Origin of the sequence: Rhodoblastus acidophilus (assembly GCF_900187365.1) — a bacterium.
Lineage (GTDB): Bacteria > Pseudomonadota > Alphaproteobacteria > Rhizobiales > Beijerinckiaceae > Rhodoblastus > Rhodoblastus acidophilus.
The window spans coordinates 1-54,355 of the sequence record NZ_FYDG01000003.1 but is presented as its reverse complement, the minus strand read 5'-3'; the positions used below and the strand labels follow the sequence as shown (position 1 = coordinate 54,355).

Genomic DNA, 54,355 nt, shown 5'->3' with positions numbered 1-54,355 from the left:
GGGTCGAAAGTCGCCAGCGCCGGCGCGCCGAACAGATCGGGCAGTTTGACGCTGGAATGGCCGAGAAGATGCGCGACAAGCACCAGCCCGACGCTGATCGCGCGCCAGCCGTCGAGAACTTCGATGCGGTCGGCGCCGCCCTCGTTGCGCTGTTTCGTCACGTCGCCCCCAGCCAAACCAATCCGCGCGGACGCGGCGCATCCCGAGCCTAGCCGGGATTACCTTAAGGCATGGTATGAGCGCCTCACCCCGCTTCAGGGGGAAGACGACGCATATTATAGAAAACTGGAGACCGGTTCCCGTGAAGACGCCGCGTCAGAACAAAAAGCGGAAATTCCTTCGGCGAACCGGGGTTCACCGAAGCGACTCCAGCGCGGCGGCCAGCTTGGCCTGCAACTTTTCGGCGCTGATCGGCTTGTAAAGGAATTCGAAGCCTCGCAGATCCGCATGGTCGAAGTCGGAGATGGCGGCTTCGCCGGTGAGCAGCAATTTGGCGACCGGCCGCGCCAGACGACATTCGATCTCCTGCGCCGCCTCGACCCCGTTTAAACCGGCGCCGAGCCGGAAATCGGTGACGATGGCGTCGATGGAACGCGCCCGCAGCGCCAGATCGAGCGCATCCTCGCCGCTCGCGGCGGCGAGCGTGTCATAGCCGCCTTCGCTCAGGATGGTTTCGATGGCGAGGCGCAAGATCTGATTGTCCTCGATCACCAGCACCAGTCCGCCGCGGCTCTCGGCCCTGACGATCTGGGCCGGCTTGGGCGCCGCCGGCGCCGACACCGGCAGCCAGACCGAAAAACGTGAGCCGCGCCCCGGCCGCGACGACACGGTCACATCGAGGTTCAGCAGGGCGGAGACGCGGGCGACGATGGCCAGCCCGAGTCCCAGCCCTTGCGTCAAATCGCGGCCGGGATTGTCGAGCTGGGTGAATTCCTGGAAAATCTCCGCCTGTTTTTCCTTGGGGACGCCGATCCCGGTGTCGATGACGTCGATGCGCACGCCCTGCCCGCGCCGGCGCATCGCCAGCAGCACGCCGCCCTGGCGGGTGTAGCGCAGCGCGTTTTCGATCAGGTTGCGCAACACGCGCTCCAGCAGCGCGGGATCGGTGCGGGCGTGCAGATCGAGCGTGCGCGCCCGCATGTGCAGGCCGGCGGCGTCCGCCTTGGAATCGTATTCGGCCGCCAGACGTTCGCACAATCCGCGCAGCGACACGGTCTCGACCGTAGGCTCCACGCCGCCGGCGTCCAATCGCGACACGTCGAGCACCGCGGTCAGCAGCACATTGAGCCCCCCAAGCGCCTTGTTCATCAGGCCAAGAACCTGCGCCGCCTTGGGGGTGCTGTCGAGATGGCGCTCGATCAGCGGCAGCAGCAGCATCAGCGATTGCACCGGCTGGCGCAGATCGTGGCTGGCGGCGGCGAGAAAACTGGATTTGGCCAGATTGGCGCGCTCGGCCTCGGCCTTGGCGGCGGCCAGCGCGACGGTGCCCTGGACGAGTTTGGTGATGTCAAGCTGGCTGACGAATACGCGGGAGGGGCGCCCGTCCGCGTCGCATTCGGCGCTCCACCGGCTTTCGATCCAGCGCTCGCCGTCGTCGGTCATCACCCGGTAGCGCAACGGCTCCGACGGCAGGCCGGCGTAGAACGCGTCACGGGCCTCCAGCAGTTTCGACCGGTCGGCCTCGACGACATGGCCGAGCAGGCCCTCGAAGGACGAATCCACGCTGGCGTCGGCGATCTCCGGCAGGAAGCCCATGACCTCGGCGTGATTGTCGGCCAGCTCCAGCCGCTGGTTTTCGAGGTCGAACTCCATATAAGTGAGCCGCGCCGCATCGGCGGCATGGCGCAACTGGCGCTGGACGCGGCGCAGCGCGGCCTCGCTCTCGCGCAGCGCCAGCTCGGCGGCCTTGGCCTCGGTGATGTCCTGGACAATGCCGCTCACCCGGGACGGGCGCCCGCTGACGTCGAAGGAAGTGCGCACGCGCGAGCGGAACCAGCGTTCGGCGCCGTCGTCGGCGCGACGCAGCCGGAATTCCGCCTCATAGCCTCCGGGGCCGCCGAGCGCCTCGTCCGCGCACGCCAGCAGCCCGACGCGGTCCTCGGGATGGACCAGCGCCAGGAAATCGTCGAAGCCGTCCGGCTGCGGCTGCAGCCCGTAGAGCTTGTAGAAGCAGGGATTGAACTGGGTGCGGCCGGTGGGCACGTCCCACCACCAGGTGCCGATTCCAGCGCTGGCCTGCGCCTCGGCCATGCGCAACTCGCCCTCGCGCAACGCCTGCTCCGCGCGGGCGCGCTCGGCCCAGGCCCAGGTGCGCTCGGCCACCTCCTCCGCCAACGCGAGATCGGCGGCGCTCCACGCCCGCGGCGCGCGTTGATGCACCGACATGACCCAGGCCAGCCGGCCGCCGGCGACCAGCGGAACGCTCAGGAAAGCGCCGATCTCCGCGAGGCGGGCGCGCGCCTGGACCTCCGGCGCGGCGAGACGCGGGTCCGTGGCGACATTCGGAACCATGACGCGCTCGTTCGACCGCAAATAGGCGACGACAGGGCCGAAATCCGTCAGGCGGTGCACGCCGATATAGCTCGGCATTTTCCCGTCGTTCCATTCGCGCGCGATGGTGACGAAATCGTCGCGCGGATCCACCTCCGCGAAAATCACCCGGTCGGCGCCGAGCCGGCGGCCCAGCTTCTCGGCCGCCAGGGCGACAATGTCATTGGCGTCGGTCAGGGTCTTGAAGGCGTCGACCAAGCCGAGCAGCAATTCCTTGCGCGCCTCGCTCTCGCGCAGCGCCTCTTCCGCCGTCTTGCGGGCGGTGATGTCGCTGGCCGAGCAGAACCATTCCTTGATCTCGCCATGCGCATCCAGCAGCGGCGCGGCGCGGGAACAGATCCAGCCGATGCCGCCGGCGATCCGTTTGACGCGATGCTCCAGCTCGAACACGCCCTTGCGCTGGATGGCCTCGTCGATCGCGGCGAGAACGCGCGCGTGCTCGTCGGCGGGCAGGAACCGGTTCAGCCAGGCGGCGTCCACGTGTTCGACATCCGCCAGGAACTCGGCGCCCTTGAAACGCCGGAGTTCCGTCCAGTCGGCGTTCATCCGGTAGATGACATGCGCCGTGGCCTCGGTCAGCATGCGGAAACGCGTCTCGCTCTCGCGCAGCGCCTCCTCCGCCCGCTTGCGCTCGGTCAAATCAATCGCGACGCAAATGACGCCGATGATCGCGCCGGTCGGATCGCGGCGCGGCTCGACGCACAAATCCCAGGTCTCGACCGGGCCGCCCGGCAAGGCGGTCTGCACTTCGGCGCGGGTCGGCTCGCCGGTGGCGATGACCTTGCGCTTGATCGCCGCCAGGGGCGCCGCGAAGGCCGGGTCGAGAATTTCGTCGTCGGTGAGGCCGATCGGGTCGGGATGGCCGGGCTTGGGATTGAACACCCAGGTGTAACGCAGGTCCAGATCCTGCTCGAACACCACGCTGGGGGAATTGGCGAGGGCGAGCCGGAACCGCCGTTCGCTTTCAGCCAGGCCGAAGCGCGCCGTCCGCCACGACGCGATCTCGTCGAGCGGCGTGACGATCAAGGCGACGCAAGGCGCCCCGTCGAACATGAAGGGCGCGGCGGCGACATGCGTGGGCAGCGGCCGGCCGGCCGGCCCGCGCAGCGCCGCCTCGATGGCGACGTCGCATGTCTCGCCCACGCGCAGCATCCGGGCGAACCGCTCGCGATCCGCCTCGACGACCAGATCGGCCAGTCGCGCGCCGATCAGGGTTTCCCGGCCCAGCGCGCGCGCCAGGGCGCCGTTGCAATAGACCGCCACCCCGTCCCGCAGCGCCACCACCGCCTGCGACATCCGCTCAATCAGCGTCCGGTAAGGCTCGTTGGCGCCGCGCAGCGTGAAGACGCGCGGTCCGGCCGCCGTCTCCACCACGAGCGCGTCGGCCTCGCCCATCACCAGCGCCTGCAGCGTTTCGACGGCTTCCTCCGTCGCCGGGATTTTGGCGAGGGGAGCGGCGCGCTTCTCGCTCATGACGGCGCTCCCGGGGCGATCACCGGCCGCCACGACAGGCCGAGCCCGGCCGCCAGCCGCACGGGGTCGCTGATGTCGCCGACAAACATTTTCGTCGGTCCGGGCGACAGCCGCAGCAAGGTCGGAAGGGCGAGGATCTGGTGATCGCGGGCGAGGACCGGATCGAGAAACGCGTCGATGACGTCGAGCCGATAGGCGCCGGGAAGACGCGTGTCGCAAAGGTTGCGCACGGCGGCGACGGCGCGCATCGAGCGCGGCGTGGCGCCGCTCACGAACAGCAGCAGCCGATAAGCCTCCCGCCCCTCCATTCGCCCTCCCGTCAATCTGTCATTTCAATATCCAAAGCCACGATGACCCGCTCTTTCATCGACAAATCGCCGATGATCTTGGTGATCGGCGGCGGCAACCGGCGCACCAGCGTGGGCACCGCCACGATCTGATCGGCCCGCGCACGCTCGGGATGCGCGACGAGATCGATCACCTCCAGTTCGTAGCGGCCCGGCAGATATTCGTCGCAAACCCCCTTCAGATTGGCAAGCGCCGCCTGCGAACGCGGCGATCCCCCGGCGATATACAGCCGGAGCAGCCAGCGCTCGGCGTCGGCGCCGGTCACGTGCGCCCCCGGTGACGCCCCGCCTCGGCCGCCTCGCGCCGGAACTGGGCCGCTGCCTCCTCGGCGCCCTGCTGGCGCGCGAACAGCATGTCGGCCTCGCGTTCGCTTTGCGCCAGCTTCGACTGCAATGTGGCGATCCGCGCCCCGAGTTCGCGGCGCCGGATCTCGATCATGCGCTTGCGGGCCTCCGCCGCATGGCGGCGCTCGACCTCCGCGGCGTCCGCCGCGGGTTCCCTCCCCGCATCCTTGGCCGCGCCAGAAACCGCAGAGCTCGGGACCGCAGAGTTGGGGACCGCAGAGCCAGAAACCGCAGAAACTTGGACCGCAGAGCCTTGGACCGCAGAGCCCTGGACCGCAGAGCCCTGGACCGCCACGCCAGGAACCGCCACGCTATTGACGACCGACCGCGCGGGCGAAGCCGCCGAAGGCGCGGCGAGACGCGGCGCGGGGGCGGCGGGAAGCAGCCTGACGCCTTGCGCGGTCAGCTCGAACCGCCGGATCTGGTGGGAATGAGCGATTCCGCGCGCCTTCCGAATCAACAGGCCGCGCTGGCGTTCGCCGCCGGCCTCGGTCATGCGCGCCTGGAGCCATGCGTCCATCAGCGACGAGACCCCGGCGTGATCGGGCGTCTCGGCGGTCGATTCGGCGAAGGTCAGCAGGGCGGTGACGCCCCGGCCCTTGAAATAATCGATCAGGCGCAGCAGCATGCCGCCGACGTCGCCCCCGAGCTTGAACAGCGGATCGACCACCGCCACGTCCGGCGCGAAACGCTCAACCTCGCGGCACATGCGCGCGAGATGCGTCTCCAACCCCGAAGAACTCGGGCGGCTCGCGACAAAATGCAGCAGTCCGGCGTCGATCCAGCGCTGCAGGTCGATCCCGACCGCACGCATGTTGCGCGCGACCTGCTGCGGGCTTTCCTCGAAGGCGAAATAGACCGCCTTTTCGCCGCGCGCGCAGGCCGCCGCCGCGAATTGGGCGGCGAACGTGGTCTTGCCCGTTCCCGCCTCGCCCGAAAGCAGAATGGAGGACCCGCGCCAGAACCCCTCGCCGCCAAGCATGTCGTCCAGCGCCGGCGCGCCGGTGCGGACGCGCTCGGTTGAAACGTCATGCGCCAGTTGCGGCGAGGCCAGCGCCAGCACGGACACGCCGGTCTCGTCGATCAGGAACGGATATTCGTCGCCGCCATGCGAGGCGCCGCGATATTTGACCACGCGCAGCCGCCGCGTCGCCACCTGATCGAGCACGCGCTGATCGAGCAGGATGACGCAATCGGAGACATATTCCTCAAGGCCGTGGCGCGTCAGCTCGCCGCCGCCGCTTTCGGCGGTGATGACGGATGTGACGCCCTGCGCCTTGAGCCAGCCGAACAGCCGGCGCAGTTCGGCGCGCAGGATCGCCGCGTTGGAAAAACTGGAGAACAGGCTTTCGGGCGTATCGAGCACGACGCGCCTGGCCCCGGCGGTGCGGATGGCGTGGCCGATGCGGAGGAACAGGCCATCCAGATCGTAATCGCCGGTCTCGGCGATCTCGGCGCGCTCGACCCGGACGTAATCGACGGCTAACTGGTTGGCCGCTCTGAGCTGCTCCAGATCGTAGCCGAGCGAAGCGACATTGGCCGCAAGTTCCGCCTCGGTCTCCTCGAACGAGATGAAAACGCCGGGCTCCCCGAACCGCAGAGCGCCCTCGGCGAGAAAGGTCAGGCCGAACAGCGTCTTGCCCGCGCCGGCGGCGCCGCAAACCAGCGAACACCGCCCGGTGGGCAGTCCGCCGCCTGTAATTTCGTCAAAGCCAACAATGCCGGATGGCGTCCTGGCGAGCCTATGCGCCTGCGCGTTCACGTGAAAAGCCCCTCGATGCCTGCCGGCTTCCGTTGCGTCTATTTTTGATCATATTGCGCTATTATCGCGCGCGAGTCTCTTTCAAATTGGCGTTGAGTTTGCTGGGGGACGGCGTTTGCGACGAGGATTCGGCGCCGAGCAGCCCGACAGCGATGCACTTGCGCACCAGCTCGGCAAGGCTACCGCCGCCCATCTTCTTTTTTACGGCGGCGCGATGGCTGTCCACGGTCCGCACGCTCAGCCCCATGTCGTAGGCGATGATCTTGTTGGGCAATCCGCTGACGAGCTTGAGCAGAACCTGCTTTTCGCGCGAAGTCAGCTTGGCGAGGCCCTCGCGCGTGGCGGCGAGGTCGGGCGACTCGGCCTCCATCTCGCCCTGCTTCTCGCAGGCGCCGCGGATCGCCGCGAGCATCGCGTCCGCCGAATAAGGTTTTTGGATAAAATCGGAGGCGCCGCGCTTCATCGCCTCCACCGCCAGGGCGAGATTGCCATGGCCGGTGACGACCACCACCGGCAGGGTGAAGCCGCGCGCGCGCAGAGCCGAGATCAGGTCCAGGCCGCTGAGGCCCGGCAATTGGATGTCGGCCACCACGCAGCCGCGCGTCCGCGCGTCCGCCCGTGCGAGGAATTCCGCCGCCGAGGCATAAGCCTCCGTCTCGAAACCTTCTCCAGCCAAGAGGATTTCCAGAGATTGGCGGACAACTTCGTCATCGTCGATAACATAGATGATCATGCAATCCAAACTCCACCGCATTCCGACCCTGGGTCGGCGTCTTCAGGCTCGTCGGCTGTTCAATGTCTGTGGGCCGTCCGCGCCCACGCGACGCATCTTCCCGAACCATCTTCAATAATTCCAAATAAAAACCATGACATCTTACCGGCTCACTACGCCAAATTGAACCCCCCATCAATTCCGCAGTTCCCGAAAAGCTTGAGCGTGACTGTTCACGCAATGACGAAACCGCATTGCGCCGCGGCGATGCTTGAGCTTGTCCGTTTCACGCCACTCCGTAGAGACCGCAGCACGCCTTGAGCGGAACCTGCAGACGCCTCTGACGTTGAAATTGCGCGGCGCGTTTGGGCCGAGGGGGCGGCGCGCTCCAACGGAAGGATTTTTTCTGAATGAGTACGGAAACGATCAAGGTTTCTCCGCCAGCGGCCTGGCGCCTGAACCACGACACCGTGCGCGCGGCGACGAAAAACCAAGGCGGCGTCCAAGCCGTCGTCCATGTCATCGACGACGAAGCCGATGTGCGCCACGCCATGGAGCTGCTGCTCGAAGGCGCCGGTTTCGTGGCGCGGAGCTATCCGTCGGCCCGCGCCTTTTTCGAATCGAACCCGTACGAAGGCCCGGGCTGCGTCATCACCGACCTGCGCATGCCCGAATCCAGCGGCATCGAGGTGCTGGCCCGCTTGCGGCAGAACGGCGCGGCGCTGCCGGTGGTGATCGTTTCCGGCCACAAGGATGTCGCGCTCGCCGTCCACGCCATGAAGAAGGGCGCGATCGACTTTATCGAAAAGCCTTTTTCCGCGGAACGACTGATCGAGACGGTGCGCGCCGCCGTCGAACGGGTGGCGCGGGCGCCGAGCGAGCCGCCGCAGGCCCGGCTGTCCATGTTGAGCAAACGCGAGCATGAAGTGCTCGACCGCGTGCTCGCGGGCAAGTCGAATCGCATGATCGGCGTGGAGCTGGACATCAGCGAGCGGACGGTGGAGTCGCATCGCGCCTCGATCATGCGCAAGACCGGCGCACGCAATCTGGCCGAACTGGTGCGGCTGGCCGCCGCACAGGGATAGGCGCCTCACCCCGCCCTCCACAAGCCAAGGCGCGGCCGGACGGCGGGCCGCTCCTTCTGCCCCGTGAGCACGCGGGCCGAGGCGACGCCGACCATAATCACCAACTCGTCCTGATCGTTCTTCACGAAAATATCGCCGGCGGCCTGTTCGCCCGCCTTGAGCGCCATATCTGCGATGACGCCCCACGCGCCCGACAAGTCGGAGCAGACTCGCGCGCTCTTGAGCGCGGTGGAGCCATCAGGCCTCCGCAGATAAAATTGATAGCACGCCATCGGCGATCCAATCGGTTCAGCCATTCGCAGAGGTGCGATTCCGGCCGGCAGGCCCTGCGCAAGGCAACCGCCGCCCACCGGAACGGGAGCCGCAAGCGGCGTCGGTCAATCTATTTGGTGTCGTTCGCGACGCATCCATGAGCCTGTCGCGGGGCCTCCGCACAAAGCCTTGATCCGCTCGCGCGGTTGCAAAATCGCGACATGGTCACTCTCCCCGTTCGCGCTGTCGCGACGGAGGCCGCATTTTGCGTGTCATCCGCCAACCTCAAAAGGTCGGCCGGACCCTAACCAAGCGATTCCCCTGAAGCAATCCGAGGAGTTCCCTGCGTAATTCCACGCGCCCGCACGGAAAGCGCGCCGTGCTTTTTCCGTTCTGCTTCCGAGAGATATGCCGAAACTCCCGCGAAGATCGCGCTGAGACTTAGGGGACCGGACGGCGAGCGGGAGCGCTGTAGGGAGAAAGAGGCGCGGATGATTTGCAAAGCCGCCTTGCCAATCGCCGCCAATCTGGCTAAGAGGACTCAACCGCGTCGCGGACGCCGCAATAGCTCAGCTGGTAGAGCACCTCATTCGTAATGAGGGGGTCGGGGGTTCGAATCCCTCTTGCGGCACCAAAGCACCATCCCAAAACGTCCGAAACAGTCTGACAAACCACAGCCAACCCGGGGTTTTCGACGGAATGCCGCTATGTCGCCGCCCGCCCATGTGCGCGTGCAGGCACGCAAAAAGCGGGGAGCTTTGCGATGAACCGCCACACCCACGCCTGACGATAATCAGACATTTGCAAACGCCGATATACGAATTTCCGCCCGACCGTCTCCACACACTCGCGGGGAATTCCCATCCGAATCCGCCAGACCGTCCCGCGCAGGAAGCGTCCCGTCGAGCGTTGCTTGAGACGATGTGTGGCAACGTGACTCGCCTGTGACCCAAAGGCCAGTAGAATCAGAACCTTGAAAAGGAATGGTGGGAGAGGAAGGACTCGAACCTTCGAAGGCGTAGCCAGCGGATTTACAGTCCGCCCCCTTTGCCGCTCGGGACACTCTCCCATCGCCGATTTGCATCAGCCGCCGGCCCGAACCGGCAACGAAAACGGCCCAACCGGGCCGCGTCGTGGGGCGGCTTATGCGCGACTTTATGGGGCTATGTCAACTACAAAAAATCAGCGTCTTCTTGCCAAATCCGGCGCCCCATGACAGGACGAGGCTGGAGACGAACATGAAAAAACCCGGCAAGCCCCCCTTTTCGCGCGCCAAAGACGGCGACAGGCGCCCGCCCGCCCGCAACGTTCCGGCGTCCCCACGCAATGCCGGCAAACCGCTCGCCGGGAGCGACGCCGCCTTTCGCCGTCCCGCGCCCGACCTCGCCGTCATCTATGGCGGCCACGCCGTGCGCGAGGCGTTGCGCGCGAATCGCCGCAAGTGCCTCGACCTGTTCGCCACCGCGCCGGCGCTCGAACGGCTGCAGGCCGAACTCGCCGACCGTGATGTCAAAGTCCATGTCGTCGCCCCCGAAACGCTCGACGCCCGCCTCGGCGCCGAGGCGGTGCATCAGGGCCTGCTGCTGGAGGCCCGCCCCCTGCCCGCCCTCGACATCACCGATATCGAAGTGAAATCAGGCCTGGTGCTGGCGCTCGACCAGATCACCGACCCCCACAATGTCGGCGCGATTCTGCGCACCGCCGCCGCCTTCGCCGTGGACGGCGTGATCGTCACCGAGCGCCACGCCCCGGATTTTTCCGGCGTGCTGGCGAAAACCGCGTCCGGCGGACTGGAACATGCGCCGCTGATCGAAGTCGTCAATCTCGCCCGCGCGCTCGACCAACTCGGCGACGCCGGCTTTTTGCGCGTCGGCCTCGATTCGGAAGGGTCGGCCAGCCTGGAGGACACGGTTTTGTCGCGCCCCACGGTCCTCGTGCTCGGCGCCGAAGGCAAGGGGCTGCGCCGGCTGACCCGCGAAAAATGCGACGTCCTGGCCCGGCTCGACATGCCCGGCGCCATCAAGAGCCTCAACGTCTCCAACGCCTGCGCCGTGGCGCTGACGCTGGCGCGGCAGGCGCTCAACCAACAGGCCTAGCCCGGCGCCGCAAGTTTCTCGGCGCGCCCGCTTGCGCTTCGCGCCGACAACCCTCATCCTCTCAAAAAACAATCATAAGAGCATTCCATGCTTGCCGGGAGGATTCATGACCGACGCCGCCTTGTCGCGCGCCGCCGACGCGCCCCGCCCCATGACGCCGCAGGAGCGGCGTGTGGTGCTCGCCGCCTCCGCCGGCGCCGTGTTCGAATGGTATGATTTCTTTCTCTATGGCTCGCTGACCCCGGTCATCGCGCAAAATTTCTTCTCCAACGTCCACCCCACCGCCGCCTATATTTTCGCGCTGCTGGCCTTCGCCGCCGGCTTCGCGGTGCGGCCCTTCGGCGCCCTGCTGTTCGGGCGGCTTGGCGACCTTTCCGGGCGAAAATTCACGTTTCTGCTCACCATTCTCATCATGGGGCTTTCGACCTTCTTCATCGGCCTGTTGCCCAATTTCGCGGCCATCGGCTTCGCCGCCCCCGTGCTGCTGACGCTGTTGCGCATGGCGCAGGGCCTGGCGCTCGGCGGCGAATATGGCGGCGCCGCCCTGTTCGTCGGCGAGAGCGCGCCACACGGACGGCGCGGCTATTACACCTCGTTCATTCAGCTCACCGCCTCCGGCGGCTTGCTGCTGGCGCTGCTGGTGACGCTGGGCTTCCGGGCGCTGGTCGGCGAAGAGGACTTCGCCCTCTATGGCTGGCGGTTTCCCTTCCTCGCCTCCTTCCTGTTGCTGGCCGCGTCGGTCTGGATGCGGCTGCGGCTGAACGAATCGCCGGCCTACCAGCGCATCAAGCGGGCCGGGCGCGCCTCGGCGGCTCCGATCGCGGAGGCGTTCGGCGTCTGGCGCCATGGCCGGCTGGCGCTGCTGGCGCTGTTCGGCGCCACGGCGGGACAAGCGGTGGTGTGGTACACGGGGCAATTCTACGCGCTGTTCTTCCTGACGCAGACCCTGCGGCTGGATTCGACCACCGCGAGCCTGCTGATGGCCGGGGCTTTGGCGCTGGCCGCGCCGCTGTTCACGATTTTTGGCGCGCTGTCGGACCGAATCGGCCGCAAGCCGGTGATTCTCGGCGGCTGCCTGCTCGCCGCCGCGCTCTATTTCCCGATTTTCCATGGCCTCGCCCAGGCGGTCAATCCGGCGTTGGCGCAGGCCACGGCGCGCGCCCCAGCGCGAGTGATCGCCGACCCGAAAAACTGCGATTTCCAGTTCGATCCGGTCGAGGCCAAGGCGTTCGTCAGCTCGTGCGACATCGCCAAGAACTTTTTGGCCAGCGCCGGCGTGAGCTACGCCAACGTGGCCGCCGCGCCCGGAACATTGGCCAAAATCGCGATCGGCGACCGGGAGATCGCCAGTTTCGAGGGCACGGGCCTCAATGAGGCCGCGCGCGCCGCCCAGCGCGCCGCGCTGGAGCGGCAGGTGGGCGACGCCTTGGCGGCGGCCGGCTATCCGGCGCGCGCCGATCCCGCCAAGGTCAATGTTTTGGCGACGCTGGCGCTGTTGACGGCGCTGATCGGGCTGGTGGCGATGACGTATGGCCCGATCGCGGCGCTGCTGGTGGAGTTGTTCCCGACGCGGATTCGCTACACGGCGCTGTCCACGCCCTATCATATCGGCAACGGCTGGTTCGGCGGCCTGCTGCCGCCGCTGGCGTTTGCGCTGACGGCGGCGAGCGGCGACATCTATTCCGGCCTGTGGTACCCGGTGGCGGTGGCGGCGCTGACCTTTGTCGTGGGCCTGGCGTTTCTGCCGGAGACCCGGAACAGGGACATCACGGCCGGAGATTAAGGCGGGTTGCGCGGCTCGCGCCGGTTTGTTAGCAGAGACGTCTTCGCCGGCTTAGCACAGCGGTAGTGCAGCGGTTTTGTAAACCGAAGGTCGGGGGTTCGATCCCCTCAGCCGGCACCATGTTTCCTCATAATGCGAATGCCGCTCGCGCCCGCGCGAGCTGATTCGTTTTATTTCATTGACTTGCTATTTAATAGCAACCAACGTATTTTACTCAATTGACCGCTTTAAATACGGTACGATAATGAATTAAATATTGCTCATGTGAATACGGTTTTGTCGCGTGGCCGAAATTTTCGTTCTGCTTCCTGCCCACCTCGACAGCGAAGCCTACGCCAAAGGGTTCAAGGCGGGCCGCTCGGCGGATTCCTCGCCATGGGGGTTCGGCCATCTGCAAAGGTTCGGCCACGCCGTCACGTTCAGCCCCGGGCGGCGCCGGAGCCTGTTCGAGCGTCTCGTGCGCAAATTGGTCGGCTTCGATGCGATCCACGGCTTGATCAATCGGCGCGCCATCGGCCACGCTGACGTCGTGCTGACGCATACGGAGGAGGAATATCTGGCGGCCGCCCTGGCCGCACGGCTGTTCCGGCTGAACAAGCCGATCATCGTCGGCAACACGCTGTGGCTGTTCCATCAATGGCCGCGTCTGCCGTTCTGGCGGCGCGGGCTGGCCCGCCGCCTGATCGAGCGCGTCGACCTGCTGACCTGCAACGCGCTTCCCAACGTCGCCGCCGCCGCCGCGCTCGGCCTCGCGCCGGTGCGCTATGTGCCTTACGGCATTTCCCTGGACTCGTTCGCCCCGGTCGAACCCACGCTGCGCGCCGGCGATATGATCGCCGCCATCGGCAACGATCAGGCGCGGGACTGGAAGGCGGTGCGCGAGGTCGCCCTGCAAAACCCGGATTTGCGGCTGCGCGTCGCCTCGCGTTTCGCCCATTCCGATCTGGCCGGGCTGCCCCATGTCGAGATTCGTCCCACCCATGGCGTCGCCGAGACCAACGCGGTCTATGACGCGGCGCGCATGACCCTGGTCTGCGTGAAGGACAATCGCCATGCGTCGGGAATCACCGTGCTTCTGGAGGCGGTCGCGCGCGGCGCCCCCGTGGTTTGCGCCGACCAGGGCGGGCTTAGCGACTATTTCTCCGGCGACGAACTGTGGTTCTACGGCCCCGGCCGCGATCACGCCACGGCGGCGCAGGCCGCCGCCTGCCGCGCCGATCCCGTCGACGTCGAGGCGCTGCGGCGCGCCCGCAACGCCCAGCGGCGATTGCAGCGCTACGGCTACGATTCCCTGACTTTCGTCAAGCGGATCGACGCGCTCATTTCCCAACGCCGGCGGGAATCCGGCCTGGCGGCGCGCCAACGCCGCGCGGCGCCCTCGGTGGTGGCCGGTCGGTCAAGTCAAAGCGGGCGCGGTCGCTCAACGGACGCAAGCAGGCCGCCCGCGCCGCCACGCGCGCCAGCCGCGCGGCTCCCGCAAAAGCCGCCGGCGACGGCGCGTGACGCCCGGCGCGCCGGCCCTCCCGCTTGCGCCGCCGCCGCCAAATCCCTAAAACCTCGCGCAAGCGAGGAACAAATGACCGACTTTCAGCCGAAATCCGATTTTCTGCGCGTCCTGACCGAGCGCGGCTTCATCCATCAATGTTCCGATCTCGCCGGGCTGGACGAGAAGGCGGCGGCGGGCGAACTGATCGCCTATATCGGCTTCGATTGCACCGCGCCCTCGCTGCACGTCGGCTCGATGCTGCCGATCATGCTGCTGCACTGGCTGCAAAAAACCGGCGGCAAGCCGATCCCGCTGATGGGCGGCGGCACGACGCGGGTCGGCGATCCCTCGGGCAAGGACGAGAGCCGCAAGATGCTCACGCTGGAGCAGATCGAGTCCAACAAGAATTCGATCAAGCGCGTGTTCGAGAAATTCCTGACGTTCGGCGACAGCAAGACCGACGCCGTGATGACCGACAATGCGGAATGGCTGACCAAGCTCAACTATATCGATTTCCTGCGCGACGTGGGCAAGCATTTCTCGGTCAACCGCATGTTGGCGATGGACAGCGTCAAGCTGCGGCTGGAGCGCGAGCATGAGCTGTCCTTCATCGAATTCAACTACATGTGCCTGCAGGCCTATGATTTCGTCGAACTCAACCGCCGCCACGGCTGCGTGCTGCAGATGGGCGGATCGGACCAATGGGGCAATATCGTCACCGGCCTCGATCTCGGCCGCCGCATGGGGACGCCGCAGCTTTACGCGTTGACCTCGCCGCTGCTCACCACCGCCTCCGGCGCCAAGATGGGCAAGACGGCGGCCGGCGCGGTCTGGCTCAATTCGGACATGTTGCCGGTCTATGATTATTGGCAGTACTGGCGTAACGCCGAAGACGCCGACGTCGTTAGATTCCTGAAGCTGTTCACCACCCTGCCGATGGACGAGGTCGCGCGGCTCGCCGCCTTGCAGGGATCGGAGATCAACGAGGCCAAGAAGGCGCTCGCCAACGAGGCGACCGCCCTGCTGCATGGCCGCGCCGCCGCCGAGCTTGCGGCGGAAACGGCGCGGAAAACCTTCGAGGAGGGCGTGCTGGCCGACAGCCTTCCGACCATCGCCGTCTCCGCAGCGGACGTCGCGGCGGGGCTTGGAATCCTCACCGCCTTCGTCAAGGCCGGGCTCACCCCCTCCACCGGCGAGGCGAGACGCCAGATCAAAGGCGGCGGCTTGCGCCTCAACGACGCGGCGCTGGCCGACGAGCGTTATGTGCTCGGCGACAAGGATTTCGTCGCGGGCGTCGCCAAGCTGTCGGTCGGCAAAAAGAAGCATGTTTTGCTGAAGTTGCAGTGAATCGCGCGGCGGTCGGGTTCAAGTTCGGCTTGCATCCGGCCGGCGCCTTGATAGTGTTCCGCCAATTGCAATCGCCGCGCGTCCGCTGTCATCGGCGCAGCCGCAAGGGGTGGACTGGAACGTGACGCGCAGCGCCGGGGCGAACCCATGATTCACATCGGCGGCCGGCTCTGGATCGACGAGGGGGAGATTTCGCTATCGTTCCTGCGGGCGTCAGGCGCCGGCGGTCAGAACGTCAACAAGGTCGAGACCGCCGTGCAATTGCGCTGGAACGTCTCGGCCTCGCCGGCGCTCACCGAGCGGGTGCGCGCCAATGTGATGGCGCTGGCCGGCCGGCGTCTCACCAAGAACGGCGTGCTGGTTCTCAACGCCCAGCGCTTCCGCACCCAGGAACTTAATCGCGCCGATGCGCTTGAGCGACTGGTGGAGCTGGTGCGAGAGGCGGCCAAGCCGCCCCCGCCCGTGCGCCGGCCCACGCGGCCCAGCAAGGGCTCGGTGGAGCGGCGCCTCGAAGCCAAGAAAACGCGGGCGCTGCACAAGCAGGGCCGGCGCTTCGTTCACGACGGCGATTGAGCCGTCTCTGCGAGGATGTCAGGAATTGAACGCTCCCGCCCGAATTTTGGTCGTTGAAGACGAGGCTCTTGTCGCCTTTGCGCTTGAAGAAATGCTGATGGATTTCGGCTATGCCGTGGTCGGCCCGGCGCCCAGCGTGGACAGCGCCATGAAGCTGTTAAGCGCGGAAAAGATCGACGCCGCCATTCTCGACGTCAATCTCGGCGGCGAGAGCATCGAGCCGGTCGCCGGGGCGCTGGCGGCGGTTGACGTGCCATTCGTCTTCACCACCGGTTACACCAACGCCTCCGCCCTGCCCCAGGGCTTCAAGGACCGCCCCGCGCTCAACAAGCCGTATCAGCCCGAGGCGCTGCGCGACGCGGTGGCGCGGCTGCTGGGCTGAGGCCGCCGCCCGCCTCGGCGCGTCAACAGCGCTCCGAGGGAATGTTCAGCGAATAGAGCAGCCCCTCCGGGCGCCACTCCTGGCTCGCCACGCCGGCGACATCATAGGCGATGGCCTGCTTGATCAGCCGCGAGCCGAACCCGCGCCGCGCCGGCGCCGTCAAATCGGTCATGCCGGTCTCGCTCCATTCGAACGCGACGGCGGAGCCGTCGCGCCGCCAGCGGCACGCGACCTTGCCGCCCGGAACCGACCAGGCTCCATGCGTCGCGGCGTTGACGCCCAATTCATGCAGCACCAGCCCCAGCGCCAGCGCGGCTTTCGGCCGCAACGGCAGCGGCGGCCCCTCGGCCTCGAACCGTCCGTCGTCGCGCGGCGCGACCGCTCCCGCGACGCGCGCCACCAGCGCCGCCATTTCCACGCCGCGCCAGTTCGCCTGGGTGAGCAGCGTGTGGGTGTCGGCCAGCGCCTGCAGCCGTCCCGCCAGCGTCTTGCGCACGGTCTCGAGAGCGGTTCCGCCGCGAAACGTCTGTTCGGCGATGGACTGAACCACCGCCAGCGTGTTCTTCACCCGATGCGCCAGTTCGTTGACGAGAACCCGCAACTGGGTTTCCGACTCCTTCTGCGCCGTGATGTCGATCACGGCGCCAATGAAGCGCACCGCCCGCCCCTCGACGAAATAGGCCCGGCCGCGCGCCAGAATCCACCGCACCGAACCGTCCGGCCAGAGCGCGCGATATTCGACGTCGTAGGGCGCGCGAATTTCGGGATCGAGCACGTTTCGGCACATCCCGTCCACCGGCGCGCGATCCTCCGGATGCAGCCGCTCGAGGAAACGCTGGTAGGAAATCGCCTCGTCGGCGGTCATGCCGAAGATCGACTTGCACGTCGGCGTCCATTCGAGGACGTTGGAGTCCAGATCCCAGTCCCAGCTTCCCATGCGCGCGCTGTCGAGCGCCAGACTGAGGCGGTCCTCGGTCAGGTCGAGCGCGCGCCTGAGCGCCGCCAGTTCGTCCTGACCGCCGGAGTGGGGAGCGTCGGCGGTTTCGGACAGTCTGTCAGTCATTCATGCGCCTTCAAATTCATAACGTCCGGCCGCGGCGGATCGCCTTCCGACACGAACGGGGCGGCGCCACAAGCGCTCAACGCGCCAACGGCCATTCGGATGCACAGGCTCAAGCGGCCGGCGGCGGGAACGCCTCGCGCAATCCTTTAAAATCGTGAGAAAAACAGTTACATTAGCGTCACTTTGCCGCGCGCCCTCCGCGCCGGCGGCCGGGGAAGCCAAATGCAGCGAATCTTGGTGATCGAGGATGAGTTCTTCGTCGCGGCCCATATTGAACATGTTTTGGAGGGTGAAGGGGTGGAAGTGATCGGGCCGGTCGGGTCGCTGCAGGAGGCGATCGTGCTGGCGCGCAACGAGATGGTGGACGGCGCCCTGCTCGACGTGAACATCGACGGCGGCAGGATCGACGACGTGGCCGAGATTCTGGCGCAACGGCGCGTCCCGTTCGTGTTCGTGACCGCCTATGGCCGCGACAATCTGCCCCCGGCGCACCGCGAGGCGGCGGTGGTGGACAAGCCGTTCAAGGACGAGGATCTTATTCGCGAGGTGCGCCGGTTCCGGGTGAATTAGCGCAGAGTCCCGAAAGTCTGCGCGGTTTTTTGAAAAAATATGCGCGCAAACAAAATGCTGACGTGTGTTCGGCGAACGGAGGTTCGCGGAACACATTGCGGCGGCGCTTAACGCCCGGATGGCCCCATTCTTGCTTAAGTTTTAAGCAAAACCGTTTTGAGCCAAGACCGAGGACAAACATGCCGCTTTATTCCTTTCACTGTTCCGCCTGCGACGCCGACGCCGAATTGCTGATGCGCTCCGACGAAACCGCGATCTGCCCGGCTTGCGGCAGCGACAAGATGGAGCGCCTGCCGTCCTGGATCGCGCCGGACCTGAAGATGGAGAAAATCCGCCGGGCCGGACGCGCCCAGGCCGCCGCGTCCGGCGACCTGTCGAATTTCAGCCGGAAGGAACTTTCAACCTTCAAAAAATGACGTGAATCTGTCACGCTTGAGCGAATAAGATCGGCGCATGAACAGCCTCCTGCGCCCCCTCGCTTTCGCCCTGCCGCTGCTGGCGGCCACGCCCGCGTTCGCCCAGACCAAGCCCCACAATGTGGTGCTGTTCGTCGCCGACGGCCTGCGGCCCGGCATGGTCAACGCCCAGACGGCGCCGACCATGACCGCGCTGGCCGCGCGCGGCGTGCGTTTCGCCAACAGCCATTCGCTGTTTCCGACCTTCACCACCGCCAACGCCGCCGCGCTGGCCACCGGCCATTACGCCGGCGACCACGGCGATTTCTCCAACACGATCTTCACCGGCGCCCCCATCGTTCCGCCCCGGCTGGGGCCGACGGTCACGCCCTTCCTCGAATATGACAAGGTGCTCGGCGACGTCGACGCCCATTTCAACGGCGACTACCTCGACGAAGAAACGATTCTCCACGCCGCGCGCGAAAAGGGCTATTCCACCGCCGCCATCGGCAAGCTCGGCCCGACCCTGATTCAGGACCATCTGGCCCGCGATGGCAAGAGCACGATCGTCATCGACGACAGCACCGGCCATGCCGGTCCCGACGACGATGCGGGCGTCGCCCTGCCCGCCGAAATCCAGGCGCAATTGCAGGAAAAGGGGCTGGCGGCGACCCGGCCGCGCGCCAATCCCGGCCCCAATGTCGCGCAGCAGGCGGATTTCATCCGGGCCGCGACCGAGGTGGTCCTGCCCTGGTTCAAGACGCGCGGCCAGACCTTCGCGCTGGTCTATTGGTCGCGCGATCCCGATGGAACGCAGCACGGCCAGACCGATTCGCTGGAAAAGCTCACGCCGGGCATTAACGGCCCGACCTCGCTCGCCGCCATCCGCAACGCCGACGACAATCTCGCCGCCTTGCTCGCCGCGCTGAAAAATCTCGGCCTTGACGGCGACACCGACGTGATCGTGACCTCCGACCACGGCTTTTCCACCATTTCCAAGGAAAGCGCGACCAGTTGGGCGGCGAGCCAGAGCTATGAAAAAATCCCGGCGGGACAATTGCCGCCCGGCTTTGTCGCGCTCGACCTCGCCCAGGCGCTGTCGCTGCCGCTGTTCGACCCGGACAAGGGCAATGCGCCGATTGCGCCCAGCGCGACGCCGAGCCGGGGCAATGGCCTGATCGGCGCCGATCCCGCCCGTCCCGATGTGGTGGTCGCCGGCAATGGCGGCTCCGACCTGATCTATCTGCCGCAAACGCCGGGCGCGGCGTCCGCCCTGGCGCGCCGCATCGTCGAAACCCTGTCGGCGCAGGATTACGTCAGCGGCCTGTTCGTCAGCGACGACCTTGGCGCGATCCCGGGGACCCTGCCGCTGTCGGCCATCGCGCTCAAAGGCGCGGCGGTGACGCCGACCCCGGCGATTGTGGTTAATTTCCGCAGTTTTTCGACGGGCTGCGACGATCCCACCGCCTGCGGCGTCGAGGTGGCCGACACCAGCCTGCGCCAGGGTCAGGGCATGCACGGCTCGTTCTCGCGCGCCGACACCCGCAACATCATGGCCGCCGCCGGCCCCAGCTTCAAATCGGCGTTCGTCGATCGCGCGCCGGCCAGCAACGCCGATCTCGCCATGACCATCGCGCGGCTGCTGGATTTGCGGCTGCCCAAAAAGGGCGATCTGGTCGGCCGCGTGCTGACCGAGGCCCTGCCCAACGGCGCCGAACCCGCCGTCGTCAGCGGACGCAAGGCGTCGGAACCGGACGCGCGCGGCCATGTGACGGAGCTTCTGTTCCAGCAGGCCGACGGCGCGCTCTATTTCGACGCGGCGGGCTATCCCGGCCGCACCCTCGGGCTGCCCGGGCCGGCGGAAAAGTAAGGCGGCGGCGCCTCGGTCTGGCCCCAGCCGTCGGCGCCCCCGAGCCGGGCCTTTTCGCGCGCCAGAATCGCCGGAGCGTCGAGCCCGGCGATCGGCTGCGCCGGATCGGCGGGAATGTCGCCGTCGCGTTGCAGCATCAGATAGCGGGCGCAACACACCCGCAGGAACGAGGCGAAATTCTCGACCTCGCCCTGCGTCTCCAGCAATTCGTCGTAAAGCCGCGCCAGAATCTCGTTGACGCTCAGGCCGTCGCGCGCGGCGATTTCCTGCAGCAGACGCCAATAGATGGTCTCAAGCCGCACGCTGGTGGAGAATCCGCGCAGCCGCGCCGAGCGCAGTTTGCTTCGCCAGAGTTCCGGGTCCGCCTTGATGAACAATTGGCACATGAAAACGCCTCCGCGCCTCGCCCCTCAACAATGGCGAGGCGCGCGGGATTTGGCAAATCGGGGCCGGATCACATCGCCGTGTCGCCGCCCGCCGGTCACGCCGCCTGCGACAAGCCGCTTTCGCCGAGCGCGTGGCCGATCAGGCCGAGGAACTGGTTGAGCCAGGCCGGATGCGCCGGCCAGGCCGGGGCGGTGACGAGATTGCCGTCGGTGACGGCGGCGTCGATGGCGATGTCCGCATAGGTTCCGCCCGCCAGCTCCACTTCCGGCCGGCAGGCGGGATAAGCGGAGACGGTCCGCCCCTTGATCACGCCCGCGGCCGCCAGCAATTGCGCCCCGTGGCAAATGGCCGCGACCGGCTTGTCGGCGGCGAAAAACTGCTGGACCAGCGCGATCACCTGCGGATCGAGCCGCAAATATTCCGGGGCGCGCCCGCCGGGAATCACCAGCGCGTCATAGTTTTCAGCCTCGACGTCGGCGAAAGCGGCGTTGAGGATGAAATCATGGCCGCGCTTTTCGGTATAGGTCTGCTGCCCCTCGAAATCGTGGATCGCCGTGGCGATGCGGTCGCCCGCCGCCTTGCCGGGACAAACCGCGTGAACCCGGTGGCCGACCGCCAGCAAGCTCTGGAACGGGACCATAATCTCATAATCCTCGACGAAATCGCCGGCGATCAGCAAAATCTTCTTCGCGCTCATCTTCATCCTCCCATGCTTGTCGGAGGATGGCGCCGAATTTCCGCGCCGGGTGTTACTGGGCTATCGCGCCCCGCCGCACAAGGAAAAGGGCGCCGTTTCCGGCGCCCCTGCCCGATTACCGGCAAACCTTGCGCGGTCCCCACGGCGTCTCGCGCCACCAGCAGCGGCGCCGCGGCGGCGGGCCGTAGCCGTAAGGCGGCGGCGGCGGTGGGCGGCGCCGCGGCGGCGGCCGGTCGTAGGGATCGTAATAGGGCTGCGCCTCGGCCTCGCCGCTAGTGGCGACGACGCCGCCGAGCAGGGCCGCGCCGAACAGGCGGAACGCGTTCCTGCGGGTCATGTCGTTCATTTCCGCTCCTCCTTTGGGCCAGCCACGCGCCGGTCCGCGAATCGGCATGGCGCCGAAAGATCCGGAAAGCCCACGCTTTTGCAGGCGCTTGCCGGAAGCTGCGCGCGTGGCCGCGCCAGAGCTGGACGAGTCTAGCCGCAGTTTACGCCAAGGCAAGGCCGGCGGCGCTCAAACCGGAGCGGATCGCCCCTTCGATGGTGGACGGCAGCCCGGTCTGCACCCAATCGCCGGCGAGGAACAGGTTGCGCCAGCCCGTCGCCGGCCCGGGCCGCACGGCGTCCTGCGCGGGGGTGGCGGCGAAGGTGGCGCGCTTTTCCTTGATGATCTGCCACGCCGGCAGCGGCGCGGTGAGGCCGGCGACCGCCTGGACCTCGTCCCAGATATGCCCCGCCAGCTCCTCGCGCGAAGTCGCCAGAAAACGCTCGGCGGCGCTGATGGTCACGGAGAGGCGGTCGGGAAAGGCGAACACCCATTCGGTCCAGCCGCCGATCACGCCGGTCAGCAGCGGCATGTGTTTCGGCGCGGCGCAGGCGAAATGGGCGTTGACGATGGAGCGGAATTCGGTCGGCGCCGACAGGCCCGGAACAAGCTCGGCGGCCACCGGCGCCGTCACCGCCAGCACCACCTGGTCTCCGGCTTCGAGCGCGACGGTGTGCTCGCCGAAATCCAGCGCCGCCACGCGTTCGCCGTCAAAAACCAGGGCGCGCAATTTCGCGCCAAAGGCGACCTGCGCGCCGCGTCCGCGCAGCCACGCCAGCGCCGGATCGACAAAGGCCGCCGACAGACCCTCGACCGCCACCACGGGCCGGCAGGAGTCGCCCCCTTTCGCAAAAGTCTCGCGGACGATGGCGGCGGCCAGCGTCGCCGACGCCTCCTCCGGCGCCGTGTTCAGCGCCGAAACGAAAATCGGGTCCCACAGCCGCCGCGCCACGTCGCCGTCGCCGAGGAACGGCCGCAGGGTCTGGCCGGGTTTGGCGAACAGCATTTTGGCCAGCGCGAGATAATCCAGCCCCGCCGTGTCCGGCAGGCGGCGGTCGGGAACCAGAATCCACCACGGGATTTTGCCGGCATTGGGCCGCAGCCGCCAGCGCGCCCCACGTTCGAGATCGCAGAAGTCGAACGCGGCCTCCTCGAAAATCGCCAGTTTGTCGAAACCGCCGGTCTTCCGGGCGTAATCGAGCGCCGCGCTATTGCCCGACAGCAGCAAATGATTGCCGTTGTCGATGGTCATGTTCAGCGTGGAATCGAAATAGGAGCGGCAGCGCCCGCCCGCCTGCGGCGCCGCCTCGTACAGCGCGACCTCGAACCGCTCCGCCAGCTCCACCGCCGCCGACAGGCCGGCGAGCCCGGCGCCGATGACGTGAACCCGCGCCATCAGTACAGGCCGTAGCGCAGGAAGGCGCCGAGCAGCGCCAGTTTCGGCGTCGCGATCTTTTCGCGCGGCGCCTTGAAGCCGCGCCTGTCGAGCCGCCGCCAGATCGCGCGATAGGCCAGATACATGATCTTCGGCGCGCGGATTTCCGCCCGGGGACGGCCCGCCATGATCGCCTCGGCCTTGTCGAAATGGGCGCGGGCCTGCGCCAGCAACGGCCGGCCCACTGGATCGAGATCGTCGCGCGCCGCCGCCTGTTCCGGCGTGGCGTCGAGGATTCCCGCGCCGATCAGCAGGTCGCGCGGCAGGTAGAGCCGGCCGATCCCGGCGTCCTCGTCGATGTCGCGCAGGATGTTGGTCAGTTGCAGCGCGCGGCCGAGATGATGGGCGAGGTCGATCCCCTCCTGCTCCGGCAGGCCGAACACCCGCACCGACAGCCGCCCCACCGCGCTGGCGACGCGGTCGCAATAGAGATCGAGCTTTTCCGCGTCGGGCGCGACGATATTCTCGTCCACATCCATCTGCATGCCGTCGATCACGGCGAGAAAATCCTCCCGCCGGAAGCTGAACTCGCGCAGCGGCGTGATCAGCCCCTGCGCCAGCCCGGCATGGCCGCCGTCATAGAGCGCGGCGATGTCGCGCCGCCAGACGTCGAGCGCGGCGGTCTTCTCCTCGCGGCTTCCCTCGCCATCGGCGATATCGTCCACGGCGCGGCAGAACGAATAGATCTCGAACATCGCGTCGCGCTGCGCGCGCGGCAGGATGGCCATCGCCCGGTAGAACGAGCTGTTGCGCGCGGTTTCGCGCGCCACCTCATGAGACGCGAGGCTCATCTGGCTCTCCCGATCACGCGTGACAGCGCCTCAAGGCCGGCGGCGGCTGAGGCGCCCATAATCATTTCGGGCTTGCTGAGCTTCACCTTTTCGCTCAAGGGGTCGCGCAACGTCAGCATGTCCACGATGCTGTAGGCGTGGCGCACGATCACCGCGATCTCCAGCCCCAGACGGAAATCCGCGATGGCGCCGGTCAGCCCGGCGCCGCGATCGAGCAGGGCGCGGTTCTTCCACGCCAGTCCCTGCAAACACGCCAGCAGCTCCGGCGAGCTTTTCGCCTCGCCCAGATCCTCCACGCGCGCGCCCGCCGCCTCGAGCGCGTCCTGCGGAAGGTAGACGCGGTCGAGGCTTTTGAAATCCTTGGCGCAATCCTGCAAATGGTTGTTGATCTGCAAGGCCGCGCAAACATCGTCCGAGGCCGCCCACAGCTTGTCGCTCTCGCCGTGGACGTCGAGCAGGAACCGGCCGACCGGCATGGCCGACAGCCGGCAATAGTCGATCAGCTCGTCCCAATTGGCGTAGCGGTTCTTGTCCACGTCGAGCCGGAACGCGTCGAGCAGGTCGCGGGCGTGCTGGTCGGTGAGTTCGTGCTTGGCCAGCATCGCCCGGAGCTTGACCCCGAGCGGCTCGGCCTCGCTGCGGCCGATCAGCGAATCCTCCATCTGGTCGAGCAGCGCATGTTTCCGCGCCGGCGCCAGATCGGGATTGTCGGCCACGTCGTCGCCGGAGCGAACGAAATCGTAAAAGGCCAGAATCACCGGCCGCAACGGCGCGGCGATCAAAACGGAAGCGACCGGAAAATTCTCGTCCGCGCCGGTCTTGCCGGACCGCAGGCTTTCCGCCGTCACCTTGGCCTCGTTCATGCTTCCCCCGCCTTCCGGGCGCCCGGCCGAACATTCGCCGCCTGCGCCCGCCCCTTCCACATGCCGCCGCGCCCACGATAAAAGTCCCATGCGGAGCGCAGCGTATAGACCATATAAACCGCGGCGATAGCCGGCAAGAGCACGGCGCGGCCGCGCCCCAGGCCATAGAACCGCTGGATCGGCATAAAACTGGCGATCATCAGCCCGAACGCCAGCGCGCCGAGCAGCCCGGCGACGCCCGGCGCCGCCAGCGCCAGCCAGACCGGCAGCAGATAGGTCACGACCATGCCCGCCATCGCCGCCGCCAGCCGCCACGGCGAAAAGCCGAGCTGGGCGTAGGCCGAGCGCGAAATCATCCGGCCGATGTCGCCGATCCCCGGATAGGGCCGCAGGCTTTTCACCCGCCGCGTCAGGCCGACCCACACGGGACCGACCGTCTTCATCCGCGCCGCCAGCGCGCAATCGTCGATCAGCGCGTTTTTCAGGCTTTCCAGCCCGCCCGCCGTCGCCAGCAGATCGGGGCGGACCAACATGCAGCCGCCGGCCGCCGCCGCCGTGCGCCGGCGCCCGTCGCGCGCCCAGCGGAACGGATAAAGCATCTGGAAGAAATAGACGAAGGCGGGAACCAGCAGTTTTTCCGCGAAGGATTCGCAGCGCAGCAGCGCCATCAGCGAGGTCAGGCCGAGCGCGTCGGCCTCGGCCCGCGCCACCAGCGCGCGCAGATTGCAAGGTTCGTGGAAAATGTCGGCGTCGGTGAACAGGATGTATTTGGCGGCGAAATTCTCGCGCATGTAGCGCTCGCCCTGCGCCATCGCCCACAGTTTTCCGGTCCAGCCCTCGGGCGGCGGCGAACCGTCGAGCACCGCCAGCCGCTCGGAATGCGGCAGCGCGCGGGCGATTTGCGCCGTGCCGTCGGAACTCTGGTCGTCCACCAGCACGATATGGAAAGCGCCGGGATAATCCTGCGCCAGCAGGCCGCCGAGACTCTGCGCGATCACCTCGGCCTCGTCGCGGGCGGGGACGATGGCGACCACGGTCGGCCAGGTCGTCAGCTGCGGCCGGGGCGCCGAATCCGTGTCGAGGCAGGCCCAGAATTTTCCACGCGCAAAAATCAAGACCAGCCAGATGACGAGAACGAGAACGCCGAGCAGGATCACTTGACCATGCCTTTCTCCCGGAACCAGGACAGGGCGTCGGCGATGGCCTCCTTGTAGGGCCGCGCGGAATAGCCGAGTTCGGCCTGCGCTTTCGCCGAGGAGAAATACATGCGGTATTTGGCCATGCGCAGCGCGTCCACGGTGGCGAACGGCTCCTTGCCGGTGAAGCGCGCGAAAAACTCCGCGGCGCGGGCGAAGGGAAACAGCGGCGCGCGCGGGATTTTCAGCACCGGCGGGCGCCGGCCGGCCATCTCGCAGATTTCGGTCAGGAATTGGCCGAACGGAACGTCCTGGCCGCCGAGAATGTAACGCTCGCCGATGCGCCCCTTGTCCATCGCCAGCAGATGGCCGGCCGCGACATCCTCGACATGGACGAGATTGAGGCCGGTGTCGACATAGCCGGGCATCTTGCCGTTGGCCGCCTCGACGATCACGCGGCCCGTGGGCGTCGGCTTGATGTCGCGCGGGCCGATCGGTGTCGACGGATTGACGATCACCGCCGGCAAGCCTTGAGTCTTCACCATGGTCTCCACCACCCGTTCCGCGATGGTCTTGCTGCGCTTGTAGGCGCCGATGGCCTGATCGGGCGTGGCGGGCGAAGTCTCGTCCACCGGGCGGCCTTCGCCATTCAGCTTCAGCGTGGCGACCGACGACGTATAAACCACGCGCGACACGCCCGCGCGCAAGGCGGCGGTCATGATATTGGTGACGCCGAGCCGATTGGCCTCGACGATCTCATTGGGGTCGGGCGCCCACAGCCGGTAATCGGCGGCGACATGATAGAGCCGGTCCACGCCCGCAAAGGCGGGCTTGAGCGATTCGGCCTCGCGCAGGTCGCCGATCGCCACTTCCGCGTCGAGCCCCTCGATATTGCCGCGCGGCGAGCTTTGGCGCGCCAGCAGAACGACGCGCTCGCCCCGCGCGATCAGCGCCCGCGCCACCGCCGCGCCGACGAAACCGGTCGCGCCTGTCACCAGAATCTTGCCGCCCGTGCTCATCATCGATCCTCTTGGTCGCAGGAGCCATCACGCCCCTCCTAGCATAGCGGCGGGCGCAGCCAAACGAGGAAAAGCGCGGGCGCGGCGAGCGCAAGCCCAAACTGAAGAATAAGTTTCTCTGTTTCGCCATCCATCTGCGCAGCAAGGAGATGATTTTTCTTCCCCCCATCGGAAAATCGCCATTTTCATTCTGTTTCGGCGCATTGCAACGTCACGCCGCCCCGCTTACTTTCGAGGCCGAGCAACGCATGAGGTTTCCATGGCCGTGGTCAAGCGCCCGCCCTTTCCCGTCATTCTTGTCGCCAACGACCTGGTCGAGGGCGAGGTGATCTTCGCCGCCGAACACGGCTGGACCCGCGACGTACGCGCGGCGCGGGTGGCCAACGACGCCGAGGCCGCGCAGGCGCTGGAACAGTTCGGCGCGGCGCAAGCCCGGGCGTGCAAGGTGGTGGACGCCTATCTGGTCGACGTCGAAATCGAGGCCGGCGTTCCCGTTCCCCGCCATTATCGCGAAAGGCTGCGCACGCTCGGCCCCAGCCATCGCCTCGACCTCGGCAAGCAGGCCGATTTTCATCTCTGAGGACGCCCATGTACGCCTACGACGAGTTAGACCGCCAGATCGTCCGCGAGCGCGTGGCGCAATTCGCCAGCCAGGTCGAGCGCCGGCTCGACGGGTCGCTGACCGAGGAGGAATTCCGCCCGCTGCGCCTGAAGAACGGCGTCTATCTGCAATTGCACGCCTATATGCTGCGCGTCGCCATTCCTTACGGAGGGCTGTCGTCGCGGCAATTGCGGCAACTGGCGCTGATTGCGGAAAAATACGACCGCGGCTACGGCCATTTCACCACCCGCACCAACATCCAGTTCAACTGGCCGAAACTGCGCGAGATTCCCGCCATTCTCGGCCTGCTGGCCGATGTGGACATGCACGCGATTCAAACCTCCGGCAATTGCATCCGCAACACCACGACCGATTGCTTCGCCGGCGCCGCCTTCGACGAGATCGAGGACCCGCGTCCCACCGCCGAATGGATCCGGCAATGGTCGACGCTGCATCCCGAATTCGACTGGCTCGGCAGAAAATTCAAGATCGCCGTCACCGCGACGCAGCAGGACCGCGCCGTGCTGAGAGGCCATGACGTCGGCGTGCGCATCGTCCGCAACGCGGCGGGCGAGACCGGCTATCGGCTCTACGTCGGCGGCGGCCTCGGCCGCACCCCGATGGAAGGCAAGCTCGTCCGCGACTTCCTGCCCCGCGCCGAACTGCTCGGCTATCTCGAAGCGATCCTGCGCGTCTATAATCTCGAGGGACGCCGCGACAACAAGTTCAAGGCCCGCATCAAAATCCTGGTTCACGAAATCGGGCTGGAGGCGTTTCGCGCCCAGGTCGAAGCCGAATATTCCAAGGTCGTCGCCGCCGCGCCCGCGCCGGATCTGCGCGAATTCGAGCGCATCACGGCGTCCTTCGACGCGCCGGACTTCGCCGATCTGCCCGAGGTCTCGCGCAAGCTCGAACAGGCGCAGGCCGCCGACCCGGATCTGGCCCAGTTCGTCGCGCGCAACCTGTTCCGCCACAAGAAGAAGGGCTATGTGGCGCTGACGATTTCGCTCAAGAGCATCGGCGGCGCGCCGGGCGACGCCACCGCCGAACAGATGCGCGCGGTCGCCGATCTCGCCGAACAATTTTCCTTCGACCAGGTGCGCGTGAGCTACAAGCAGAATCTCGTTCTGCCGCATGTGCGGCGCGACGACGTGCCGGAAATTTTCGCGGTTCTGAAGGCGCAGGGCCTCGCCACGCCCAACGTCGACCTGATCACCGACATCATCTGCTGCCCCGGCCTCGATTATTGCGCGCTGGCGACCGCCCGCTCGATCCCGCTGGCGCAAACCCTGTCGCGCCATTTCGCCGATCCGGACAAGCAGAAGGAGATCGGCGAACTGTCGATCAAGATTTCCGGCTGCATCAACGCCTGCGCCCATCACCATATCGCGAACATCGGGATTCTCGGCCTGGAAAAGAGCGGCGGCGAATCCTATCAGATCACCATTGGCGGCGATCCCGGCGACCAGTACGCGCTGGGCGAACTGCTCGGCCCGGGACTGCCGGCCTCCGCCGTGCCCGAGGCGATCGACCGGGTGATCGGCGTTTACCTCGACGCGCGCCGCCAGGGCGAGACGTTCATCGAAACCTATCGCCGCCTCGGCGTCACGCCGTTCAAGGCCGCCTTCAAGGAAATCGCCGATGCTGTTGCTTGATCGAAACGGCGCCAAGCCCGATCCGTTCATCGCCGTCGAAACGCTCGACGACGCGCCGGGCAAAAACGTGATCGACGCGTTCGCTTCCGTCGACGCCCTGCTCGCCGCCGGGCCGGCGCAAGCGGCCGTGCTGGCGCCCAACGACCTCGACGCCGAAGACTTCGCGCCCTATCTCGACCGGCTCGCGCTGATCGCGATCCGCTTTCCCTCGGCCACGGACGGGCGCGGCTTTTCGCTGGCGCGGCAGTTGCGCCGGCTCGGCTACAAGGGCGTTCTGCGCGCCTCCGGCCCGCTGTTTCCCGACCAGTTCCCGCAAGCTTTGGCCTGCGGCTTCGACGAGGTCGAAATCCCCGACGCCAACGCCGCGCGCCAGCCGGTCGCGCAATGGCTCGCCGCGCTCAACCGCGTCACCCTGTCGTACCAGCGCGATTACGCGCGGGGCGCGACCGGACCCGCCTCCATTCTCGACCGTCGCGCGCGGAGCTGATTCATGTCGCAAGATATTCTCATCGACGAACTGAACGCGGCCTTCGCCGCCGCCACTTTGCCCCATCGTTTGCAACTGCTGCGCAAGGCCGTGTCCGGCCGCATCGTCTTCACCACCAGCCTCGGCGTCGAAGATCAGGCGGTGACCCACGCCATCGCCGAATCCAAGGTCGATTTCGACGTGGTGACGCTCGACACCGGCCGTCTTTTCCCGGAAACCTATGACGTCTGGCAGCGCACCGAAGAAAAATACGCGCTGCGCATCAAGGCCTATTACCCCAAGGCCGACGCGCTGGAATCCCTGATCGCCGATCAGGGCATCAACGGTTTTTATTACGGCCTCGCCATGCGCAAGGCCTGCTGCGAAACCCGCAAGGTAGAGCCGCTTTCGCGCGCCCTCAGCGGCGCGAAAATCTGGGTCACCGGCCTGCGCGGCGACCAGAACGCGCATCGCTCGCATCTGCGCTTCGTCGAATGGGACGCCGAACGCAATCTGATCAAGGCCAACCCGCTGCTCGATTTTTCGCGCGACGACGTGGTGACTTACACCACAGCCAATAACGTCCCGGTCAACGCGCTGCACGAAAAGGGTTTTGTCTCCATCGGCTGCGCGCCCTGCACCCGCGCGATCCAGCCGGGCGAGCCCGAACGCGCGGGCCGCTGGTGGTGGGAGAGCGAGGACAAGAAGGAATGCGGCCTGCACGTGTCCGCCGAGGGCCGCGTGACGCGCGAAAAGGAGGCCGCGCAATGAACGCGCCGCTCACCCATCTGCAAAAGCTCGAAGCGGAATCGATTCACATTTTCCGCGAGGTCGCGGCCGAGTGCGAGAAGCCGGTGTTTCTCTATTCCATCGGCAAGGATTCGGCGGTGCTGCTGCACCTCGCCATGAAGGCGTTTTATCCGTCCAAGCCGCCGTTCCCGCTGCTCCATGTCGATACGACCTGGAAGTTCCGCGAGATGATCGAATTCCGCGACAAGCGCGTCAAGGAGCTGGGGCTGGAGCTGCTGGTTCATATCAATGAGGAAGGCGTCAAGGCTGGCGTCAATCCGTTCGATTCGGGATCGCGCCTGCACACCGACGTGATGAAGACGCAGGGCCTGAAACAAGCGCTCGACAAATACAAGTTCGACGCGGCCTTCGGCGGCGCGCGGCGCGACGAGGAGAAGTCCCGCGCCAAGGAGCGCGTGTTTTCGCTGCGCTCGCCCGAGCATCGCTGGGACCCGAAGAACCAGCGCCCGGAGCCGTGGCGGCTCTACAACACGCGCAAGCGCCCCGGCGAATCGTTCCGCGTCTTCCCGCTGTCCAATTGGACCGAGAGCGACATCTGGGACTATATCGCCAAGGAAGACATTCCGGTCGTCCCGCTTTACTTCGCCAAGAAACGCCCGGTGGTGCGCCGCGATGGCGCGCTGATCATGCGCGACGACGAGCGCATGAAGCTGCGTCCCGGCGAGCAGGTTGAGGAATTGAGCGTCCGCTTCCGCACGCTCGGCTGCTATCCGCTCACCGGTGCGGTTGAAAGCACGGCGTCCACCCTGCCCGAAATCATCGCGGAAATGCGCGCCTCGAAAACCAGCGAACGCGAGGGCCGCATCATCGACCACGACGGCTCCGCCTCCATGGAGCAGAAGAAGCAGGAAGGCTATTTCTGACATGAACGCGCACGTCACCGAGGCCGAAGCGCTGGCCCCCGAAACCGCGCCCGCCGCCCAGGAAAAAGTCCTGCTGCGCTTCATCACCTGCGGCTCCGTCGACGACGGCAAGTCCACGCTGATCGGCCGCATGTTGTACGACTCCCAGATGATCGCCGAGGACCAGCTCGCCGCGCTCGACCGCGACTCGAAAAAGTTCGGCACGCAGGGCGGCGCGCTCGATTTCGCGCTGCTGGTGGACGGCCTCGCCGCCGAGCGCGAGCAGGGCATCACCATCGACGTCGCCTATCGCTATTTCAAGACCGACAAGCGCGCCTTCATCGTCGCCGACACGCCCGGGCACGAGCAATACACCCGCAACATGGCGACGGGCGCCTCGACCGCCGATCTCGCCATCATCCTGATCGACGCGCGCAAAGGCATCCTGCCGCAGACGCGCCGCCACTCGTTCATCGTGTCGATGATCGGCGTGCGCGACGTGGCGCTGGCCATCAACAAGATGGATCTGGTCGATTACAGCGAGGACCGCTTCAACGAAATCGTCGCGGCCTATCGCGACATGGCGAAAAACCTCGGCTTCCGCTCGATCACGCCGCTGCCGATTTCCGCGCTCAACGGCGACAATATCGCCAGCCTGTCCGAGCGCACGCCGTGGTTCCAGGGCGAGCCGCTGCTGCCCTGGCTGGAAAGCGTGGAGGCCGGCGCCGGCGATCTGGCCGAGGCGCCGTTCCGCTTCCCGGTGCAATGGGTCAACCGCCCCAACCTCGACTTCCGCGGCTTTTCCGGCTGGGTGGCGAGCGGGTCGGTCAAGCCCGGCGACGCCATCGTCGCCCTGCCTTCGGGCCGCGCCAGCACGGTGGCGCGCATCGTCACCCAGGACGGCGATCTGCCGGTCGCGGTGGCGGGCCAGTCGGTGACGCTCACGCTCGCCGACGAAATCGACGTCTCGCGCGGCGACATCCTGTCCAGCGTCGAAAAGCAGCCGGAGGTGGCTTCGACGGTCGAGGCGCGCCTGCTGTGGACCGCCGAGACCGACATGCATCCCGGCGCGTCCTATATCGTCAAGCTCGGCGCGCGCACGGCCAACGCCAGCATCGACAAGGTGCGGGCGCTGATCGACATCCACACGTTCGAGCCGGCGCCGGGCAAACCGCTCGCCCTCAACGAAATCGCCGAAGCGAAATTGCGCTTCGACCGCCCCTTCCCGATCAGCCTCTATCGCGACAACCGCGATCTCGGCGGCTTCATCCTGATCGACCGCATCACCAACGAGACCGTGGCTTTTGGCATGATCGCGCCGGGCCGGGCCGCGCCGGAGACGCTCGCCAGGGACGAAAGCGGCGCGCAGGAGAGCGGCGTCGATTGGGGTCGGCTGGTCCAGAATCTCGGCGAAAAGCTGCTGCCTGCGCTGGGCGGCGGCGTCCTGATCGGCCTCGGCGCCAAGCTGTTCGGCGCGCCGACCTCCACGGCGGTCGCGCTCGGGCTGGCCGACGCCGCTTTCCGACCGCTGGTGCGCGGCTGGTATGGCGACTTCCGCGCGGCGCTCGCCAAAAGAAAATCCGACGACGAGATCACGCCGGACGGCGCCGGGATTTAGCCCGGAAAAAGCCCGTTTTCAGGCGCGTCGTGATCGGCTAGGCTGCGTTTCGTTACTGGAGCGCATCCATGAAAACCTTTCGTCTCGCCGTTGCTTTCGCCGCCGCCTGCGCCGCCCTGCCCGCCGCCGCTCAGGGCGTTCAGGTCGGCGCCCTGACCTGCGACACCTCCGCCGCCATCGCCATGATCGTGATGCAGCGGCAGGACATTCGCTGCGTGTTCGCGCCGGCCGACGGCGGCCCCGTCGATTATTACAAGGGCCATCTCGACGCCTACGGCCTGACCATCGGCGCGATCGCGCGCGGCAAGCTCGCCTGGGCGGTGCTCGGACCGGCGCAGGCCGCGCCGCACGGCGCGCTGGCCGGCTCCTATTCGGGCCTCGGCGCGCAGGTCGCGTTCGGCGGCGGCGGCGGCGTCAATCTGCTGGTTGGCGACACCAACCGCGTGTTCACGCTGCAACCGCTGTCGGCGGAAGGCCATGTCGGCGCCAATGTCGCGGCCGGCGTGGCGCGGGTGACGCTGAAACCCGCGCCCGAATCGCGTCCGCGCCGGTTCTGGGACCGCTGGGACGATTGATCCCGGCGTTTCACCAATAGTGGCGGTGGAATCCCCAGCCGACGCCATAATACATGCCGGGCGGCCCCCAGAACGGATCGTAACCCGGTCCGTAATAGGCCCCGTAGAAGACGTGGCGGCGGCGAACCTCCTCCACGTCGTAGCCCTTGTTCAACATGCAGTCGCCATAGAGCTGGTCGAAATGGCGTTGCAAATCGCCCTGCCCGGCGGCGGCCTCGGCGTCGGTCACCGATTTCGCCTTGGCCTTGCAGACCGAATCGTCGCGGCCGAATTTGGCCGCGCTGACCTTTTCGTCGGCGAGCGCGCTGACGCGATGCGGTTCGGTGGGGGGAACGCTGGCGCAAGCGCCGAGCAGCGCGCAAAGCGCCAGAGAAGCAGCAATTTTTTGATTCATAGCCAAGCCTTGCCTGAGGCCTGACTTTTCGCACGCGCGTCAAGCGCGGACAAGCGCAGGAACGCAACAGCCCAAAAGAGATTGGGCTATTCGCGCTCCTCGTCGGGGGTCACGTCCTCATGCGCATAGCCAAACGCGGCCAGCGCCTCCTCCAGATAATCCGGCAGCAAGGGTTCGCCGAGCAGATAGGTCGCCGTGGGGCTCTCGCGCCGCTCGCGCGCCTGCGCCAGGGCGTTCGCCCATTCCTCGCGCTCGAAATCGCCGCGCCCGATCCACAGCAGCGCCACCAGCGCCGCCGATTCCTCCTCGTCCAGCGCGGCGAGATATTGCGTCAGTTCGGCGCGCACCGGGGCGTCGGCGCTGTCGGTGAGAATGGCGCGCTCGCCATCGTCGGACGCGTTGGAGGCGTCGGCGGACGCGCCCTCGTCCTCGGCGAGCAATTCGCGCGCCTTGACAATGACATAGCCAACCTTTTCCGGGTTGATCTCGTTGAGGTCGCTGGGACCGTCCTCGATCACGCGCATCTTGTTCCCGGCCATGCCGCCTCGCCTGCTGATTGGGGTGCAACCCGCAAGAAACGCCTTGACCGTCGTCATGTTCCGGCGCCGCTCAGCTTGCACGGCCCCGGCAAGCCTGTTACCTATATCGTTCGAGCCAGGGGGTGCTGCCGGAACTTTCACCGTGCGGCTGAGATCATACCCATCGACCTGATCTGGATAATGCCAGCGCAGGGAGGCGAGCGCGAGGCCGCGTCATCTTCCCTGCCATAACAATGCACGGGAGCGCGCGATGAACGTCCATACCCCTCGACAGCCTTCGAGCGTCACCACCGGCCCGCTGCCCGGCTCGCGAAAAGCCTATGTCACGCCGTCCTGCGCCGACATGCGCATCCCCTTCCGCGAAATCCTGCTCGACCCCGCCTCCGGCGAGCCGCCGCTGCGGGTTTACGACCCCTCCGGCCCCTATACCGAGGCGCAGCCGCATATCGACCTCGCCACCGGCCTGCCGCAGATCCGCGACGGCTGGCTCGCCAGGCGCGAGGGCCTGGAGACCTATGCGGGACGCGCGGTGAAAGCCGAGGACAACGGCAACGTGTCCGATGAAGCCTTGGCCGAGCCCTGCCCCGCCCGCCGCGCGCCGCGCCGGGGCGTTGGCGCGCTCGTCACCCAGTATGAATTCGCCCGCGCCGGGATCATCACCGAAGAAATGGTCTATGTCGCGCACCGCGAAAACCTCGGCCGCGAAGCCGCGCTGGCGGGCGCCGCCGAGCGCCGCGCCGACGGCGAATCGTTCGGCGCGCAGATACCCGATTTCGTGACGCCGGAATTCGTCCGCGCCGAAATCGCGGCGGGCCGCGCCATCATCCCCGCCAACATCAATCACACCGAGTTGGAGCCGATGATCATCGGCCGCAACTTTTTGGTGAAGGTCAACTCCAATATCGGCAACAGCGCCCTGACCTCCTCGGTCGCCGAGGAAGTGGAGAAAATGGTGTGGTCGATCCGTTGGGGCGCCGACACCGTGATGGATCTCTCCACCGGCCGCAACATCCACAACATCCGCGACTGGATTCTCCGCAACGCGCCGGTTCCGATCGGCACCGTGCCGATCTATCAGGCGCTGGAAAAGGTCGGCGGCGACGCGCTCAAGCTCGACTGGGAAGTTTTTAAGGACACGCTGATCGAGCAGGCCGAACAGGGCGTGGATTATTTCACCATCCACGCCGGCGTGCGCCTGCAGCACGTGCCGCTCACCGCCAGCCGCACCACCGGCATCGTGTCGCGCGGCGGTTCGATCATGGCGCGCTGGTGCCTGTCCAAGCACCAGGAAAGTTTTCTGTACGAGCGGTTCGACGAGATTTGCGACATCATGCGCAAATATGATGTTTCGTTCTCGCTCGGCGACGGGTTGCGCCCCGGCTCCATCGCCGACGCCAACGACGCCGCGCAATTCGGCGAGCTCGAAACCCTGGGCGAGCTGACCAAAGTGGCTTGGGACAAGGGCTGCCAGGTGATGATCGAAGGCCCCGGCCACGTGCCGATGCACAAGATCAAGGAGAACATGGACAAGCAGCTGCGCGAATGCGGCGAGGCCCCGTTCTACACCTTGGGCCCGTTGACCACCGACATCGCGCCCGGCTACGACCACATCACCTCAGCGATTGGGGCGGCCATGATCGGCTGGTTCGGGACCGCCATGCTCTGCTATGTCACGCCCAAGGAGCATCTGGGCCTGCCCGACCGCGACGACGTGAAAACCGGCGTCATCACCTATCGCATCGCCGCCCACGCCGCCGACCTCGCCAAGGGGCATCCCGGCGCCCGGCTGCGCGACGACGCCATGAGCCGCGCCCGCTTCGACTTCCGCTGGCAGGACCAGTTCCACATCGGCCTCGACCCGGATACGGCCAAGCAGTTCCACGACGAGACCCTGCCCAAGGAAGCGCATAAGGTGGCGCATTTCTGCTCGATGTGCGGCCCGAAATTCTGCTCGATGAAAATCACGCAGGATCTGCGGCAGGAAGCCGCCGCGATGCAAAATGAAAAAGATTTGGCCGAAAAGGGCATGGCCGAAAAGAGCGCCGAGTTTTTGGAAAAGGGCGGCAAGCTCTATCTGGAAACCTGACGCGATTGGCTTTGGCTGATCCAGTCGACGACTAGACTGGATCAGCGGTCAAACTTGCGCGGCATCAGCCACGCGAGCAAGGCGGCCCCGCCGAGCAACAGCGGGACGTCGCCCAGCAAATGCGCCAGATTGTGCGGCGGATGATCGAACGATTGCACCGCCATCACGGCCCCGTGGGCGGCGCTGGACCAGATCGCGAACCAGATCAGACTGCGATGTTGCAGCGGATTGCGCGCCGCGATCAGCAGAAAAATCCCGAGCACGAAATAAACGGCGCAGATCATTTCGAAATAATACGAGCGCGCGCCCGTTTCGTGCCACAAGAAACCCGCAGGCCACCAATGGGAGAGCGGCCAAAGCGTAAGCGCGAACAAACCGCACGCCGCCAAGGCCAGCCGCAGAAATAAAAGCTGTACTGCTTCGGTCATGGGATCCATCCTATCCTTCCCTATGGCCGTCGTCTTCTCCGGTCGATCTGCTAAGCTGATCCCAGGAGGAGACGATGGAATCGACGACACAGGATGCGCCCCACGGCGATTTGACGGTAAAAATCATTGCGATGCCGGCGGACACCAACGCCAACGGCGATATTTTCGGCGGCTGGGTGCTGTCTCAGATGGATGCGGCGGGCGGCATTTGCGGCGTCGACCGCGCCGGCGGCCGGGTGGTGACGATCAAGGTCGATACGATGACCTTCATCCGCCCGGTGAAGGTCGGCGACGTGCTCAACGTCTATACGGCAGTCGAGTCGATTGGCCGGACATCGATGAAGATTCACATCGAGGCCTGGGTCAATCGCTTCATCACCAACAAGCTGGAGAAGGTGACGGATGCGACCTTCACCTTCGTCGCCATCGACGACGCCGGCCGCCCGCGTCCGATCCCGCGGGAATCGGGGGCGATATTGCCAGCGCCTCCGATTTCGGTCTAAAAGGCGCATCCTATTTTGCGCCTCCGGGTGCGAACGCCGCCGGCGCGCCGTCGGCGCGGTGGGGCCGGTAGCTCAATGGTTAGAGCCGGCCGCTCATAACGGTCTGGTTGCAGGTTCGAGTCCTGCCCGGCCCACCACGGTTTTCAGCGACGCACAAGCCTCCGACGCCTGCGGCAGGCGACGCGGCCCTCCCCCATTCGTCGCCGTTTGATCAAATTGCGGCAATCCCTGAACTGTTCGCGCCATCTCGGCGTTTGAGGGACTGCGGACCATGCGCCGGCGACGGTCGCGCGGCGCGGTCGACGTTACGCTCGTCCTGAAACAATTGCCCGAAAGGCCCACCCTCATGCCGACCACCATAACGCAGTTCTACGCCTCTGAAAAACAGGCCAGCGACGCCGTCGCCGCCTTGAAGAAAGTCGTCAGGGACGACCGCATCAAGCTGGAGCGGAGGCGCCTGGGAAACACCTCGGTGACGGTCGAAGCGGAGCCGGACAAGGCGATCACGGCCCTCCAGATTCTCAACGAGTCCAGCCCGGCCGCGCCTCCGCCCTCGGGCATCCGCAACAACCCGACGCCCCTCTCCAGCCTGTTGCATCTCCCGGTGCTGTGGAATCACGAGCCTCGTGTGACCCTGATCGACGACCCCGCGCCGTTGTCCAGATTTTTGGGCCTGCGCACGCTGATCAAAGACTGACCGGTTCGGCGCGCCCGCTCCAACTCCCGGCGCCGCCTCCTGTGGAGACGGCGATCGCGATGACGCCCCCCCCGTTTTTGAGTCCAATTCCTTTGACGCGACGGCTTCGACGGCCGGCGCGACTCCCGCCCCGCCCAAGCTCCAACCCAAACGCAACGTCCGCGTCCTACGCAAGCCGCGCGGGCGCCCGTTCGGTACAGGCCGCAAACCGTGCGGCAGGTCAAGGCGCTGCTCTGGCGTCCGAACGATGATCGTGGCAGGTTGGAGGACAAGACCGGCGATCAAGACCGGCAAACAGCGGGGAGGAGGCAAAAGTGTTCCAGAGCCGTATTCACGGCCGGGGCGGCCAGGGCGTCGTCACCGGGGCGGAAATGCTCTCGGTCGCCGGCTTCATGGAGGGGCGGCACGCCCAGGCTTTTCCCAGTTTCGGATCCGAACGCACCGGCGCGCCGGTGGTGGCGTTCTGCCGAATCGACGACAAGGAAATCCGGCTGCGCGAGCCGATCCAGGATCCGGATTGCGTGATTCTGCAGGACCCCACCCTGCTGCGCTTGTCCGACGTGACGTCCGGCCTGCGCCCTGACGGCTATCTGATCGTCAACACCACCAAAACATTCGACGATCTCCACCTGCGCGCGCTGGTGGACAAACTGCCGCCGGGCCATGCGGTGATCGTGCCGGCGACCGAACTGGCGTTAAAACACGTCAGGCGCGCCGCGCCCAACGCCGCGCTGCTCGGCGCCTTCGCCGCACTGACCGGCCTCGTCCATTTCGACAGCGTTTTACGCGCCATCCATCAAGCTTTTCCGGGCAAGGTCGGAGACGCCAACGGCGCCGCCGCCCGCGAAGCTTACGATCTCGTCAGGACTCAGGAAAACGCCAGTCACGAACGCGCCGCCCTTGCGTAAGGAGCATCGATGCTGAAACAGATCGAAGGGTCCCACGCCATGGCCGAGGCCATCGCGTTGTGTCGGCCCGAAGTCATTTGCGCCTATCCCATCACGCCGCAGACCCATATTGTCGAGGGCGTGGGCGAACTGGTGAAGTCCGGCGCGCTGCAAAATTGCGAATTCATCAATGTCGAGAGCGAGTTCGCCGCGCTCTCGGTGGCGATCGGCGCCTCCGCCGCCGGCGCCCGCGTCTACACCGCCACGGCCTCGCAGGGCCTGCTGTTCATGGCCGAGGCGGTTTATAACGCCGCCGGCCTCGGCCTGCCGATCGTCATGACCCTGGGCAACCGCGCCATCGGCGCGCCGATCAACATCTGGAACGACCATTCCGACGCCATGTCGATGCGCGACGCCGGCTGGATTCAGCTGTTCGCCGAAAACAACCAGGAGGCGGTCGACCTGCACATCATCGCTTTCCGGCTGGCGGAGGAGCTGTCGATGCCGGCGATGGTCTGCGTTGACGGTTTCATTCTCACCCACGCCTTCGAGCGCGTGGACATCCCGGATCAGGCGCAGGTGGATTCCTTCCTGCCGCCCTATGATCCCGTTCAGGTGCTCGACCCCGAGAATCCCGCCTCGATCGGCGCCATGGTCGGTCCCGAGGCTTTTACGGAAGTGCGGTTTCTCGCCCATTACAAGCAGCGGCAGGCGCTGCGGCTGATCCCGGAATTTTGCGAGGATTTCGCCAAAACCTTCGGGCGCGCGGCGGGCGGCCTGCTGCGGCCCTATCGGACGGACGACGCCGAAACCATCGTCGTCGCCATGGGCTCGGTGGTCGGCACCATCAAGGATGTGATCGACGAAATGCGCGACGCGGGGGAGAAGATCGGCGCGGTCGCGCTGGTGTCCTACCGCCCCTTCCCGGTCGAGGCGCTGCGCGACATTCTCAAACACGCCAAGCATGTCGTGGTGGTGGAAAAGTGCATTTCCGTCGGCGTCGGCGGCCCGCTCGCCGACAACACCGACGGCGCGCTGCGCAACCTGCGCGACCGGCCCAAACTGCATTCGGCCATCGCCGGGCTGGGCGGGCGGCCCATCACCCGCGAATCCCTGAAAAAGCTGTTCCACGACGCCGTCCACGCGCCCTGGATCGGGCCGTTCTTCCTCGACCTCAACGAGCGCGTGGTCGGCCGCGAAATCCATCGCGGACGCAAGGTGCGGCGCGCCGGCTCGACCGCCGAAAACATCCTGAAACAGCTCGCGTTGGCGAGCCATCTGCCGCCGGGTTGAGGGAGAAAATCATGACGGACAGCACGCACGCCCAAAATCCGGCGCCGTCCCTCAAATATTATCAAAAGGGCACGTTCACCGTCGGCAACCGCCTCGTCGCCGATGCAGAGCGCGCGGTGCAGTCCTCGCCCGAGCGCAGCAACGCGCTGACCTCGGGCCATCGCGCCTGCCAGGGCTGCGGCGAGGCGCTCGGCGCCCGCTACGCCATCGACGCGGCCATGCGCGCCACCGGCAACGACATGATCGCCGTCAACGCCACCGGCTGTCTCGAAGTCTTCACCACGCCCTATCCCGAAACGTCCTGGCAATTGCCCTGGCTGCATTCGCTGTTCGGCAATGCGGCGGCGGTGGCCACCGGGGTCGCGGCGGCGATGCGCGTGAAGGGCAAGAAAACGCGGGTGATCGCGCAGGGCGGCGACGGCGGCACCACCGACATCGGCTTTCAATGCCTGTCCGGCATGTTCGAGCGCAACGACGACGTGCTTTACATCTGCTACGACAATGAGGGCTACATGAACACGGGGGTGCAGCGCTCCTCCGCCACGCCGCCCGCCGCGCGCACCGCCACCACCCCGGCGCTCGGGCCGGAGCCGGGCAATGTGTTCGGCACGGGCAAATTCGTGCCGAAAATCGCCGTGGCGCATAACATTCCCTATGTCGCCACCGCGACAGTGGCCGACCTGCACGATCTGGAGCGCAAGGTCATCAAGGCCATGGGCATCCACGGCGCCCGCTACATCCAGATCAACGTGCCCTGCCCGCTCGGCTGGGGCGCGCCCTCGTCCGATACGATCAAGCTGGCGCGGCTCGCGGTGGAATGCGGGCTTTACCCGATCTTCGAGGCCGAGCACGGCCGCATCACCGCCGCGCGCAAAATCCGGCGGCGGATTCCGGTGCGCGACTATCTGATTTTGCAAAAGCGTTACGCGCATCTGTTCCGCAACGGGGAAGACGATCCGCGCGTCGCCAGACTGCAGGCGATCTGCGACGCCCATATCGCGGATTACGGATTGCTCGGCGACGACGAAGCGTGAGGCGATGGCCATGGATCATGATTTCGCGATCACTCTGGACGTCGGCTCGTCGGCGGCCAATCACACGGGATCGTGGCGGACGTTCCGGCCCGAATATGTCCGGCGCCTGCCGCCCTGCAACGCCGCCTGCCCGGCCGGCGAGGACATTCAGGGCTGGCTGAGTTTCGCCGAAGCCGGCGATTACGAAGCCGCGTGGCGGGCGCTGACGCAAAACAATCCGCTGCCCGCCGTGATGGGCCGCGTCTGCTATCACCCCTGCGAAACCGCCTGCAATCGCGGCGCCATCGACGCCGCCGTCGGCGTCAACGCCGTCGAGCACTTTTTGGGCGACATGGCGCTGGCCAAGGGCTGGAAGTTCACGCCGCCCGGGCACAAAACCTGCACCAAGGTTCTGGTGGTCGGCGCGGGGCCGGCGGGCCTGTCCGCCGCCTATCACCTCGCGCTGCTGGGCCACGCCGTCACGATCAAGGAGGCTGGCCCCGCCCCCGGCGGCATGATGCGGTTCGGCATCCCGAAATACCGGCTGCCGCGCGACGTGCTCGACGCCGAAGTCGCGCGCATTTGCGATCTCGGCGTGCGCATCGAGTACAATCAAAAAGTCTCCGACCTTCAGGCGACCATGGCCGAGGGCGGTTTTGACGCGGCCTTTCTGGCGGTGGGCGCCCATATCGCCAAGCGCGCCTACATCCCGGCGGGCGAGGCGACGAAAATCCTCGACGCCGTGCAGGTGCTGGCCTCGATGGAGGGCGAGGAGAAACCGCTGCTCGGCCGCCGCGTCGTGGTCTATGGCGGCGGCAACACCGCGCTCGACGTGGCCCGCACCGCCAAGCGCCTTGGCGCCGAGGAAGCCATCATCGTCTATCGCCGCACCCGCGAGAAAATGCCCGCGCATGATTTCGAGCTGGAGGAGGCGCTGGAAGAAGGCGTGATGTTGAAGTGGCTGTCCACCATCAAGCACGTCGCGGCCGGCTCGATCACCGTGGAAAAGATGACGCTCGACGAGACCGGCTTCCCGCAGCCGACCGGCGAATTCGAGACGCTGGAGGCCGATTCCGTCGTGCTGGCGCTGGGCCAGGATGTCGATCTGTCGCTGCTCGACGGCGTGCCGGGCCTCGAAATCGAGAATGGCGTGGTCAAGGTCGGCCCTGATATGATGACCGGCGCGTCCGGCGTTTTCGCGGGCGGCGACATGGCGCCTTCCGAGCGCACGGTGACAGTGGCGGTCGGCCACGGCAAGAAAGCCGCCCGCGCCATCGACGCGTTCTTGCGCGGCGGGATTTACACGCCGGGGCCGAAGCACGAACTCGCCAGCTTCGAAAGACTCAACAGCTGGTATTACGGCGAGGCGCCGCAAACCGTGCGTCCCACGCTGGAAATCGCGCGGCGTTCATCGACTTTTGAGGAGGTGGTGCGCGGCCTCGACGAGAGCACCGCGCTCTACGAGGCGCGGCGCTGCCTGTCCTGCGGCAATTGCTTCGAATGTGACAATTGCTATGGCGTCTGCCCGGACAATGCGGTGATCAAGCTCGGCCCCGGGCAGGGGTTCAAGTTCAACTACGACTTCTGCAAGGGCTGCGGCCTCTGCGCCAGCGAATGTCCCTGCGGCGCGATCGCCATGGCGCCGGAGGAAATCTGACGCGCATCGCCGGGCGTTGGAACGCCGGCGAGGCTCCGTCCGTTTCGGTTAGGGCGCGCGTTTCCCACGCGCCCCAGCGAGAGGGACGAGGCGATGAGCATGACCGTCGGCGATTTCATCGTGGCGCGCCTGCGGGCCTGGGGCGTGAAAAAAATCTTCGGCTATCCCGGCGACGGCATCAACGGCGTGTTCGGCGCGCTGCGCCGCGCGCAAGAAAAGGGCGGCGACGGTTCGATCCAATTCATCCAGGCGCGCCATGAGGAAATGGCGGCGTTCATGGCGAGCGCCTACGCCAAATTCACCGGGGAGCTCGGCGTCTGCATCGCCACGTCGGGACCGGGCGCAACCCATCTGCTCACCGGTCTTTACGACGCCAAGCTCGACCACCAGCCGGTGCTGGCGCTGGCCGGCCAGCAGGCGCGCACGGCGCTTGGCGCGCATTACCAGCAGGAACTTGACCTGCAATCGCTGTTCAAAGACGTGGCGAGCTATGTCGAAACCGCCAGCGCGCCGCCGCAGGTGCGCCACCTGATCGACCGCGCCGTCCGCACCTCCCTGGGCGGGCGCTGCGTGTCGGCGCTGATCTTCCCCAACGACCTTCAGGACCTGCCCTACGCCGATCCGCCGCGCAAACATGGCGCAGTGCTCTCAGGCGTCGGCTATAGCGCGCCCAAAATCGTACCGTTCGAGCAGGATCTGCGCCGCGCCGCCGACGTGCTGAACGCAGGCAAGAAGGTCGCGATGCTGATCGGCGCCGGCGCGCTCAACGCCACCGACGAGGTCATCGCCATCGCGGAAAAGCTCGGCGCCGGCTGCGCCAAGGCGCTGCTCGGCAAGGCGGCGCTGCCCGACGACCTGCCGTGGGTGACCGGCGCGATCGGCCTGCTCGGCACGCCCGCCAGTTCCCGCATGATGGCGGAATGCGACACGCTGCTGATGGTCGGCTCGGGCTTCCCCTATTCCGAATTCCTGCCGAAGGAGGGCCGCGCGAGAGGCGTGCAGATTGATCTGCAACCGAACATGCTGTCGATCCGCTATCCAATGGAGGTCAACCTCGTCGGCGACGCCCGGGAGACGCTGAAAGCGCTGCTGCCGCTGCTGCAGGAAAAATCCGACCGCTCCTGGCGGCAAACCGTCGAAAGCCATGTGCGCGAAAGCTGGAAGACGCTGGAAAACCGCGCGGGGCAAAAGGCCAACCCGGTCAATCCGCAGCGCGTCACATGGGAGCTGTCGCCCCGCCTGCCGGACCGCGCGATCATCACCAGCGATTCCGGCTCCTGCGCCAACTGGTACGCGCGCGATCTGAAGATGCGGCGCGGCATGAGCGCGTCGCTGTCGGGCGGGCTGGCCTCGATGGGCGCGGCCGTTCCCTACGCCATCGCCGCGAAATTCGCCCATCCCGACCGCCCGGTGATCGCGCTGGTGGGCGATGGCGCGATGCAGATGAACAATATGGCCGAACTGATCACGGTGGCGAAATACTGGCGCGAATGGACGAACAGGCAGTGGATCGTCTGCGTGTTCAACAACGAGGATCTCAATCAGGTCACCTGGGAGCAGCGCGTGATGGAGGGCGATCCCAAATTCGTGGCGTCGCAACAAATCCCCAACGTGCCCTACCACAAGTTCGGCGAGCTGATCGGCTTCAAGGGTTTTTACGTTGACGACCCCGAACAGGTCGGGCCGGCCTGGGACGAGGCGCTGGCCGCGTCCGTTCCGGTCGTGCTGGAAATCAAGACGGACCCGGACGTGCCGCCGCTGCCGCCGCACTTCACGCTCGATCAGGCGCGCAAGTTCATGTCCATGCTGACGAAAGGCGACGATCGCGAAGGCGGAATCCTGCGCGAAACCGCCCGTCAGGTTCTCAGCGGCGTTTTGCCGCGCGACAAATAGCGCGCCGCCTGATGCGCACGCGGCGCGCGCTAACGGCGTTCGAGCTGGCCTTTCGCCACCGCCTGCCAGACGCGATCGACATCCTTGTCATGGCAATAGATCACGTCGAAGTCGGGCATGGCGCCGTCAGCGAGTTCGGTCAGCGAGCCGCGCCACACGATCACCCCTTTGTCGGTGCAGGTGGCGAAGCCCTGACGTTCGTGTTCGCTGGCGTCGATCTTCCAGTTTTGCTCTGGCGGTGAGTTCGCCATCGTTCACTCTCCCCTTTTTTGCGAACGATAGAATGAAATCCTTCCGCGGCAATGCGTTAAATCATTGTTGCCAGCTGGAGGAGGTTTCCTCCGCAAACTTCTCGGTCTCCCTGAGGCGCTTGTCGAGGCTCAACAGCCGACCGTAAAGGTCGAAAATTTCCCGCTTGCTGAGCCGGTTCGGCGTATGCGCGTCGCGGCGGCTGTTGGAATGGGCGGCGATTTCGGCCCAATAGGTCCGGTCGCCGAGCAATTCCGCAATGCGCGCATTACCGGAAATCATGTCGTCGAGCAGCGCGACGCTGATCGTCGTCACAGCGCCCGCCGCCGTGACGACGCGGACATATTCGAACTGTCTCCAGCTCTCGTTGGACAGCGGTTTCCAAACCAAATGACCCGACCTTAGTTGTTGATTCGTCTGGGCCAATGGTATTGACGCATGACTATAGGTCAAGCTGTGGCGACTACCCAAGCTTGTTTACGAAGGCTGGGGAGGCCGCGCGCGCGGCCCGATCAGCGCCCGGCGCGCCAGCGGACGAAGGCCGCGCCCGCCGCAAAACAAGCGAGGGCGGCGAGGGCGGCGGCCCCCGCGCGCGCCAGATCGCCGGAGATCGCCGGCGCCCAGTCGGCGGCCTCGCCGACGAAGCGCCCGGACACGCGGTGCAGATCGGTGATCGGCCGGTCGAGATTGTCGGCGCGGTCCGGTTTCGCCCGCGTCGCCGACATTTGCCCGGTCAGCGCGACCCGACCCAGATAGCGGTCGAGCAGCCCGGGCGCGACGGCCTCGCCGAGAATGGCCAGAAAAGTCGGGAGTCCCAGCCAGATTTCGCGGGCGTCGCCGCCGGCGGCGCGGAAGACCGCCTCCGCCGCCACGTCGGGCCGGACCGGCCGCCCCGCAGGGCGCGGCGCGAAGGGAATGTGAATGCGCGCCCAGTCGAATTGCGGCGTGTTGACGGCGGGCAGTTCGACCGTCACGACCGTGATCCCCGATCCCTCGGCGATCAACTCGGTCCGCAACGCGCTGGTGAAACCGCGAATGGCGTGTTTCGCCGCGCAATAGGCGGCCTGCAGCGGGATGCCGCGATAGGCCAGCGCCGAGCCGACCTGCACGATCCGCCCGCGCCCGCGCCCCTCCTCTCGCCCGCGCATCGACCGGAGCGCGGCCTGCGTCCCATGGGCGTAGCCGAGAAAGCACACCTCCAGCACGCGGCGCAGCTCCGCCGGGCTGATGTCGACGACGCGGGCGAACACGGTCTCCATCGCGTCGTTCACCCAGATGTCCACCGGCCCGAGCGCGCGCTCCAGCCGTTCGGCGGCGCCGAACAACGCCTCGGCGTCGGCGACGTCGGCGCTCTCGCACGCCGCCGCCTCCGCGCCGATCCGCAACAGGTCGTGACGCGTGTCCTCCAACGCCGCCGCGTCGCGCGCGATCAGGCCGATCCGGTCGCCCGCGCGGGCGAAGCGCTCGGCGGCGGCGCGCCCCACGCCGGCCGAGCCGCCGGTGATGATCACGACACGCCCCATCGGTCCGCCCTCCTCAGCTTCCGGAAGGAAACGCCGCCGCGAAGACCGCGTTCCGCTCGCCGTCCCGGCATGGCCGCGCGCGAAGAGTCCGGCGCATATTGTCGATGCGCAAACGAAAACACGGGTATGACTATTTTATAAAATGTGCTTATCTGCCCACGGTCTCGCCGGAGCCTCGCCATGCGCCTTCCGTGTCTTCCCCTCGCCTCGCTCCTTGTGGGCGCGGCGTCGCTCCTGACGGCGCCCGCGCCGGCCCTGGCGCATTTTCAGGAAATCCTCCCCTCGGCCGATGTGCTGCCCGAAGGCGGGGCGGTGACGCTCGATCTGGTCTTCACCCATCCGATGGAGCGCGGCCCGACCATGGAAATGGCGAGGCCGAGAAGCGTCGGCGCGCTGATCGACGGCAAGACCGTCGATCTCACCAGCGGCCTCGCCGAGAAAAAGGTCGAGGGCAAAACCGCCTGGACGCTTTCCACCCGGCTGGACAAGCCCGGCGCCGCCGTTTTCTTCGTCGAGCCGCAACCCTATTGGGAGCCGGCCGAAAAAACCTGGATCTCCCATTTCGCCAAAGTGGTGGTGGACGGCTACGCCTCCGGCGAGGGCTGGGACAGGCTGGCCGGCCTGCCGGTCGAGATCGAGCCGCTGACCCGCCCCACCGGGCTGTGGACCGGCTCGCTGTTTCGCGGCCTCGTCCGCCACGACGGCAAGCCCGCGTCCTCGGCCGAAATCGAGGTGGAATGGGCCAATGACGGCTCGGTGCGGCCGCCCAACGACGCCTTCGTCACCCAGAAGATCAAGGCCGACCCCAACGGCGTGTTCGCCTTCGCGCTGCCGCGCGCGGGCTGGTGGGGCTTCGCCGCCCTGATCGACGGCCCCCCGGCCAAGGCGCCGGACGGATCGCCCGCCAAGACCGAACTCGGCGGCCTGTTCTGGGTCAAGGCGACGGACATGACGTCCGCGCCGGCCTCGGCCGCGAAATAGGGGCGGCGCATGGCCCATATCCCCGACGGCGTCCTGTCCTTTCCCGTGCTGGCGGGCGGCGCGGCCCTGGCCGTCGGCGGCGTCGCGCTCGGCCTGCGCCGCATGGACGAGGCGGAGATTCCCAAAACCGCCATTCTCGCCTCGACCTTTTTCGTCGCCTCGCTGGTGGCCGTGCCGGTCGGGCCGTCGAGCGTGCATCTGCTGCTGTCGGGGCTGATGGGGCTGGTTCTCGGGCTGCGGGCCATTCCCGCCGTGTTCGTCGGACTGCTGTTGCAAGCCGTGCTGTTCGGCTTCGGCGGGATCACGTCGCTGGGCGTCGATCTGGTCGATATCGCCTTTCCCGGCGTCGCCGCCGCTTTGATCGCCCGGCCGGCGCTGGCGCGGGCGCAGGGCTGGCGCGTCGGCGCCCTTGGGGCGGCTGTGGCGGCGGCGGGCGTCGCGGGAACGGCGGCCTGCGTGTCGCTCGCCCTGGCGCTGTCCTCGGCCGACTATGTCCCGAGCCTGCGCGTGATCGCCCTCACCTATATTCCGCTGGCGCTGGCGGAAGCCGCGCTGACCGGCGGAGTCGTCGCCTATCTCAAGCGGGTCAAGCCGGAAGCCTTGGGGCTGGCGGAGGAAGCCGCCGCATGAGCGCGCCCCGGCTCCTCCCGCTGGCGCTCCTGCTCACCCTCGGGCTAACGACGAGCGCCAGCGCGCATCGGCTCAAACTGTTCCTAACGGTCGAAGACGGCGCGCTCGGCGGCTACGCCTTCTTCATCGGCGGCGGGCGGCCCTCCGGCGCCGACGTCATCGTCAAGCAGTCCGGCCGCGAGGTCTATCGCGGCAAGACCGATGATCACGGCGATTTCCGCTGGAAGCCGCCCGCCCCCGCCGATTATTCGGTGACGATCGACGCCGGCGACGGCCATTGGGCCGAAGCCGCCGTGACGGCGGATCGTCTCGGCGGCGCCGAGGCGCCCTCCCCGCCGGTCGAAACCGCCCCGCCGCCGCAAGCCGCGCCCGCTTGCGCGCCAACCGATGCGGCGGCGCAGGCCAAGCTGATCGAGGCGCAAGTGGACCGGGCCGTGGCGCGCCAGTTGCGGCCCCTGCTGGAAGCCTATGATCAGGCGGAAGGCCGCGTGCGATTCAACGATGTCATGGGCGGGATCGGCATGATCGTCGGCCTCGCCGGCGCCGGCCTCTGGGCCAGCGCGCGGCGCCAAAAACGCAGGGACGACGGCCATGGCGACTGAGGCGCTGTTCTGTTGCGACGAGGCGCAGGCCCGCCCCTGGCTCGACCGGCTCGACGCGCGCGCGCGCATCGTCGCGGCGCTGGCGATCGTGCTGTGCGCCGTTGCGATCCGCTCGCCCTGGGTGCTGCTGGCGGGCGCGCCGCTGCTGCTCGGCTTCGCCCTGGCCTGCGGCCTGCGCGGCGGCGAAATCCTCGCGCGTCTGGCCCATGCCGAAGGTTTTCTGCTGGTCCTGCTGCTAATGCTGCCGCTCACCGTCCCCGGCCCGGCCTGGGCGACGCTCGGGCCGCTGGAATTTTCGCGCCCCGGCGTCGAGCGCGCCGTGATGATCCTGCTGCGGGTCAACCTGTCGGCGTTGGCCGTGCTGACCCTGCTGGCCGGACTGGAGCCGAGCCGCTTCGGCCACGCCCTCGCCCGCCTCGGCGTCCCCGAAAAACTGGCGCACCTCCTGCTGTTCGCCGCGCGCTGGACCGAGTTGGTGCGGCAGGAGGCGCGCCGGCTGCACGACGCGATGCGGGCGCGGGCGTTCCGCGCCTCCACCTCGGCGCACAGCTGGCGCACGCTCGGCCATTTCACCGGGCAATTGCTGCTGCGCGCGCTGGAGCGGGCCGAACGCGTCGACGAGGCCATGCGCTGCCGGGGCTTTTCCGGCCGCTTCGCGCTGGTGTCCGACGAGCGTTTTCGCGCCCGCGATCTGGTCTTCCTCGCCGGCCTCGGCTGCGTGCTGCTGGGCGGGCTGCTGGCGGACCGCGCGGCATGACGGCGCTGCTGCGGCTCGACTCGGTCACCGTCTCACGCGGCGGACGCGCCGTGCTGCGCGACGTCTGCCTAGAGGTGTTCGCGGGCGAACGGCTGGCGCTGGTGGGCGACAACGGCGCCGGCAAGACCACGCTGCTGCGCACGTTGGTCGGGCTGGAGAAGCCCAGCGGCGGCCGGGTGATCGCCTTCGGCGCCGAATGTCGCTGTGAGAAGGATTTTCGCCCGGTCCGCGCCCGCGCCGGCTTCCTGTTTCAGGACCCCGACGACCAATTGTTCTCGCCCACGGTGATCGAGGATGTCGCCTTCGGCCCGCTGAATCTGGGTTTAAACCAGCGCGACGCCGTGCGGCGCGCGGAGGAGACGCTGGAGCGGCTGGGGCTGGCGCATCTGGCGCGGCGCGTCACCCATCGGCTGTCGGGCGGCGAAAAGCGTCTGGCGAGTCTGGCGGCGGTGCTGGCGATGCGGCCCGACGCGCTGCTGCTCGACGAGCCGACCAACGCGCTCGACGCAAGCCATCTGGCGCGGCTGACGGAAATTCTCCAAACACTCGACGTCGCCATGGTCCTCGTCAGCCACGACCGCACGTTTCTGGGAAAGCTGGCGACGCGCGCCGCGTTGCTCCGGGACGGGCTGCTGACGCCCGCCACGCTGCACCGCCACCCGCACAGCCATGAGCATGTCCACATCCACGGCTTGGACGAAGGCCACGCTCATGCGCATGAAAACAAGGATCAGCCGCCCTCGCGCACGTGAGAATGGGCGTGCGCCTGCGCCGTCTCGCCGCCATGGGCGTGGGTTTCCGAGGCGACCTCGACCGGAATGATCATCAGCTGACCATGGCGCACGCCGCGCTCGGCGATGACATGATCGGCGAAATGGCGCACTTCGGCGCCGGCGCCGCGCAACACCGCCACCTCCAGACACGAATCATGGTCGAGATGGACGTGGAGCGTCGCCACCGACAAATCGTGATGGTGGTGCTGGGTATGGGCCAGCCTTTTGGCCAGCGCGCGGGTTTCGTGGTCGAACACATAGGCCAGGGCGGCGACGCAGGCGCCCTCCGGCTCCGGCGACGCCCGATGGGTCAAGCCGGCGCGCGCCAGATCGCGCAAGGTTTCCGAGCGGTTCTGATAGCCCTTCTCACGCTGGAATTTGTCGATTTCGGCCACGAGATCGTCGTCCAGAGTGATGGTGATTCTCTGCATCCCGCCTCCCCGCGCCGCTAGCGGCCGCCCAACAGCCCCCGGCAATGTGCCAGAGCGGCGCCCGCATGGCCATAGCCGCCGCCCCGCCGCCGCCCTATCTTGGGAAAAAACACCGATCGAACGGCGCCGCAGGGCATGTTGAGCATCTCGGATCTTCGCACCCGCATTCTAAAACCCGTCAGCCTCGACCTGGATGCGGGCGCCTGCGTCGCCGTGCGCGGGCCGTCCGGCTCCGGCAAAAGCACGCTGCTGCGCGCCATCGCCGATCTCGACCCCAATGCGGGCGAGGTCCGGCTTGACGGGCGCTCCCGCGACGCCATGCCGGCGCCGGACTGGCGGCGCCGCGTGATCTATGTGGCGGCGGAGCCGGGATGGTGGGCCGACACCGCCGCCGAACACTTTCCGTCCGGCGCCGACGCGGCCGCGCTGGCGGAAGCGGCCGGCTTGCAAAAGGACATCGTTTCGCGCCCGATTGCGGCCCTTTCGACCGGCGAACGCCAGCGCCTCGCGTTGATTCGCGCCCTGGCGCGCAAGCCCCGCGTCCTGCTGCTGGACGAGCCGACGGCGGCCCTCGACGGCGAGGCGCGCGACCGGATGGAGGGCCTCGTCGCCGCCTTCCGTCGCGACGGCGGCGCCGCGCTGTGGGTGGCTCATGACCCCGATCAGGCCGAGCGTGTCGCCGACCGGACCTTGCATCTGGATCAGGGAGACGCGCGGGCATGACGTCGTTCGAACTGGACTTCGGCGCGCTGGCCGCCGCCTCGGCGCTGATTCTCATCAATGCCGGCCTGTCGCTGGCGCTCGAACTCGGACTGGCGCGCCGGCTGCTCGTCGCCGCCCTGCGCATGACCGTGCAACTGGCGCTGATCGGCCTCGTCCTCACCACTTTGTTCAGCCATGTCTCGCCGCTGTGGACCGGGCTGGCGGCGCTGGCGATGATCGGCTTCGGCGGCGCCGAGATCGCCAGCCGCATCGACCGGCCGCTGGCCGGCGGCTGGTCGTTCGGCCTCGGCGCGTCCTGCATCGCCTCGTCGGCGCTGGTCGCGCTGGTTTTCGCGCTCGGCGCGCGGCTCTATCCCGGCGCGTGGTACGATCCGCGCTATGCGATCCCGCTGCTCGGCATGGTGCTCGGCAACGCTATGACCGGCATCGCGCTCGGCCTGAACACGCTGACGCAGGCGGTCACGGCGCAAAAGGCCGGGATCGAGGCGCGGCTGGCGCTGGGGGACGACCGCCGCCGCGCCCTGCTGGGGCCGGTGCGCCAGGCCGCGCGCAACGCGCTGCTGCCGACGATCAATTCGATGGCGGCGACCGGCCTGGTGTTCCTGCCGGGCATGATGACCGGCCAGATCCTCGCCGGCGCCGAACCCGGCGCGGCCGTCAAATATCAGCTGATGGTGATGTTTTTAATCGCCGGATGCACCGGCGTCGGCGCGATCGTCGCCATCCTGTCCGGCGCGGCGCGGCTGACCGACGCGCGCCACCGGCTGCGGCTGGACCGGCTGGCGGCGGAGCGGCGCGACTGACGCCGCTCGCGGCGGCGCCGAGCCAAAACGTCAAAAGCCGCACCCTCGCGGATGCGGCTTTTTGAATGGTCGGAGTGGCGGGATTCGAACCCACGACCCCTAGTCCCCCAGACCTTGAGCTTAAGTCTTTTTCCGCTTTTGTTTCAGCTTGTTGTCTCTTTCTGACTCGGCGCTGTGGGGACTAATGTGGGGAATCGCTGCATCGAGCGCGTCGCGCAACTCGTCATCGAGGACGTGTGAATAAAACTTCGCCGTGGTCTCGATTCGCGCGTGGCCTAGCTGGCGCTGTGCGGCCTTCAACCCTTTGACCCGGGTCATGGCGGAGCCAACCGTGTGGCGGGCGTCGTGGAAGCGGACGTTCAGGCCGATGCGCGCGACCGCACGCCGGAAGGCGCTTTTCAGCCCCGTGTAGGTCACCGGGTAGCGCCCGCCCAGGACAAGCTTCTTGTTGGCGTTCTTGCCGCCTCGTCGCCGGCAGACATAGGTAAAGACGTGCGTTTCGTCCCTGCCCTGCTGGGCGGCGAGGATCGCCATGGCGGCGCGGCCGAGGATCACTTGCCGCTCGCCGCCGCCTTTTTGGACTAGCGTGGCCTTGGCCCCGCCCATGTCGATCTGCGACCAGCTCACGAAGCATTCCGCGAGGCGAAGGCCGGTGGCGAGGGCGAACAGCCACATATCGCGATAGCCGTCGCCCATCTTGTTGGCGATCGCGACTTGGTCGACGCGCTTGACCTCGGCCCCGATGGTTTCGCGTTCCTTGAGCCGGTGGTTCGACCAAGTCGGCTCATCCGGGAAGCGGATTTTCCATGCCGTGCGCGCGTGGCCGAACACTTTCCGCAAAGCGTCGACGGTGGTGCGGTTCACCGTGCCATTCTGAATTCGGGCCGTTTTATCCTTGCCCCAGGCTTTTTCGCCCCGGCGCAACGCCACCCAGGCGGCGACATCCGCATCGCGGATGTCGGCCATATTGGTGGCGGCGCCGAAATGGTCGACCATGCGTTCCAGGTTCTTCCAGACGGTGTCCGAGCCTGCGAGAAACTGGCCTTTTTCCTGCCAGTAGCGGGCGACGGCGGCGCTCAGGGTCAGATCGCCCTGGCCCCGGAACGCCTTATCGGCCGTCTGGTGGCGCTCTATTTGCCGCGCGGCATCTTCCTTGCGGGCGCGCTCTTCGAATTCCGCTTCTCGGCGGCTCGTTTTGCCCGTAGAGCCTCGAAATCGAACACCTTGAAGCTGGAAATCGTATTGGAAATAGGGGGAGTTTTTCCGCTTGAAGACGGACATGCTTTCCTCCGTCGCTCGGTCGCGAAGGCTTCAAGGTCGGCCGGGTCGAACACCATGCGGCGCCTTTTGGCCTGCGGCCTAGCAAGATCAATATAAGCGAGTTCGCCGGCATCCACGCAAGCCCGGAGGCTGCGCTCGCACATACAGAGCCGTTCCGCGGCTTCCTGAAGCGAGAGAAGCTGGTTCATTGATGTTCTCGCGTTTCGTCCTGTAAGTTCAGTTCCCAGAGCTTTTGCAGCTCGGCTTCGTCGGGCTCAGGCATCCCCCAGCGCTCGAAATTCCTTCGATACCAATCATCGAAAGACTTGGGCCTGGGCGCCGCCTCCTGGCGGTCGCGCGGCGTCACGTGACCTCGCGCACCGGGATATGCTTCGCCGCAAGCGCGGCGCGGATCTTCGCGCCGTCGTGCGGGTGGCAATGCACCGTGTCATAACCGCGCGCATGGCGGAGATCGGCAAAGGCGCCACGCCAGACAATGGCCGGGGTGGCTGTGCGCGACGTTGCGACCACATAGCCGGGCGTCGCGTGGGCGGATTCGTTGAGGGCGAGACAGAGCGTCATGCCGGGAACTCCCGGTGCTCGCGGCCATCGAGAAGATGGCCCGCGCGGCGCTTGCCGACGCGCCAGACGTCAGGCTCGTCATCAAATGTCATGGTTTCGCTTTCGCGGACGGTCACAGGGCGTTGGCGCCATTGACCGCCGAAGAACCATGCTCCGGTTTCAGTCTTCGATTGCATGTCATCGTCGATCGCTTCACCCGGCGCCCATTCGCCCCATTGCTTGAAAAAATAGGCGGTCTCGGACATGGCGCATTGGTCGCGCAGGGACCGGAACCAATCGGGATGCGATGGCCGCGCGTTGGGGCCGCTCTCGCCGCCGGTGATGATCTGATCGAGCGGGC

At 66.8% G+C, this 54,355-nt stretch carries 58 protein-coding genes, 4 tRNA genes and 2 pseudogenes (1 of these 64 cut by a window edge); 35 read left to right on the top strand and 29 right to left on the bottom strand.

What is annotated here, in order from left to right; translation table 11 throughout:
* The 6 genes from CFB24_RS08585 to CFB24_RS08560 all read right to left on the bottom strand — a co-directional run.
* Positions 1–161, bottom strand: partial view of an acyltransferase family protein gene (locus CFB24_RS08585; RefSeq protein WP_158255240.1) — the 5' portion only. The gene continues 919 nt to the left of window position 1, outside the view; the window shows 161 of its 1,080 coding nt (coding positions 1–161); its start codon is at positions 159–161; the stop codon falls past the left edge of the window.
* Between the two features lie 193 nt (positions 162–354).
* A complete protein-coding gene (locus CFB24_RS08580; protein ID WP_088520193.1) occupies positions 355–4,023 on the bottom strand; it encodes a PAS domain-containing protein in 3,669 nt (1,222 codons plus the stop codon).
* Positions 4,020–4,331: a circadian clock KaiB family protein gene (locus tag CFB24_RS08575; protein ID WP_088520192.1), complete on the bottom strand. Its 312-nt coding sequence runs from the start codon at positions 4,329–4,331 to the stop codon at positions 4,020–4,022. Before CFB24_RS08575 ends, CFB24_RS08580 begins: the two co-directional genes overlap by 4 nt.
* Before the next feature lie 11 nt (positions 4,332–4,342).
* Complete coding sequence (locus CFB24_RS08570) at positions 4,343–4,636, bottom strand: circadian clock KaiB family protein (RefSeq protein ID WP_088520191.1); 294 nt, start codon at positions 4,634–4,636, stop codon at positions 4,343–4,345.
* On the bottom strand, positions 4,633–6,477 hold the full coding sequence (kaiC, locus tag CFB24_RS08565) for a circadian clock protein KaiC (protein WP_088520190.1): 1,845 nt from the start codon (positions 6,475–6,477) through the stop codon (positions 4,633–4,635). The genes CFB24_RS08570 and kaiC overlap by 4 nt, the downstream gene beginning before the upstream one ends.
* A 61-nt stretch (positions 6,478–6,538) precedes the next feature.
* Entirely contained in the window at positions 6,539–7,210 is a 672-nt protein-coding gene (locus tag CFB24_RS08560; protein WP_158255241.1) for a response regulator transcription factor, read from the bottom strand.
* Positions 7,211–7,599: 389 nt separating this feature from the next.
* Between CFB24_RS08560 and CFB24_RS08555 the strand changes: the two genes are divergently transcribed.
* Positions 7,600–8,274 carry a response regulator transcription factor gene (locus CFB24_RS08555; RefSeq protein WP_088520188.1) on the top strand — a complete coding sequence of 225 codons (675 nt, stop codon included), beginning with the start codon at positions 7,600–7,602 and terminating at the stop codon, positions 8,272–8,274.
* Positions 8,275–8,279: 5 nt separating this feature from the next.
* Here the strand turns inward: CFB24_RS08555 and CFB24_RS08550 are convergent, their stop codons facing one another.
* Positions 8,280–8,546, bottom strand: a complete 267-nt coding sequence (locus CFB24_RS08550) for a hypothetical protein (RefSeq protein ID WP_088520187.1) — start codon at positions 8,544–8,546, stop codon at positions 8,280–8,282.
* Positions 8,547–9,084: 538 nt separating this feature from the next.
* Here CFB24_RS08550 and CFB24_RS08545 point away from each other — a divergent pair.
* Positions 9,085–9,160 (top strand) — tRNA-Thr (locus CFB24_RS08545).
* A 350-nt stretch (positions 9,161–9,510) separates the two neighbouring features.
* Here the strand turns inward: CFB24_RS08545 and CFB24_RS08540 are convergent.
* Positions 9,511–9,595 (bottom strand) — tRNA-Tyr (locus CFB24_RS08540).
* A 169-nt stretch (positions 9,596–9,764) separates the two neighbouring features.
* On the opposite strand from CFB24_RS08540, the gene rlmB reads away from it, so the two are divergent.
* From rlmB to CFB24_RS08510, 7 genes and pseudogenes are all read left to right on the top strand, one after another.
* On the top strand, positions 9,765–10,622 hold the full coding sequence (gene rlmB / locus CFB24_RS08535) for a 23S rRNA (guanosine(2251)-2'-O)-methyltransferase RlmB (protein WP_088520186.1): 858 nt from the start codon (positions 9,765–9,767) through the stop codon (positions 10,620–10,622).
* Positions 10,623–10,773: 151 nt separating this feature from the next.
* Positions 10,774–12,405 (top strand): MFS transporter, encoded by a 1,632-nt coding sequence (locus CFB24_RS08530; protein ID WP_206605471.1) that lies wholly within the window; start codon positions 10,774–10,776, stop codon positions 12,403–12,405.
* 45 nt (positions 12,406–12,450) lie between these two features.
* Positions 12,451–12,525 (top strand) — tRNA-Thr (locus CFB24_RS08525).
* 709 nt (positions 12,526–13,234) lie between these two features.
* A pseudogene (locus CFB24_RS24060) lies at positions 13,235–13,672 on the top strand (glycosyltransferase family protein); the annotation flags it as partial.
* A gap of 309 nt (positions 13,673–13,981) precedes the next feature.
* A complete protein-coding gene (tyrS, locus tag CFB24_RS08520) occupies positions 13,982–15,238 on the top strand; it encodes a tyrosine--tRNA ligase (protein WP_088520458.1) in 1,257 nt (418 codons plus the stop codon).
* A 147-nt stretch (positions 15,239–15,385) separates the two neighbouring features.
* Positions 15,386–15,811, top strand: a complete 426-nt coding sequence (arfB, locus tag CFB24_RS08515) for an alternative ribosome rescue aminoacyl-tRNA hydrolase ArfB (protein ID WP_088520184.1) — start codon at positions 15,386–15,388, stop codon at positions 15,809–15,811.
* Positions 15,812–15,836: 25 nt separating this feature from the next.
* Positions 15,837–16,193 carry a response regulator gene (locus CFB24_RS08510; RefSeq protein ID WP_244593223.1) on the top strand — a complete coding sequence of 119 codons (357 nt, stop codon included), beginning with the start codon at positions 15,837–15,839 and terminating at the stop codon, positions 16,191–16,193.
* A 22-nt stretch (positions 16,194–16,215) separates the two neighbouring features.
* Here CFB24_RS08510 and CFB24_RS08505 read toward each other — a convergent pair whose 3' ends face one another.
* Positions 16,216–17,256, bottom strand: a complete 1,041-nt coding sequence (locus CFB24_RS08505; RefSeq protein WP_088520183.1) for a sensor histidine kinase — start codon at positions 17,254–17,256, stop codon at positions 16,216–16,218.
* A 222-nt stretch (positions 17,257–17,478) separates the two neighbouring features.
* Between CFB24_RS08505 and CFB24_RS08500 the strand changes: the two genes are divergently transcribed.
* The 3 genes from CFB24_RS08500 to CFB24_RS08490 all read left to right on the top strand — a co-directional run bounded on the left by CFB24_RS08500 (position 17,479) and on the right by CFB24_RS08490 (position 20,091).
* A complete protein-coding gene (locus CFB24_RS08500; RefSeq protein ID WP_141098393.1) occupies positions 17,479–17,826 on the top strand; it encodes a response regulator in 348 nt (115 codons plus the stop codon).
* Between the two features lie 179 nt (positions 17,827–18,005).
* Positions 18,006–18,242: an FmdB family zinc ribbon protein gene (locus CFB24_RS08495; RefSeq protein WP_088520181.1), complete on the top strand. Its 237-nt coding sequence runs from the start codon at positions 18,006–18,008 to the stop codon at positions 18,240–18,242.
* 37 nt (positions 18,243–18,279) lie between these two features.
* On the top strand, positions 18,280–20,091 hold the full coding sequence (locus CFB24_RS08490; protein WP_088520180.1) for an alkaline phosphatase family protein: 1,812 nt from the start codon (positions 18,280–18,282) through the stop codon (positions 20,089–20,091).
* Here CFB24_RS08490 and CFB24_RS08485 read toward each other — a convergent pair.
* The 8 genes from CFB24_RS08485 to hpnA form a co-directional block, all read right to left on the bottom strand.
* Positions 20,046–20,477, bottom strand: a complete 432-nt coding sequence (locus CFB24_RS08485) for a ribbon-helix-helix domain-containing protein (protein ID WP_088520179.1) — start codon at positions 20,475–20,477, stop codon at positions 20,046–20,048. The genes CFB24_RS08490 and CFB24_RS08485 overlap by 46 nt on opposite strands.
* 95 nt (positions 20,478–20,572) lie before the next feature.
* Complete coding sequence (locus tag CFB24_RS08480) at positions 20,573–21,175, bottom strand: DJ-1/PfpI family protein (protein WP_088520456.1); 603 nt, start codon at positions 21,173–21,175, stop codon at positions 20,573–20,575.
* Between the two features lie 115 nt (positions 21,176–21,290).
* Positions 21,291–21,521 carry a hypothetical protein gene (locus CFB24_RS08475; RefSeq protein WP_141098392.1) on the bottom strand — a complete coding sequence of 77 codons (231 nt, stop codon included), beginning with the start codon at positions 21,519–21,521 and terminating at the stop codon, positions 21,291–21,293.
* A 142-nt stretch (positions 21,522–21,663) separates the two neighbouring features.
* Positions 21,664–22,899 (bottom strand): hydroxysqualene dehydroxylase HpnE, encoded by a 1,236-nt coding sequence (hpnE, locus tag CFB24_RS08470; protein WP_088520455.1) that lies wholly within the window; start codon positions 22,897–22,899, stop codon positions 21,664–21,666.
* Positions 22,896–23,726: a presqualene diphosphate synthase HpnD gene (hpnD, locus tag CFB24_RS08465; RefSeq protein WP_088520177.1), complete on the bottom strand. Its 831-nt coding sequence runs from the start codon at positions 23,724–23,726 to the stop codon at positions 22,896–22,898. Before hpnD ends, hpnE begins: the two co-directional genes overlap by 4 nt.
* Positions 23,723–24,589, bottom strand: coding sequence for a squalene synthase HpnC (gene hpnC, locus CFB24_RS08460; RefSeq protein ID WP_088520176.1), 867 nt, complete (start codon positions 24,587–24,589; stop codon positions 23,723–23,725). The genes hpnD and hpnC overlap by 4 nt, the downstream gene beginning before the upstream one ends.
* Positions 24,586–25,746, bottom strand: coding sequence for a glycosyltransferase (locus tag CFB24_RS08455; protein ID WP_088520175.1), 1,161 nt, complete (start codon positions 25,744–25,746; stop codon positions 24,586–24,588). The genes hpnC and CFB24_RS08455 overlap by 4 nt, the downstream gene beginning before the upstream one ends.
* Entirely contained in the window at positions 25,743–26,747 is a 1,005-nt protein-coding gene (gene hpnA / locus CFB24_RS08450; protein ID WP_244593224.1) for a hopanoid-associated sugar epimerase, read from the bottom strand. Before hpnA ends, CFB24_RS08455 begins: the two co-directional genes overlap by 4 nt.
* Positions 26,748–27,003: 256 nt before the next feature.
* On the opposite strand from hpnA, the gene CFB24_RS08445 reads away from it, so the two are divergent.
* The 7 genes from CFB24_RS08445 to CFB24_RS08415 all read left to right on the top strand — a co-directional run bounded on the left by CFB24_RS08445 (position 27,004) and on the right by CFB24_RS08415 (position 33,311).
* Positions 27,004–27,324 carry a DUF2849 domain-containing protein gene (locus CFB24_RS08445; protein ID WP_088520174.1) on the top strand — a complete coding sequence of 107 codons (321 nt, stop codon included), beginning with the start codon at positions 27,004–27,006 and terminating at the stop codon, positions 27,322–27,324.
* An 8-nt stretch (positions 27,325–27,332) separates the two neighbouring features.
* A complete protein-coding gene (locus CFB24_RS08440) occupies positions 27,333–29,000 on the top strand; it encodes a nitrite/sulfite reductase (protein WP_088520173.1) in 1,668 nt (555 codons plus the stop codon).
* Complete coding sequence (locus CFB24_RS08435; RefSeq protein WP_088520172.1) at positions 28,987–29,487, top strand: DUF934 domain-containing protein; 501 nt, start codon at positions 28,987–28,989, stop codon at positions 29,485–29,487. The genes CFB24_RS08440 and CFB24_RS08435 overlap by 14 nt, the downstream gene beginning before the upstream one ends.
* Before the next feature lie 3 nt (positions 29,488–29,490).
* Positions 29,491–30,237 (top strand): phosphoadenylyl-sulfate reductase, encoded by a 747-nt coding sequence (locus CFB24_RS08430; protein ID WP_088520171.1) that lies wholly within the window; start codon positions 29,491–29,493, stop codon positions 30,235–30,237.
* A complete protein-coding gene (gene cysD, locus CFB24_RS08425; RefSeq protein ID WP_088520170.1) occupies positions 30,234–31,139 on the top strand; it encodes a sulfate adenylyltransferase subunit CysD in 906 nt (301 codons plus the stop codon). Before CFB24_RS08430 ends, cysD begins: the two co-directional genes overlap by 4 nt.
* Position 31,140: 1 nt before the next feature.
* On the top strand, positions 31,141–32,736 hold the full coding sequence (gene cysN / locus CFB24_RS08420; protein WP_088520169.1) for a sulfate adenylyltransferase subunit CysN: 1,596 nt from the start codon (positions 31,141–31,143) through the stop codon (positions 32,734–32,736).
* 68 nt (positions 32,737–32,804) lie between these two features.
* Positions 32,805–33,311, top strand: coding sequence for a DUF992 domain-containing protein (locus CFB24_RS08415; protein WP_088520168.1), 507 nt, complete (start codon positions 32,805–32,807; stop codon positions 33,309–33,311).
* A 10-nt stretch (positions 33,312–33,321) separates the two neighbouring features.
* Here the strand turns inward: CFB24_RS08415 and CFB24_RS08410 are convergent, their stop codons facing one another.
* Both CFB24_RS08410 and CFB24_RS08405 read right to left on the bottom strand, forming a co-directional pair.
* The gene (locus tag CFB24_RS08410) at positions 33,322–33,705 is read right to left on the bottom strand and encodes a hypothetical protein (RefSeq protein WP_088520167.1); all 384 of its coding nucleotides are present in this window, start codon (positions 33,703–33,705) and stop codon (positions 33,322–33,324) included.
* Positions 33,706–33,791: 86 nt separating this feature from the next.
* Positions 33,792–34,244 carry a DUF3775 domain-containing protein gene (locus CFB24_RS08405; RefSeq protein ID WP_244593225.1) on the bottom strand — a complete coding sequence of 151 codons (453 nt, stop codon included), beginning with the start codon at positions 34,242–34,244 and terminating at the stop codon, positions 33,792–33,794.
* A gap of 250 nt (positions 34,245–34,494) precedes the next feature.
* Here CFB24_RS08405 and thiC point away from each other — a divergent pair, with 250 nt between their 5' ends.
* Positions 34,495–36,330 carry a phosphomethylpyrimidine synthase ThiC gene (thiC, locus tag CFB24_RS08400; protein ID WP_088520166.1) on the top strand — a complete coding sequence of 612 codons (1,836 nt, stop codon included), beginning with the start codon at positions 34,495–34,497 and terminating at the stop codon, positions 36,328–36,330.
* A 41-nt stretch (positions 36,331–36,371) separates the two neighbouring features.
* Here thiC and CFB24_RS08395 read toward each other — a convergent pair whose 3' ends face one another.
* The gene (locus CFB24_RS08395) at positions 36,372–36,758 is read right to left on the bottom strand and encodes a DUF6632 domain-containing protein (RefSeq protein WP_088520165.1); all 387 of its coding nucleotides are present in this window, start codon (positions 36,756–36,758) and stop codon (positions 36,372–36,374) included.
* Positions 36,759–36,832: 74 nt separating this feature from the next.
* On the opposite strand from CFB24_RS08395, the gene CFB24_RS08390 reads away from it, so the two are divergent.
* The 8 genes from CFB24_RS08390 (at position 36,833) to CFB24_RS08355 (ending at position 44,701) form a co-directional block, all read left to right on the top strand.
* On the top strand, positions 36,833–37,261 hold the full coding sequence (locus CFB24_RS08390) for an acyl-CoA thioesterase (RefSeq protein WP_088520164.1): 429 nt from the start codon (positions 36,833–36,835) through the stop codon (positions 37,259–37,261).
* 61 nt (positions 37,262–37,322) lie between these two features.
* A tRNA-Ile gene (locus CFB24_RS08385) sits at positions 37,323–37,398 on the top strand.
* Positions 37,399–37,607: 209 nt separating this feature from the next.
* Positions 37,608–37,958, top strand: coding sequence for a hypothetical protein (locus CFB24_RS08380; RefSeq protein ID WP_141098391.1), 351 nt, complete (start codon positions 37,608–37,610; stop codon positions 37,956–37,958).
* Between the two features lie 314 nt (positions 37,959–38,272).
* Positions 38,273–38,866, top strand: a complete 594-nt coding sequence (locus CFB24_RS08375) for a 2-oxoacid:acceptor oxidoreductase family protein (protein ID WP_088520162.1) — start codon at positions 38,273–38,275, stop codon at positions 38,864–38,866.
* Positions 38,867–38,875: 9 nt separating this feature from the next.
* On the top strand, positions 38,876–40,138 hold the full coding sequence (porA, locus tag CFB24_RS08370; protein WP_088520161.1) for a pyruvate ferredoxin oxidoreductase: 1,263 nt from the start codon (positions 38,876–38,878) through the stop codon (positions 40,136–40,138).
* A gap of 11 nt (positions 40,139–40,149) precedes the next feature.
* Positions 40,150–41,172, top strand: a complete 1,023-nt coding sequence (locus tag CFB24_RS08365) for a thiamine pyrophosphate-dependent enzyme (RefSeq protein WP_088520160.1) — start codon at positions 40,150–40,152, stop codon at positions 41,170–41,172.
* 10 nt (positions 41,173–41,182) lie between these two features.
* A complete protein-coding gene (locus tag CFB24_RS08360; RefSeq protein WP_244593226.1) occupies positions 41,183–42,808 on the top strand; it encodes an NAD(P)-binding protein in 1,626 nt (541 codons plus the stop codon).
* Between the two features lie 93 nt (positions 42,809–42,901).
* A complete protein-coding gene (locus CFB24_RS08355; RefSeq protein WP_088520158.1) occupies positions 42,902–44,701 on the top strand; it encodes a thiamine pyrophosphate-requiring protein in 1,800 nt (599 codons plus the stop codon).
* A gap of 29 nt (positions 44,702–44,730) precedes the next feature.
* Here the strand turns inward: CFB24_RS08355 and CFB24_RS08350 are convergent, their stop codons facing one another.
* From CFB24_RS08350 to CFB24_RS08340, 3 genes are all read right to left on the bottom strand, one after another.
* A complete protein-coding gene (locus CFB24_RS08350) occupies positions 44,731–44,952 on the bottom strand; it encodes a hypothetical protein (RefSeq protein ID WP_088520157.1) in 222 nt (73 codons plus the stop codon).
* A 61-nt stretch (positions 44,953–45,013) separates the two neighbouring features.
* Complete coding sequence (locus CFB24_RS08345; protein WP_088520156.1) at positions 45,014–45,340, bottom strand: hypothetical protein; 327 nt, start codon at positions 45,338–45,340, stop codon at positions 45,014–45,016.
* A gap of 122 nt (positions 45,341–45,462) precedes the next feature.
* A complete protein-coding gene (locus tag CFB24_RS08340) occupies positions 45,463–46,473 on the bottom strand; it encodes an SDR family oxidoreductase (RefSeq protein ID WP_088520155.1) in 1,011 nt (336 codons plus the stop codon).
* Positions 46,474–46,653: 180 nt separating this feature from the next.
* On the opposite strand from CFB24_RS08340, the gene CFB24_RS08335 reads away from it, so the two are divergent.
* Genes CFB24_RS08335 through CFB24_RS08315 form a run of 5 tightly spaced genes read left to right on the top strand, consistent with a single transcriptional unit; the run spans position 46,654 to position 50,195 of the window.
* Entirely contained in the window at positions 46,654–47,454 is an 801-nt protein-coding gene (locus tag CFB24_RS08335) for a DUF4198 domain-containing protein (RefSeq protein WP_088520154.1), read from the top strand.
* A 9-nt stretch (positions 47,455–47,463) separates the two neighbouring features.
* Complete coding sequence (cbiM, locus tag CFB24_RS08330) at positions 47,464–48,084, top strand: cobalt transporter CbiM (RefSeq protein ID WP_088520153.1); 621 nt, start codon at positions 47,464–47,466, stop codon at positions 48,082–48,084.
* A complete protein-coding gene (locus CFB24_RS08325; protein WP_088520152.1) occupies positions 48,081–48,686 on the top strand; it encodes a cobalamin biosynthesis protein CbiM in 606 nt (201 codons plus the stop codon). Before cbiM ends, CFB24_RS08325 begins: the two co-directional genes overlap by 4 nt.
* On the top strand, positions 48,676–49,443 hold the full coding sequence (cbiQ, locus tag CFB24_RS08320; protein ID WP_088520151.1) for a cobalt ECF transporter T component CbiQ: 768 nt from the start codon (positions 48,676–48,678) through the stop codon (positions 49,441–49,443). Before CFB24_RS08325 ends, cbiQ begins: the two co-directional genes overlap by 11 nt.
* On the top strand, positions 49,440–50,195 hold the full coding sequence (locus tag CFB24_RS08315; protein ID WP_088520150.1) for an energy-coupling factor ABC transporter ATP-binding protein: 756 nt from the start codon (positions 49,440–49,442) through the stop codon (positions 50,193–50,195). The genes cbiQ and CFB24_RS08315 overlap by 4 nt, the downstream gene beginning before the upstream one ends.
* Here the strand turns inward: CFB24_RS08315 and nikR are convergent.
* Positions 50,174–50,647 (bottom strand): nickel-responsive transcriptional regulator NikR, encoded by a 474-nt coding sequence (nikR, locus tag CFB24_RS08310; RefSeq protein WP_088520149.1) that lies wholly within the window; start codon positions 50,645–50,647, stop codon positions 50,174–50,176. The genes CFB24_RS08315 and nikR overlap by 22 nt on opposite strands.
* A gap of 135 nt (positions 50,648–50,782) precedes the next feature.
* On the opposite strand from nikR, the gene CFB24_RS08305 reads away from it, so the two are divergent.
* Together CFB24_RS08305 and CFB24_RS08300 are read left to right on the top strand one after the other, a co-directional pair.
* Positions 50,783–51,370 carry an ABC transporter ATP-binding protein gene (locus CFB24_RS08305; RefSeq protein WP_088520452.1) on the top strand — a complete coding sequence of 196 codons (588 nt, stop codon included), beginning with the start codon at positions 50,783–50,785 and terminating at the stop codon, positions 51,368–51,370.
* A complete protein-coding gene (locus CFB24_RS08300) occupies positions 51,367–52,173 on the top strand; it encodes an ABC transporter permease (protein WP_088520148.1) in 807 nt (268 codons plus the stop codon). Before CFB24_RS08305 ends, CFB24_RS08300 begins: the two co-directional genes overlap by 4 nt.
* 120 nt (positions 52,174–52,293) lie before the next feature.
* Here CFB24_RS08300 and CFB24_RS08295 read toward each other — a convergent pair whose 3' ends face one another.
* The 5 genes and pseudogenes from CFB24_RS08295 to CFB24_RS08285 all read right to left on the bottom strand — a co-directional run.
* The gene (locus CFB24_RS08295; RefSeq protein ID WP_088520147.1) at positions 52,294–53,454 is read right to left on the bottom strand and encodes a tyrosine-type recombinase/integrase; all 1,161 of its coding nucleotides are present in this window, start codon (positions 53,452–53,454) and stop codon (positions 52,294–52,296) included.
* 20 nt (positions 53,455–53,474) lie between these two features.
* Positions 53,475–53,642 (bottom strand): annotated as a pseudogene (locus CFB24_RS24055) (helix-turn-helix domain-containing protein); the annotation flags it as partial.
* The gene (locus CFB24_RS23025) at positions 53,639–53,800 is read right to left on the bottom strand and encodes a hypothetical protein (RefSeq protein WP_158255242.1); all 162 of its coding nucleotides are present in this window, start codon (positions 53,798–53,800) and stop codon (positions 53,639–53,641) included. The gene CFB24_RS23025 and the pseudogene CFB24_RS24055, both read right to left, overlap by 4 nt.
* A complete protein-coding gene (locus CFB24_RS08290) occupies positions 53,797–54,015 on the bottom strand; it encodes a hypothetical protein (RefSeq protein WP_088520146.1) in 219 nt (72 codons plus the stop codon). Before CFB24_RS08290 ends, CFB24_RS23025 begins: the two co-directional genes overlap by 4 nt.
* On the bottom strand, positions 54,012–54,355 hold a 344-nt coding region (locus CFB24_RS08285; RefSeq protein ID WP_141098390.1), incomplete at its 5' end, for a DUF5131 family protein. The genes CFB24_RS08285 and CFB24_RS08290, both read right to left, overlap by 4 nt.

What these genes read in the sequence shown, in the direction of transcription:
- CFB24_RS08580 (WP_088520193.1), bottom strand. Translation starts at nt 4,023, where the DNA reads ATGAGCGAGAAGCGCGCCGCTCCCCTCGCCAAAATCCCGGCGACGGAG.
- CFB24_RS08575 (WP_088520192.1), bottom strand. Translation starts at nt 4,331, where the DNA reads ATGGAGGGGCGGGAGGCTTATCGGCTGCTGCTGTTCGTGAGCGGCGCC.
- CFB24_RS08560 (WP_158255241.1), bottom strand. Translation starts at nt 7,210, where the DNA reads ATGATCATCTATGTTATCGACGATGACGAAGTTGTCCGCCAATCTCTG.
- CFB24_RS08555 (WP_088520188.1), top strand. Translation starts at nt 7,600, where the DNA reads ATGAGTACGGAAACGATCAAGGTTTCTCCGCCAGCGGCCTGGCGCCTG.
- CFB24_RS08550 (WP_088520187.1), bottom strand. Translation starts at nt 8,546, where the DNA reads ATGGCGTGCTATCAATTTTATCTGCGGAGGCCTGATGGCTCCACCGCG.
- rlmB (WP_088520186.1), top strand. Translation starts at nt 9,765, where the DNA reads ATGAAAAAACCCGGCAAGCCCCCCTTTTCGCGCGCCAAAGACGGCGAC.
- CFB24_RS08530 (WP_206605471.1), top strand. Translation starts at nt 10,774, where the DNA reads ATGACGCCGCAGGAGCGGCGTGTGGTGCTCGCCGCCTCCGCCGGCGCC.
- tyrS (WP_088520458.1), top strand. Translation starts at nt 13,982, where the DNA reads ATGACCGACTTTCAGCCGAAATCCGATTTTCTGCGCGTCCTGACCGAG.
- arfB (WP_088520184.1), top strand. Translation starts at nt 15,386, where the DNA reads ATGATTCACATCGGCGGCCGGCTCTGGATCGACGAGGGGGAGATTTCG.
- CFB24_RS08505 (WP_088520183.1), bottom strand. Translation starts at nt 17,256, where the DNA reads ATGACTGACAGACTGTCCGAAACCGCCGACGCTCCCCACTCCGGCGGT.
- CFB24_RS08500 (WP_141098393.1), top strand. Translation starts at nt 17,479, where the DNA reads ATGCAGCGAATCTTGGTGATCGAGGATGAGTTCTTCGTCGCGGCCCAT.
- CFB24_RS08495 (WP_088520181.1), top strand. Translation starts at nt 18,006, where the DNA reads ATGCCGCTTTATTCCTTTCACTGTTCCGCCTGCGACGCCGACGCCGAA.
- CFB24_RS08490 (WP_088520180.1), top strand. Translation starts at nt 18,280, where the DNA reads ATGAACAGCCTCCTGCGCCCCCTCGCTTTCGCCCTGCCGCTGCTGGCG.
- CFB24_RS08485 (WP_088520179.1), bottom strand. Translation starts at nt 20,477, where the DNA reads ATGTGCCAATTGTTCATCAAGGCGGACCCGGAACTCTGGCGAAGCAAA.
- CFB24_RS08480 (WP_088520456.1), bottom strand. Translation starts at nt 21,175, where the DNA reads ATGAGCGCGAAGAAGATTTTGCTGATCGCCGGCGATTTCGTCGAGGAT.
- CFB24_RS08475 (WP_141098392.1), bottom strand. Translation starts at nt 21,521, where the DNA reads ATGAACGACATGACCCGCAGGAACGCGTTCCGCCTGTTCGGCGCGGCC.
- hpnD (WP_088520177.1), bottom strand. Translation starts at nt 23,726, where the DNA reads ATGAGCCTCGCGTCTCATGAGGTGGCGCGCGAAACCGCGCGCAACAGC.
- hpnC (WP_088520176.1), bottom strand. Translation starts at nt 24,589, where the DNA reads ATGAACGAGGCCAAGGTGACGGCGGAAAGCCTGCGGTCCGGCAAGACC.
- hpnA (WP_244593224.1), bottom strand. Translation starts at nt 26,747, where the DNA reads ATGATGAGCACGGGCGGCAAGATTCTGGTGACAGGCGCGACCGGTTTC.
- CFB24_RS08445 (WP_088520174.1), top strand. Translation starts at nt 27,004, where the DNA reads ATGGCCGTGGTCAAGCGCCCGCCCTTTCCCGTCATTCTTGTCGCCAAC.
- CFB24_RS08440 (WP_088520173.1), top strand. Translation starts at nt 27,333, where the DNA reads ATGTACGCCTACGACGAGTTAGACCGCCAGATCGTCCGCGAGCGCGTG.
- CFB24_RS08435 (WP_088520172.1), top strand. Translation starts at nt 28,987, where the DNA reads ATGCTGTTGCTTGATCGAAACGGCGCCAAGCCCGATCCGTTCATCGCC.
- CFB24_RS08430 (WP_088520171.1), top strand. Translation starts at nt 29,491, where the DNA reads ATGTCGCAAGATATTCTCATCGACGAACTGAACGCGGCCTTCGCCGCC.
- cysD (WP_088520170.1), top strand. Translation starts at nt 30,234, where the DNA reads ATGAACGCGCCGCTCACCCATCTGCAAAAGCTCGAAGCGGAATCGATT.
- cysN (WP_088520169.1), top strand. Translation starts at nt 31,141, where the DNA reads ATGAACGCGCACGTCACCGAGGCCGAAGCGCTGGCCCCCGAAACCGCG.
- CFB24_RS08415 (WP_088520168.1), top strand. Translation starts at nt 32,805, where the DNA reads ATGAAAACCTTTCGTCTCGCCGTTGCTTTCGCCGCCGCCTGCGCCGCC.
- CFB24_RS08410 (WP_088520167.1), bottom strand. Translation starts at nt 33,705, where the DNA reads ATGAATCAAAAAATTGCTGCTTCTCTGGCGCTTTGCGCGCTGCTCGGC.
- CFB24_RS08405 (WP_244593225.1), bottom strand. Translation starts at nt 34,244, where the DNA reads ATGGCCGGGAACAAGATGCGCGTGATCGAGGACGGTCCCAGCGACCTC.
- thiC (WP_088520166.1), top strand. Translation starts at nt 34,495, where the DNA reads ATGAACGTCCATACCCCTCGACAGCCTTCGAGCGTCACCACCGGCCCG.
- CFB24_RS08395 (WP_088520165.1), bottom strand. Translation starts at nt 36,758, where the DNA reads ATGACCGAAGCAGTACAGCTTTTATTTCTGCGGCTGGCCTTGGCGGCG.
- CFB24_RS08390 (WP_088520164.1), top strand. Translation starts at nt 36,833, where the DNA reads ATGGAATCGACGACACAGGATGCGCCCCACGGCGATTTGACGGTAAAA.
- CFB24_RS08380 (WP_141098391.1), top strand. Translation starts at nt 37,608, where the DNA reads ATGCCGACCACCATAACGCAGTTCTACGCCTCTGAAAAACAGGCCAGC.
- porA (WP_088520161.1), top strand. Translation starts at nt 38,876, where the DNA reads ATGCTGAAACAGATCGAAGGGTCCCACGCCATGGCCGAGGCCATCGCG.
- CFB24_RS08365 (WP_088520160.1), top strand. Translation starts at nt 40,150, where the DNA reads ATGACGGACAGCACGCACGCCCAAAATCCGGCGCCGTCCCTCAAATAT.
- CFB24_RS08360 (WP_244593226.1), top strand. Translation starts at nt 41,183, where the DNA reads ATGGATCATGATTTCGCGATCACTCTGGACGTCGGCTCGTCGGCGGCC.
- CFB24_RS08355 (WP_088520158.1), top strand. Translation starts at nt 42,902, where the DNA reads ATGAGCATGACCGTCGGCGATTTCATCGTGGCGCGCCTGCGGGCCTGG.
- CFB24_RS08350 (WP_088520157.1), bottom strand. Translation starts at nt 44,952, where the DNA reads ATGGCGAACTCACCGCCAGAGCAAAACTGGAAGATCGACGCCAGCGAA.
- CFB24_RS08340 (WP_088520155.1), bottom strand. Translation starts at nt 46,473, where the DNA reads ATGGGGCGTGTCGTGATCATCACCGGCGGCTCGGCCGGCGTGGGGCGC.
- CFB24_RS08335 (WP_088520154.1), top strand. Translation starts at nt 46,654, where the DNA reads ATGCGCCTTCCGTGTCTTCCCCTCGCCTCGCTCCTTGTGGGCGCGGCG.
- cbiM (WP_088520153.1), top strand. Translation starts at nt 47,464, where the DNA reads ATGGCCCATATCCCCGACGGCGTCCTGTCCTTTCCCGTGCTGGCGGGC.
- CFB24_RS08325 (WP_088520152.1), top strand. Translation starts at nt 48,081, where the DNA reads ATGAGCGCGCCCCGGCTCCTCCCGCTGGCGCTCCTGCTCACCCTCGGG.
- cbiQ (WP_088520151.1), top strand. Translation starts at nt 48,676, where the DNA reads ATGGCGACTGAGGCGCTGTTCTGTTGCGACGAGGCGCAGGCCCGCCCC.
- CFB24_RS08315 (WP_088520150.1), top strand. Translation starts at nt 49,440, where the DNA reads ATGACGGCGCTGCTGCGGCTCGACTCGGTCACCGTCTCACGCGGCGGA.
- nikR (WP_088520149.1), bottom strand. Translation starts at nt 50,647, where the DNA reads ATGCAGAGAATCACCATCACTCTGGACGACGATCTCGTGGCCGAAATC.
- CFB24_RS08305 (WP_088520452.1), top strand. Translation starts at nt 50,783, where the DNA reads ATGTTGAGCATCTCGGATCTTCGCACCCGCATTCTAAAACCCGTCAGC.
- CFB24_RS08300 (WP_088520148.1), top strand. Translation starts at nt 51,367, where the DNA reads ATGACGTCGTTCGAACTGGACTTCGGCGCGCTGGCCGCCGCCTCGGCG.
- CFB24_RS08295 (WP_088520147.1), bottom strand. Translation starts at nt 53,454, where the DNA reads ATGTCCGTCTTCAAGCGGAAAAACTCCCCCTATTTCCAATACGATTTC.
- CFB24_RS08290 (WP_088520146.1), bottom strand. Translation starts at nt 54,015, where the DNA reads ATGACGCTCTGTCTCGCCCTCAACGAATCCGCCCACGCGACGCCCGGC.